Source organism: Dehalobacterium formicoaceticum, assembly GCF_002224645.1.
Taxonomy (GTDB): domain Bacteria; phylum Bacillota; class Dehalobacteriia; order Dehalobacteriales; family Dehalobacteriaceae; genus Dehalobacterium; species Dehalobacterium formicoaceticum.
In genome coordinates this window covers 977923-1035593 of sequence record NZ_CP022121.1, presented here as the reverse complement: position 1 = coordinate 1035593, position 57671 = coordinate 977923, and the positions used below count along the sequence as shown (strand labels likewise).

Sequence of the window (57671 nt, the reverse complement as noted above, 5' to 3'; positions counted from 1 at the left end):
CTGCCTGTCCCGTATTTCCGGTTCCCATAAATACCAGGGCTGTCCTTTAAAAAACTTTTTCAAAGCGGCATAAAGACAATAGTCCTCCAACCAGTGTTGATGTTCCTGTTGAAAATTTGCGTAGTTTTCCGGCTGAAGATACGCTGAAGGAAGGCTTCTTTTCTTCTTTCTGCTCAATGCCAATTTAAAGCGGCGCAGCGCTTTACGGAAAAGCTTGTCCTTGCAGTCCTCAGCTGAGGAAAAATCTACCTGAAAGTGATGGCCCCGGCTTTCATGAATGTTCTCCAGCCCTTCTGCCACCTCTTCCTGCTTCAGTAATCCTTCTGACACCAAATGTCCGGTATCAATGAAAAGCTCATTTCCCGCAAAAGCGGAAAAACTCTGATAGGGAGAATGACCGAAACCGGGAGGATGAAGGGGCAGAACCTGCCAAATGGTTTGACCTGCCGAGCTCAGAAAATCTGCAAATTGGTACGCTTCCTGACCAAAATCCCCCACCCCCCAAGGGGAAGGTAAGGAAGTGATATGGAGTAAAACACCGCACCCCACGGGTAAAATAAACTCTTCCTTCCTCCCTGCCGGCAATTCCTTGTAATAAATCACCCGTCCGGTAAGAGGCGGAATAAGGAAGGTTTCAGATTGATCGATGGTTGTCCCGGCTAAAAGATCTAATATTAAGGACTGATTCCCTTTTCCGATATCGGCACCAAAGTCTGGTTCTATGGTTCTTTCCTCTGAAAGATGGCGATTGACGAGAACAAAAACCCCTTCCCCCTCTCCCCGCAAGGAATAACCGTAGACATCCTGTCCCTGGTAAAATGAGAAAAACTGACATTCCTGAAAAATCGGATATTCCCGGCGCATGCGGATCATACGACGGTACCAGGATAAAAGTTCCTGATCCTCCTTACCCCAGGGATAGGGTCCCCGATTATATGGGTCGGTATAACCCTCCATCCCCGCTTCATCCCCATAATAAACACAAGGAACCCCGGGGAAAGTCATCTGGAGCAGGGAGAGCAGCTTCAATCTTTTCACGCCCAGTTCTTTCTTTGCCGGGGGTAAACGATACCCTTCTTTTTCCCTTTCCGAAAATTCTTCTCCCGAAGGCGCCTCTCCCAGTATGGTTAAGGCTCTTTTCCGGTCATGACTGCCCATGACATTCATGGCCGCCAAAAAATTCTCTCTGGGATAATTTTCGTAAAGACTCATTACTCTGTTATGAACCTGAACAGCCTTAATGGTCCCCAGAAGATAATCCAGAAAGATGCTGCGCAGAGGATAATTCATGGCACTATCCAATTCTTCCCCCCAAAAATACTCCCTCAGCTTGCCGTAACTTACCTTATTGGAAGCATCCTCCCATACCTCTCCGATCAAAACGGCTTCAGGGTCCGTCTCTTTTACCCCTTGACGGAGCTTTTTAACAAATTCGTCCGGCAGTTCATCTACGACATCGAGACGCCAGCCTTTCACGCCCGCATTGATCCAATGGCGCACTACCGAGTCTTTCCCGCCAAAAATAAACTCTTGATAGGAGGGCTCCATCTCATTCACATTGGGTAAATCCTCCACTCCCCACCAGCATTCATATGCTTCATCCTCCGAAATATTATACCAGGAGGCATAGGGAGAATCAGGAGACTGAAATGCACCCTCTTGGTTGAAATAACCGCATTTATCAAAGTAAATACTATTGGCGCCGGTATGACTAAAGACACCATCCAAAATAATGGCAATGCCTCTTTTTCCAGCCTCCTCTACCAAGCGGCGAAAGATCTCTTCATCACCAAACATGCCGTCGATTTTTAAATAGTCTGCCGTATCATATTTATGATTGCTGGCTGCTTCGAAAATAGGGTTAAAGTAGATGATGCTCACACCTAAGCTTTCCAGATAATCTAATTTTTCCAGGACACCGGTCAAATTCCCGCCAAAAAAGTTCCACCTGGTAATCCGCCCCGCCTCATCCTTAAGATAGAAAGGGGTATCATTCCAATCCATTTGGAGTAAGGCCTGTTTCATAGCAATACTCCGGCGGGAGCCGTTCATGGCACCATCATCCGCTCCCTTCCGAAAACGGTCGACAAAAATCTGATACATAACCCCTTCTTTATACCATTTGGGTACTTGATTGGGGATAAAAACAGTAATTTGATAGGCCGGAAGCTCGGTTTTCTTTAAAAGCCCCATGCCCCCCAACCTTTCCTGGTTATTGCCGTAATAATAAACCTGCTGACCGGTTTGGATCCGGAAAGAATACCAGACTAAGCCCGGATCCTCCGGCATTTTAAACCGCACTTCATAGACCCGGCTATAATCATGTAATCCAGCAACCTCTTCCTTCCACTCCATGGGAATCTCCCGGTACTGATCTTCACTTCCCCATAAACGCAAAAAGCAATGATCCGGAAGTTCCCGGGATATGATCTCCATTCTCAACACCAATTCTGTTCCCACGGGGACTGCTCCAAAAGGATGGCGGTAAAAAGATGCATGGGAATCATGATAGACCTTCGGATTTAACATTATTTTCCAACCTTTTCTTTTTATTAGATTCCAGGACTCCCACTTCTATAAGCGGGAGTTCCTATTCTTGCCTCAGGTGGAGTAGATTCCCCCATCTGAAGTCCGATGTTCAGCTTAGCTGAACGAGTTCACATCTTGACCATTAATGCTTCGTACATTTCAAGATATTTTTGGGCAGACAGATCCCAGCTGAAATCGGTTTCCATGGCCCGATGCACCAGACCTTGCCAAGCTACTTGATCCTCATGATACAGTTTTACCGCTTTTTGTACCGTATAAAGGAGTTCATGGGCATTGTAAGGGCCAAAGGTAAAACCATTCCCGGTATCCTTCTTCCCATCATAAGGAATGACACTATCCTTTAATCCCCCTGTTTCCCGTACGATGGGAATGGTCCCATAACGCATGGCTGTCATTTGTGACAATCCACAAGGCTCAAAACGGGAGGGCATGAGAAGCATATCGGCACCGGCGTATATTTTATGGGCCCACTCCTCATGGAATAAAAATTTTATACCCAGCTTTTCCGGATAACGGGCTGCAAAATAACGAAATGTTTCTTCATTTTTATAATCTCCGGTTCCCAGCACCACGATCTGAAGATCCAACTCCATGAGCTCCCTGATGATATGACTGAGGAGATCCAGTCCTTTTTGCTCCACCAGCCGGGAAATAATTGCCAGAACGGGCACCTGATCATTTATGGGCAGGTTAAATAACATTTGGACATGGAGTTTATTTTCCTTTTTCCAATGAGCTTCGGGAGCATGACAAACCAAAGCAGGGTCCAGGCAAGGATCATATTTTTCATAATCAATGCCGTTCAAAATACCACAGAGATCTTCTTTTCTTTGCCGGAGAAAGGCATCTAAACCCTCCCCATAATAGGGATCCAGGATTTCCTCGCTATAAGTAGGACTTACGGTGGTGATCAGATCAGAATAAAGCAAGGCTCCTTTCAGGTAGTTTGCCGCTTCATGAAATTCAAGATTGCGGGCTCCGTTGGAATCCGGACTCAGAGACAGCACATCCTGGAGAATTTCTTTGGCAAAGATCCCCTGATGATGCAAATTATGAATGGTAAAAATCGTTTTCATGCCATAGTAGAAAGGATTGCTGCTATAATATTCTTTTAACATCATGGGGATTAACGCCGTATGCCAATCATTGCAATGAATGATATCCGGGCGGAAATCCGACATGCGAATCAAACTCTCCAGCACCGCCTTGTTAAAAAAGGCAAACCTTTCTCCATCATCGTCATATCCATAAATTCCGGCTCTTTTAAAATAATATTCATTATCAATAAAATAATAATGTACCCCTTCATAAATAAGTTCCCATAATCCGCAATATTGTCTGCGCCAGGCCAAATCAACATTGAAGCTAATCACATAGCGCATTTCCTTTAAAAAAGATTGGGGGATAGAGCTATATTTAGGCATAATGACACGCAGCAGTCCGTTTTGTTTATTAATAGCTCTGGGCAATGAGCCGCCCACATCTCCCAGTCCTCCGGTTTTTATAAAAGGATCCGCTTCAGCAATAGCAAAAAGTACTTTCATATCTAAATCTCCTTCCTCCCTTATTCTAAATACAGCTTTTATTTATATTGAAGCAGAATTTAAGATCCAACGAGATGCATTTTAAAGAATCCCGTTACTGGACATACTTATTTATACGCATGCTTTATCTGATTGATGCCTGATTGTTCTTGCGGACCGGGTATTTCATTTTGGTAAGGCACATGCCAGATATCATCTGCATATTCTTTAATAGCGCGATCACTGGAAAAAACTCCGCCCTTCCCGATATTAACCAAACAGGAACTGGCCCAGGACAGCTTATGTTGATACCATAAATTTACTTTCTGCCAGGTGTCGGTATAGGAGCGAAAATCCTTTAACACAAAGTATTGATCGTTATCCCGCAATAAGGATTCATAGATACCGGCGAATTCGTTGCTTGATCCCAGGCTGCCGTCTACCAATTGATCAACAACCCTTTTCAAACGAGGGAAATTCTGATATTCTTCCCAGGATTTATAGCCCCCCATTGGTAGTAATTCATCACCTCATTGGCTTTTAAACCAAAAATCGCGATGTTCTCATCCCCCACGGCCCGTCTGATTTCCACATTGGCACCGTCTAAGGTTCCCAAGGTAATGGCACCGTTTAACATAAATTTCATGTTGCCCGTTCCGGAAGCTTCCTGACTAGCCGTAGAAATCTGTTCACTAATGTCCGCCGCAGGATAAATCATTTCCGCCAGGCTGACATTAAAATTCTCCAGGAAAATCACCTTCATTTTACCCCCCAAAGCCGGGTCGGTATTAATTCTCTGAGCCATGGTAGTGATTAATTTGATAATGCTTTTCGCATATTGGTAACCGGGTGCGACTTTACCGCCAAAGATAAAGGTAGTAGGATATATATCCATGCTGGGATCCTCTCTCCAACGATTATAAAGATCCATAATTTTAAGAATATTTAAAAGCTGACGTTTATATGCATGGATTCTTTTTACCTGAATATCAAAAATCGAGGAAGGATCCACCTGGATATTCATTTTATCATTGATATAATTAGCCAAACGACATTTGTTGTGGTATTTCACATCTGCTAATTTTTCCAGAAATGCAGTGTCCGATGTATAAGGCAACAACTTTTCCAAGGATTCGCTTTGCCGGATCCAGTCCTCTCCAATGCTCTCACTGATTAACCTGGACAGATCCGGGTTGGCTTCCAATAAAAATCTCCGGTGACTGACCCCATTGGTTTTATTGTTGAATTTATAGGGATAGATGGTATAAAAATCCTTAAGTACCTGGGTTTTCAGAATCTTCGTATGCAGCTCCGCCACCCCGTTAACGGAATTGCTGCCGATCACCGCCAGATGTGCCATATGGATCTGCCCGTCCCGAATAATGGCTGTGTGTTCAATCAGATCTCTTTTTTCCGGATGCATATGATGCATCTCTTCCCGGTACCTGCGGTCAATTTCTTCAATAATCATATAAATGCGGGGACATTGGGATTTCATAATCTCCACCGGCCATTTTTCCAAGGCCTCGGGCAGAATGGTATGATTGGTAAATGAAATGGTATTGACTGTGATGTTCCAGGCCTCGTCCCAGCCTAAATCCTCTTCATCCATAAAAATACGCATCAACTCGGGCACACACAGGGCAGGATGGGTATCATTGATATGAATGGCAACTTTACGGGCAAAACCGGAAAAAGAGTTGTTTTTCTTTTTAAAATAACGAATGATCGTGCTTAAACCGGCAGCAGTGAAAAAATATTCCTGTCTTAAGCGCAATTCCCGTCCGGCATGACTGCTGTCTTCAGGATAGAGGATGTAAGAAATGGCTTCTACTTCAGAACGGTAAGCAACTGCCTTGCTGTAGTCCCCCTGATTAAAACTGACCCAGTCAAGATCATCCTTGATCGGCTCGGCACTCCACAGCCTCAGGTTATTGATCCGATTCAAGTTGCCATAGCCCAGCATCGGAATGTCATAGGGCACCGCCAGCACCGGCTCATAGTCTTCATGGAAAAATGTCAGTTTACCTTTAATACTTTCTGTCCTGACATGGCCTTTGAATTTCACCACCACTGTGTTATCCGACTTTCTCATTTCCCAGGGATATTCGTTTTTTAACCAGTTATCCGGCAGTTCCACCTGAAAACCATTCACAATTTTTTGTTGAAAAAGTCCATATTTATAGCGGATGCCATTGCCCTGACCGGGGATGCCTAAAAAAGCCATAGAATCCAGATAACAAGCAGACAGACGTCCCAGGCCTCCATTGCCCAATGCTGCATCATTTTCTTCTGCTATCAGGTCTTCCAAATCAATGCCCAGTTCCTCCAGGCCTTCCTGGACCACATTTTTAATGCCCAAATTAATCAGATAATAAGATAATAGTTTACCAATCAAAAATTCCAAGGAAAAATAATAAACCTGCTTTTCCTGATCCGGCGAAGAGTCGTTCATTGATTCCGCCGCCTGGCTGATTTTCATTTTTTCTTTGATTAAGACCACCAAGGCACGATATTTTTCCCAAGATGTTCCCGTATTCGGCATCGATCCTTGAATCTCAATAAACTTTTCTACGTAGGCCTTTTTAAAACTGTCTTTAAGCCAAATCATTTCTTCCCCTCCCAACATATCCCTCCAAAATTACCCGGCAACCAATCTGATGATGATGCCGCCTAAAGGCGGTAGTTTCATTTCGATGGAAAAAGGCTGCCCGTGGTAGGGAATTTTCTCTCCAAGAACGGAGTCTCGATTCACTTGATCTGAGCCGCCAAAGCATGATGCATCTGTATTAAAAATTTCTTGATAAACACCTGAAACCGGCACCCCCAGCCGATAATTAGGATAATAATCAGGTTGGAAATTCAACACCACCAGTAAAAAATTCCCCTGCTGATCCCGGCGCATAAATGCCAGCACGCTTTGTTGATTATTATTCACATCCAGCCAACTAAATCCCTCCCAGGAATAGTCCAATTCCCACAGGCTTTTCTCCCGCAGATACAAATGGTTGATTTCTTTGACGAAGTATTGCAGTTTACGGTGCATTTCATAATCGGTCAAAAACCACTCCAGGGATTCTGCTTCCCGCCATTCAATAAACTGGCCAAATTCTCCCCCCATAAAAAGTAATTTCTTTCCCGGATGGCAGATTTGGTAGCAAAGAAGCAAACGTAATCCGGCAAATTTGCGCCAATAGTCTCCGGGCATTTTATCCAACAGGGACCTTTTCCCGTGCACCACCTCATCATGGGAAAAGGGCAGAATAAATTCCTCGGAAAAGGCATACAGCAAAGAGAAGGTCAGTAAATGATGGTGATCACAGCGCCGGTCAAAATAGGTCTCCATATACTTCAACGTGTCATTCATCCAACCCATGTTCCACTTATAATTAAAGCCCAAGCCACCTTCATAGGGAGGTTTGGTGACCATCGGCCAATCCGTGGACTCCTCGGCGATCATTAAAGCCCCCGGAAAATAATGAAAAACCACCTGATTCAGCTTGCGCAGGAAATCAATGGCGTGCAGATCTTCTCTTCCGCCATAAATATTGGGCGTCCAGTTACGTTCTCCTTTGCCGAAATTTAAGAGGAGCATACTGGTAACCCCATCCACCCGCAGTCCATCCACATGATACTCTGCAAACCAGAATACGGCATTGCCAATGAGAAAACTCCATACTTCCGTGCGGGAAAAATTGAATTTATAGGTGCCCCATTGATCATGTTCTTCCCCTTCAAAAAGGGGTTTACCGTCAAAGCGTCCTAATCCATGGGCATCTTTACAAAAGTGACCCGGCACCCAATCCATAATCACACCCAGCCCGGCCTGATGACAGCAGTCGATGAAATACATCAAATCGTGGGGAGTGCCGTAACGGCTGGTGGCGGCGTAGTAACTGGTAACCTGGTAGCCCCAGGAGCGATCCAAAGGGTGTTCCATTAAAGGCAAAAGTTCGATATGGGTATATCCCATTTCCTGCACGTAGGGTACCAGTTGCTCCGCCAATTCCCGGTAATTCAAAAAGGATCCGTCCGGATGCTGCCGCCAGGAACCCAAGTGAACCTCATAAATACTTAGGGGCTGTTCCCTGACAGCTTGCTCTCTTCTTTTTTTCATCCAATCAGCATCACCCCATATATACCCGGAAAGATCATAGACAACAGAAGCCGTTTTAGGACGGACTTCACAATGAAAGGCCCAAGGATCTGTTTTTAAGATCGTGCTTCCAGCTGCCGTGAGAATCTCATACTTGTAGATCTCTCCAATTTTTAAATGAGGGATAAAAAGGGTCCAAACCCCGGTTTCTCCTTGTTTTTTCATGGGGTGATCAGCCCCGCGCCAACGGTTAAAATCCCCCACTACCCGGACCCGCTGCGCATGGGGAGCCCAGATGGCAAAGTGAACGCCCCAAATATGATTGACCTTTACTCTATGACTGCCAAATTTTAGATAAGAATGGTAATAGGTTCCTTCGTTAAATAAGAAAATCTCTTCCGGCGACAAGAATCGCTCCCTCTCCATATCAACACCACCCCAAACTTATTTCCATTCATGTTTCCATTAATATCCTAGATAGTGCTATTATAACATCATCTTTCCCAGGATAAAAGTCTCAGGATTCCCTCGAAAATTTGTTTAACAGTATGCGAATAAGCAAAATCGGTGGAACCCGGCATCAGTAAAGAGTTTTCATCCTTTACTTAAGTATCTTAACAAGTTTTTCAGGAAACTTTTACATAATTTAAAATTCTTTTAACAGCAAAAGAAAACTATCCACTTTTCATGGATAGTCATACTTACATTAAAAAGCATTAAGCCTCAGGCAGCTCAGCAAGTTTATTTTTTAATAAGGTAATCAATTTTACCGGACTGGGATCAATTCCGTACAGCAAGGCTAAATAAGCGCTGGTACAGTCCCCCAAATAGGTGAGAGCGAACATCCGGGCCAAGGGATTTTTGCCGTCACCCCAAACTTCGCTAATCCCTCCTACTCTTTCCCCAATGATCTCCTTAGTGATGTCGAACCTTTTTTGCACCCGGGGATGATCGTCCTCGGTACGCAGAAAGACCACTTCCAGCTCTCGAAGGAATTTTTCCGGTACTTCCGTACCGACAATTTCGTTATGGTTTAATTCCGGCAGAACATTGAAATAGGCCAGGGCTTTACTATTTTCATTAATTTGCCCTTTCCAGCGCATGGCTACCGTTTCTGTTGTCCCGGCCACGCCCCAAATTACCGGTATCTTGTTATAAAAGCGCAGAGCCAGTTGTTTGGCCGGATTATTTTCTGTAGGAACCTGGGCACTTATCGCCTTGCTTAAATCCGCCAGACCTGCAATCGTTTCCTCAATTTCAGCTGCGATATCAGAGAGAAGTGATAACTTTTCCAAAACAACCAAAAGGGGCAGGAACAGATATCCGGTGGCCGCTCTGGGCTGCAGCCCGCTGGGGATCAGAATAAGGGGAATCCCATCCTTTTTTGCCCTTTCTGCCAATTGGCCGCCGCTGGTTAAAGCGACGATGGGTGCCTTTTTTAATTTGGCCTCTTCATAAGCACTTAAGGTCTCCTCTGTATTTCCGGAATAACTCACGGCCAGCACCAGGGTCTGTTCATTAACAAAGGATGGCAGATTATAGTCTCGATTCACCAAAATGGGCAGGGTACATTTTCGATATCCGTAAACCCGGAGAAAATCTCCTCCGATAGCAGAGCCCCCCAAGCCGGTAACCAGAATATTTTTAAAATCAGCAGCAAAGGAAATGTTCACTGCCCGTGCCCGCTGCATGGCATCCTGGCATTGAGTGGGTAAGCCAGATAAGGCTTCCAGCATATTTTCCGGATCACCTTTTTTTAATTGATCCAATTTATCTAAATTAATTTCATGATGCATACTTAGTTCTCCCTCCGTTATCTTTAAGCTTGTTCCAGTATTCCAATTATATCAAGTTATTGGTATAATTGCTATCGAAAAATGTCAATACCATCCATAATATTTTTATGGCAAAAGTTACTCGGAGAGAACAAATTGCTCTATGGCTTGAGCTACCCCATCTTCCCGATTGGAAGAGGTAACAAAATCAGCTTCTTTTTTCAATTCTTCCCGCCCATTTTCCATGGCCACAGCCAAACCGGCGGAACGTAATAAGGATAAGTCATTAAAATTGTCCCCGAAAGCCATAATTTCTTCCTGCTTGATGTTTAAGATCTGACTTAAGACCTGAATCCCATTCCCTTTAGTGGCTTGGGGATGAGTAAATTCCAGGAAATGGGGGGTGGATTTTGTAATATAAGCCTGATCGCCAAACTGCTCCTTCAACTCTCCCCAAAGACGCAGCAACCGTTCTTCTTCACCAATATAAATCACCTTCGTGGGAGGCTGTTCCAAAAAACTCTGTAAGTGATCCACCTTGGTATAGGGTACCCGCACCATACGGCTATAATCTTGCACCGCTTCCGTCTCCCGATGGACATAGATCTCGTCATCCACATAAACGTTGACGCTTAGATGCTCTTGGTCCCCAATGGTAATGATTTCCTTAGCCAGATCCACCGGCAGAGGACGATGGCGAATTACCTCCTGGGTATGGGATGTTTTGATCAAAGCCCCCTCATAAGTTATCAAAGGTAAATCAAGATTTAATTCTTGGGCAAAAGGCAAAGCGGAGCGATACATGCGGCCGGTGGCAAAGGTGAAAAGCACCCCTTTTTTTTCCGCGCGCCGGATCGCTTCCTTGGTCCGTTCTGAAATACCACCATGTTCATCTAATAAAGTCCCATCCAGGTCGGATGCAATCAATTTAATCGTCATCATTTTTCTCCTTCATTTTTTTAAAGAAAAGGTACACATCGGCGGCAGATTTTCGGTTCATGCCTTCCACCATTGATAATTCTTCCGCGGAAGCCTGGGCAATTCTTTCCACAGAGCCGTAAGCTTTAAGCAAAGCTTTTCTCCGGGCAGGCCCGATCCCGGGAATTTCATCCAAGACGGATTTTACTTGTTCCTTGGAGCGCAGCTTGCGATGATAGGTAATGGCAAAGCGGTGGGCTTCATTGCGTACCCGCTGGATTAAATAATAGGCTGGGCTGTTGGCTGCCAAAATAATTGGTTCACTTTCTTCCGGCCGGAAAAGATGTTCAAATTCTTTCGCCAACCCAAAAACAGGCAATGATAAAGCAAACTGATCCAAAATTTCTTTCACAGCGGAAAGCTGCCCCTTGCCCCCATCGATAATCATCAGATCAGGAAAGTCGGCAAATTTTGCTTCCTTAAGGGGGAGGCCTGCTTCTCTGATTTCCCTTCTCTCATCCAAGCCTCGCTGAATGCGGCGTCTTAAAACCTCCTGGAGGGAGGCAAAATCATTAGGGCCTTCCACCGTCTTTATCTTAAACCTGCGATACTCTGCCGGGCAGGGTTCTCCTCCGATAAAAACGATCATGGAACCCACGGAGTTGGTACCCTGGGTATTGGAGATATCATAGCACTCAATACGGTGGGGTGTCTGGGGTAAATGCAGTTCCTTACGCAGCTGCTCCAAAGCTGCCCCTGCTTCCTCCTTGCGCTGACTTTGCAGGGAATAATGCTGATCCAGTTTAATCTGGGCATTTTTAATTACCAGATCCAAAAGCCGTTTTTTATCCCCCCGTTGGGCCTGGTGCATGTGCACCTTAAAACCCCGCTTCATGGTCAGCCACTCTTCCAGCAAAGCCTGATCAGGAAGGGGGCTTTGAATCACGATTTCACCGGGTATTTCTTCGGCATGTTCATAATATTGCTGTAAAAAAGCGCCTAATAAGGAGTCCACCTGATCATGCTCCACATTGGTCAGAAAAAAATGATCCCGGCCCATGACCTTGCCCCCTCGGACAAAAAAGATCACCGCCGATGCTAAATCCCTCCCGGTGGCCAAACCCACCACATCCCGATCTTCTGAATTCTTGTTTTCCACCTTTTGCTTTTCCACTACTTGCCGTACCGCTTGAATTTGATCCCTGTAGCGGGCCGCCTCTTCAAAATTCAGATCTTCCGATGCTTGTTTCATCTTCTTTTCCAAATCCTTGATCACCTCCAAGCGCCGCCCTTCCAAGAACAGGATCACCTGATCAACCATGGCCCGGTAATTTTCCGGTGAAATTTTCCCGGCACAAGGAGAGGCACATTTCCCAATGTGGGCATTTAAACAAGCCCTGGTTTTGGGATCCACCTTCTCCTTGCGGCAGGAGCGCAGGGGAAAAATATCTTTAATTATTTTTAAGGTTTCATGCATCGCAGTACTGTTAGTATAGGGACCAAAATATTTCCCTTTGTCCGATTTCATCGACCGCACCACCAAAACCCGGGGGAAAGACTCATCCATGGTAATCTTGATGTAAGGATAATGTTTGTCATCCCTTAAGCGGATATTATATTTGGGACGGTGCTGCTTAATTAAATTACATTCCAAAACAAGTGCTTCCATGGGCGAGTCCACCACAATGGTTTCCAGGTCATGAATCTTTTTGATCAGTGAAAGCTCTTTAGGGGTATGGTGTTTACTGTTTTGAAAATAGGACCGCACCCGCTGTTTGAGGGAAGTAGCCTTGCCCACATAGATAATCTTCCCCTGATCATCTTTCATCAGGTACACGCCGGGTTTATCCGGTAATACTGTCAATTGGGCAGTTAAGTCCATATCGTTCACGCTCCAGTATCTTCCTGATAAATTGCCCCGTATAAGATCCCGCCGTTTTGGCCACCTCTTCCGGGGTACCGGTGGCAACAACTAAACCTCCCCGGTCGCCCCCTTCCGGTCCCAAATCAATGAGATAGTCCGCCGTTTTGATCACATCCAGATTGTGCTCAATCACCAAAACCGTATCTCCCGCCTCCACCAGGCGATTTAATACCTCCAAAAGACGATGAATATCGGCCACGTGGAGACCGGTAGTGGGCTCATCTAAAATATAAAAGGTGCGGCCATTGCTCCTGCGGCTCAATTCCGTCGCCAGCTTCACCCTTTGTGCTTCTCCCCCGGAAAGAGTGGTAGCCGGCTGACCCATCCTGATATAGCCCAAACCCACATCCTGAAGGGTTTTGATCTTGCGATAAATTTTAGGTATATTTTGAAAAAACTCAGTCGCTTCATCCACCGTCATATCCAGCACATCGGCAATATTTTTCCCTTTGTAACGAACATCTAGAGTCTCCCGATTATAACGCTTCCCTTTACAGACCTCACAGGGGACATAAACATCGGGCAGAAAATGCATTTCAATTTTAAGAATACCGTCCCCCTGGCAAGCCTCACAACGGCCTCCTTTAACATTAAAGCTGAAGCGCCCTCGTTGATAACCTCGCATCTTTGCTTCCGGTGTCTGGGAAAAAAGCTCCCGAATAGCATCAAAAACACCGGTATAGGTGGCGGGGTTGGAGCGGGGAGTGCGTCCAATGGCAGCTTGGTCAATGTTAATCACCTTTTCCAGATGTTCCAAGCCGCGGATTTCCCGATGAGCCCCGGGCAAATCCCGGGCTCCGTTCAAACGATGAGCCAGATCCTTATGCAAAATCTCATTGATTAAGGTGCTTTTCCCTGACCCGGAAACTCCGGTCACCCCTACAAAAACACCTAAAGGAATGGATACATCGATATCTTTTAAATTATGCTCCCTGGCACCCACAATTTCCAGCCATTTTCCGTTGGGGGTGCGGCGCACCAAAGGAAGGGGGATGCTTTTTTGTCCGCTTAAATACTGACCTGTAATGGAGTTTTTGGCAGCCAATATTTCCGGCAGGGGACCGGCTGCCATGACCTGGCCTCCATGGGCACCGGCGCCGGGACCGATATCCAGAATATAGTCAGCTTCCCGCATCGTTTCTTCATCGTGCTCCACCACCAGCACCGTATTACCCAGATCACGCAAATTTTTCAGGGTTTCAATTAAACGGGCATTATCCCTTTGATGCAAGCCGATGCTTGGTTCATCCAGGATATATAAAACCCCCATCAGGCTGGAGCCAATCTGGGTGGCCAGTCTGATGCGCTGTGCTTCCCCGCCGGATAAGGTCCCGGCCATTCTGCTCAGCGTCAGATAATCTAAGCCCACATTGATCAGGAAATTAAGGCGCTCCTTAATTTCTTTTAAAACCTGGCGCGCAATCATGGTTTCTCTTGGTGTCAGGGATAAATTTTGAAAGAATTCCCTGGCCTCTATTATGGAATAATTGGTCACCTGATAAATGTTTTTCTCCCCCACCAATACCGCCAAACTCTCAGGACGGAGGCGGGCCCCATGGCATTTAGTACAAGGTATCTGGGACATATACCGTTCGATTTCATCCCGAATATAGCCGGAGTTGGTTTCCCTGTGGCGCCGGGAAAAATTATTGACAATGCCCTCCCAGGCCACATGATAAACCTGACTGCCCCGCTCCGGATGATCATAGTGCACCTTGATTTTCTCTCCGGCGGTGCCATAAAGAATATAATTCAATGCTTCCTCGGATAAGTCCTTGATGGGTGTATCCATGCTGAAACCGAAATGCTCGGCGACAGCCTCGATGACTCGATAGTACCAGCCCTGGGTATTGCTGCTCCATCTGGCAATGGCTCCTTCCCGAATGGAAAGATTGCGATCCGGAATAAGCAGATCCACATCGATTTGGATGGTATGCCCCAACCCGTCACAAGCGGGACACGCCCCATATGGATTATTAAAGGAGAACATGCGGGGTGTAATTTCCTCCAAACTGATCCCGCAATCAACACAGGCAAAGTTTTGACTGAAAAGCAGCTCATTCTGTCCCATAACATCAACCATCACCAGCCCGTCTCCCAACCCCAAAGCCAGTTCCAATGAATCCGCCATTCTATTTTCGATACCCGGCTTAGTTTTAATACGATCAATGACAACCTCGATGGTATGCTTTTTATTCTTCTCCAGCTTAAACTCTTCTTCCAGGTCGAAGATCTCTCCATCTACACGCACCCGGACATAGCCCGCTTTTTTGACTTCTTCAAATACCTTGACATGTTCTCCTTTGCGGCCCCGTACCAAGGGAGCCAAAATCTGCAGCTTGGTTCCCTCCTCATATTCCATGAGCATATCCACCATCTGATCCACGGTTTGCTGAGTGATGGCCTTGCCGCATTTGGGGCAATGGGGGTGCCCAATGCGGGCAAAAAGGAGACGCATATAATCATAAATCTCCGTCACTGTCCCCACTGTGGAACGGGGATTCCGTCCTGTGGTTTTCTGATCTATGGAAATGGCAGGAGAAAGACCTTCAATGTAGTCCACATCCGGTTTCTCCATTTGCCCCAAAAATTGACGGGCATAAGAGGAAAGGGACTCCACATACCTTCTCTGGCCTTCGGCATAGATGGTATCGAAGGCCAGGGAAGATTTCCCTGAACCGCTTAATCCGGTAATGACCACCAGCTTGTCTCGGGGAATTTCCACATCTATATTTTTTAAATTATGCTCCCTAGCACCTTTAACAATAATTTTATCTTTAGCCATAAATACTCCTTCTATTTTGATCTGATCAACGATCTATGATAAGCAATCTAAGCACTTGATTCTTTTCTCCGGCCAGAATCCCCTTCACCCAACGCTCAAGAGCCTGAGGTTAATCCCCTAAAGTCACTCATGATTCTGACCCCACTTTACAACATACTCTATACTTTTATTATACCATATCCCACAAGGTTAAGGTGGGACAAGGGTGGGACAAGGGTGGGACAAGGGGACAGGTACCTTGTCCCACTAGTTGCAAGGGAAATGAACATCAGCCAACAGTCGGTGAAGGACGAACCACGGGGACGGCTCTTCTGGTTCGTCGCTCTATGCTTTTGAAACTATACCCCTACTTATACCCGTTAATCTTGCAATTTGCCTTGTAGAAAGTCCTTCTTCCTTTAAAAATTTCAAATATCTATCCCGTTGATCCTTTTCTACAGATTGGATTTCACTGCAATGATTTACTCGGCATTTCTGTTTAATAATCTCTACGGCTATTTTATCCGTTAATCTTTTATTTTCACTAACATCCAAACAAAGATCGTCGCTGCTTATCTGATGAGATGTCTTAAAACTTTCTAATGCTTTTTCCCTATCACTACTAAATATTCTCAATGCAAAATCTGTATCTACAATTGCCCTCTTACCAACGTATTCATTATAACTGCTCCAATTATAATTTGCAGCATCAGCTGCTATTCCTGCTTTTACCGGGTTTTGGTGTATATATCTTAATACAGTTAAAAAATAGCTCTCATCTTCCACCACTTCACTTTTATATCTATCCTGAAATAAATGCCCGTACCGATTATATTTTAGATTATACCAGTACACGTAACTTGCTCCTATGCGGCGCATTATTATTTCCAGAGCTTCTTCTTCTTCCTTAATCAGCAGGTGAATATGATTTCCCATTAAGCAATATCCATATATTTTATAGCCGTTTTTTTCCTGATATTTTTTTAGCGTTTCCAGAAAAATTAATGAGTCTTCTTCCTCTTCAAAGATGGTTTGCTTATTGATACCCCTCATTACGATATGATATATACCGCTTTTACTCTTTATTCTTCCAGTCCTTGGCATTATTCAATCACCCCAAAATATCTTATCATACAAGGAATTTTGCTGTAAACCGCACGAACCGTCCCCGTGGTCTGCCCCCATGGTCTGCATATTCATATTTTTAATTCCCCCGAATTCGGGGGAATTAAAATTTATTTATATGATAACCAAATTTAAATTTAAAAATATTAGCTCTTTATTAGGCTAAATTCAAAGCATCACAGTTATCTAATTAACTTCCCGGGAGTTTGATCTTCCAATATCATCATTTGCTGGATGGCTATTTTATTTAATCTTACCAATCGGTCACTTTGACTAATTCCATCATTAATTAAAACGGCATTAATATTCTCCATATTGGATAAACATATAAGTTCATTAATAGAAGCGTAATCTCTAATATTTCCCTTTTTATCTGGATTTGCTTCCCTCCATTGCTTTGCTGTTTTCCCAAATAATGCTACATTTAATACATCCGCTTCATTAGCATATACAAGCGATATCTGTTGTTTCGTTAGTTCCTCAGGAATAAGATTTTGTTTAATGGCATCAGTATGTATATGATAATTAATTTTAGCTAATTCTCTTTTAGCATTCCATCCCAGCTGTTTTTGTTCTTCCTCTTTTAATCTTTGAAATTCTTTAAGTAGGTACAGCTTGGGGGGGGACAAGGGGACAGGTACCTTGTCCCCTTAGTTTTTGATCTGAGCCCGTACCTCGATGATAATATCTCTTAATTCAGCAGCACGTTCGAACTCCAAATGACGCGCCGCTTCCCGCATTTCTTTTTCTAAGGTGCGGATCATCTTTTCCCCTTCCTTCTTAGACAGCTTTTTCAATTTTCCATCCACCTGATATTGTGCCTCAGGCTCTGCTGCCATGGTAATGCCCAAGGTATCGTGCACCGCCTTTTGTACTGTTTGAGGGATAATATGATGCACCTGATTATAATTGATCTGTAGTAACCGCCTGCGATTGGTTTCTGAAATTGCTTTTTCCATGGAATCTGTGATCCGATCCCCATACATAATGACCCGGCCTTCCGCATTGCGGGCTGCCCGCCCAATGGTCTGAATCAAAGAACGCTCCGATCGTAAAAATCCTTCTTTATCCGCATCCAGGATTGCCACCAGGGAAACTTCCGGCAAGTCCAAACCTTCTCGCAGCAGATTAATCCCCACCAACACATCAAAGACACCCAGACGCAATTCCCGGATAATTTCCATGCGTTCCAAGGTTTTTACATCGGAATGTAAATAGCGCACTTTGATATCCAGCTCTTTGAGATAGTCCGTTAAATCCTCCGCCATGCGTTTTGTTAATGTGGTTACCAAAACCCGTTGATTTTTGTCGACCCGCTTTTTGATTTCTCCAATCAGGTCATCGATTTGTCCCTGTACCGGCCGTACTTCAATCTCCGGGTCCAGGAGACCGGTGGGGCGGATAATCTGTTCCACAATTTTTTTACTGTGTTCCATTTCATAAGATCCGGGTGTGGCCGATACGAAGACTGCCTGATTGATCTTTTTTTCAAATTCGGGAAACATTAGAGGACGGTTATCCAAGGCAGACGGTAAACGAAAACCGTGTTCCACCAGAGTTGTTTTTCGTGATTTATCCCCTTCGTACATCCCTCTGATCTGAGGCAGGGTCACATGGGATTCATCAATGACCAGCAAAAAATCTTCCGGGAAATAGTCGATTAGAGTATAAGGAGGCTCCCCGGGAGCCCGTGCGCTTAAATGGCGGGAATAGTTTTCGATCCCCTGACAATATCCCATTTCCTGCATCATTTCAAGATCAAAATTGGTCCTTTGCTCCAAGCGCTGGGCTTCCAGCAATTTATTCTGTTCCCGCAAAACCTTCAGTCTCTCCGCCAACTCCAATTCAATGGTGCTGATGGCTTTTTTCATCTTTTCTTCTTCCGTCACATAGTGACTGGCCGGGAAGACAGCCGCATGGCGCAACTGGCCTAGTATTTCTCCCGTCAAGGTATCTATTTCCACGATGCGTTCTATTTCATCGCCGAACATTTCCACCCGCAGAGCCCTTTCACTGGATGAAACAGGAAAGATTTCAATCACATCTCCCCGCACCCGGAAGGTGCCCCGGTGGAAATCCATTTCATTACGGGCATATTGCATATCCACCAGTTTACGCACGATGCGGTCCCGTTCCTGGCTCTGTCCCACCCTTAAACTCAATGTCATTTGTTGATAATCTTCAGGAGACCCCAAGCCATAAATGGCGGAAACGCTGGCCACAATAATCACATCCCGCCGTTCGGAAAGAGATGCCGTGGCCGAGTGACGCAGCTTTTCTATTTCATCATTAATGGAAGCATCTTTTTCAATATAGGTATCTGTATGGGCAATATATGCTTCCGGTTGATAATAATCATAATAACTGACAAAGTACTCTACCGCATTATCGGGGAAAAACTCCTTAAACTCCCCGCATAATTGAGCGGCCAAGGTTTTATTATGAGCTATGACCAGGGTGGGTTTTTTTACCTTTTCAATGACATTGGCCATGGTAAAGGTTTTCCCCGACCCGGTAACCCCTAAAAGCACTTGGTTCTTTTCTCCGGCCAGAATGCCCTCCACCAAGCGCTCAATAGCCTGGGGCTGGTCCCCGGTGGGATGGTAAGAAGATTTTATTTTAAAATCGCTCATGATTCTGACCTCGCTTTTTAATTTACTCTATTCTTCTATTATACCATATCCCACAAGGTTAATAATCTGCCTCTACACCTCCTTTTTTACCTCATAGCTGCATTTTCCCATAGTTCCTTTTTACCAATTTTCCCCTTTACAGATCCTTCATTTACTTATAAAATAATAATAACTTAATAGTTAATATATTAACTAAATGGAGGGAGGCAAAAATGGAGAAGAAACACTTTAAAGAATTGCCCGGCTATTGGTGGGTAGATACCCTTTCGGGGAAAGTGGTTCTGCACATGGCTAGTACCTATGGCTATTTAGAAAAAACTTATGGCCGATTTTTTTCCCGTTGGCAATTATCTCAAACCAAGTTTAATGTTTTGCTGCTGTTATATAAAAATGAGTCCATGGCATTATGGGAATTGGGCGAGGAATTGTTGGTATCCCGTGCCAATATTTCCGGATTAATCGACCGCCTGGAAAAATCCGGTTTAGTCACCAGAGAGATCGATCCTAAGGATCGGAGAAGTATGCGGGTTAAATTAACTGCCGAGGGGAAAGAAAAAGTGGCGGAACTATTTCTTCCTTTCAAGGAATATACGGAAAAGGTCATGAGTCCTCTCTCAGATAATGAAAAGGAAATGTTGATCAATCTTTTACAAAAAATTCAATGGGGAGAAAAAACAAAAGGATCAGGTGAATAAGCGTGAAAGGCGTGAAAAACGTGGATAAATTGGAAAAGATCAAGATATTGCTGGTAGGTTTGATCTTGTTCGTATGTGCTTGCCCTGGCAGTGCCTGGGCGGGTACCTCTCAACAGGGGGAAGTATATCGGATTACCTTGAGGGAGGCGATCAATCTGACCTGGGCCAATAACCTGGAGCTTAAGCTTTTAGAGAAGGAAATTGGTACCCGGGAGTTGGATTTGGATCGGGCGGAATTCTATCGGCAAAAACTTATTGATGCCGACGAAAAGATCAGTGACGGTTGGGATGAATACCGCAAAGCTCGCAGTGACCTGGATACCCTAAAGAGTTTAATTGACAGGGGGATCATTGGCACGGATTCGGACTTATATCTGACACCGAAACAAATTGAAGAAAAGGAAAAAGCATTGACTGGGGCAGCCCAGGAATTAAGTAATTACTCTGCCTACCGCATTGATAATTATGATAACGCTAAAGTGGTGGATCTTTATCATGCCCAAGCCGCTTTGGGACTTAATGTTACCCAAATCGGCGTGGAGCAGGCCTATCAACAGTATGCACTTCTGACACGGCAAAATTACTATGAGGTTTTGAAGCAGCAGCGCATTGTGGGAGTGAAAAGAGCTGCTGCCCAGCGGGGAAAAAGCCAGTATCAGTTAGCTAAGGATAGTTTTGAAGCTGGATTTAGGGCTAAAGATGATATGCTCATGGCAAAAGCTCAGCTTGATCTTTTACAAGCCGATTTGGAAAATGGGCATAAGGACTTGTCCTTAGCAGAGTTTGCCTTGAAAAAGGTAATAGGTTTAAGCCCGGAGACTGAGGTGATTTTGCTGGATGATTATACGGCGGAACAGGAAATCACCCCTTTGGAGATTGGATTGGCGCAGGCATTAGAAAATCGCCTGGAAATTAAAAAGGGAGAGATGGAGCTGGAAGTAAGCCGGATCAATATGGAGTTAGCCAAACGGTATACCAGCCCCCATACCTTCGACTATCGCCAGAGTCAAATGGATTTGGATCAGGCCAATCTTACCTTGGAAAATGCAAAACAATCCGTAAAAAGCAGTGTCTATGGATCCTACCAAACCTTCCTTGCTGCGGAGAAAATGCTTAACCAAGTAAAAGACTCCGTAAAGGAAGCGGAAGAAGCTTTGAATATTGTAACCTTCCGCTATCAGGAAGGCTACGGGATTCCTTCCGCCGCCCTAAAATCTCTTAATATGGAGGATGCCGCCGGTACTGTTTTTGAAGTGTTAGCTGCTCAGGAAAAGCTCAGTGAGGTAGAAGAAAAGGTGGTAGAAATCACCTATGGTTATCACATGGCTAAAAGCAAATATGAGACGGATATCTGCGGAGATGAAAAAATAATCAGACAACCTGAGGGGGAAAGAGAACATGAGTGAAGCTTTAAAAAGACATCGACCCTTGGGGGTTTTGCTGATCCTTCTCCTTCTGACATCTCTCTTTGCCGGCGCCTGCGGAAAAAATGGTGCTGATGCTGCCCCGGGAGGATTTGATCCGGCACAAGGACTGGTGCTCCAGGGCAATGCGGAAGGGGAGGAAGTAGATCTTAATACGAAAATAGCGGGCAAAATCTCCACCATTTATGTGGAAGAAGGGCAGCAGGTGGCAGCAGGAGATTTGATCGCCGAAATTGACAGCGCTCAGCTCCAGGCCAAGAAAAAACAGGTAGAAGCTCAAGTGCAGATGGCAAAAGAAGGAGTGGAACTGCAGGCAAAAGTTGCCGGCGCCAATGTGGAACAGGCCTCCGGTGCTTTGCAGGCTGCCCAGGCTCAGTTAAATAAGGCGGAAGCAGGGGCCCGCTCTCAAGAAATTGCTCAGGCAAAGGCTAATTATGAGATGATGGAGAAAACCTATGAGCGGGTGGAAAAACTTTATGAAAAAGGAGCGATCGCGGCCCAGAAAAAAGATGAGGCGGAAACCCAATTAAAAATAGCTCAGGAACAATATTCCCTGGCCCAGGAAGGTGCCCGCACCCAGGACCGGGATGCGGCCCAGGGATTAGTCGATCAGGCTGCCGGGGCCTTAAATGCCGCTAATGCGGGACAAATGCAGGTTCAGGTGGCTGAGCAAAAATATCAGGAGGCTTTGGCCGGTTTGGAGGAGATAAATTCTTTAATCGCAGATACCAAAATCCTGGCCCCCCAAAGGGGGACGGTGACGATGCTCAATTGTAAAGAGGGCGAGTTGGTTTCAACCGGCATGATTATTGCAACAGTAGCAGATTTAAAAAATATCAGTATGCTTTTAAACGTTTATGAATCTGACCTATCCCAGGTATCTTTAGGGCAAGAGGTACAGGTACGCTTTAACGCTTTGGGGGATCAGATCTTTCCCGGTACCGTGAAACATATTGATTTAAAACCAAATTTTGCGGCTCAAAAGGCGGCCAATAACCAGGAAGACGATGTTTTGGCTTACCAGGTGAAAGTAGTGCTCACCGATTTAGGGGAGGAACAGATTTATCCCGGGATGACTGCTTATGCGCAATTTATCCGAAAAAATTAGCTTGGGAGGAGGGATATGAAAACATTTTTTGGGGAAATCAAATTATTTCTTTCCAGCCCTTGGCGGGTAGTTTTATTCCTGCTCCTGCCTCCCTTGATTACAGTTTATTTTGGGGTGGTTTTTCAGAATGGAGTGGTGGAAGATACCAGAATCGTGATTGTGGACCAGGATCAAACCAGCCTCAGCAGAAGTCTGGTCCAAAATTTTAAGGACAACGAAGGATTCCGGGTGGTGCAATACGAGGAGCATATAGAGGCAGGCCTGAACCTGATCCGGCAGGAGCAAGCCGATGTGGTTCTGGCTCTGCCTGAGGGCTTTAGCCAGGATCTTAAGTCCGGGAAAAAACCATCAATATATTTGGGGATTAATGGAGCCAATATGGCGATTTCTTCTAATGCAACCAAAAGGGCTAGTGCCATCATCCTTACCTTTAATGCCGGGATTGAGATTACCCGGCTGCAGGCCAAGGGGTATGCCCCTGTTGAAGGGATGAGCATGGCCCAACCGGTACAAATTCAAGTGCGCCAAACAGGGAATCCTACAGGGAGCTTTTATGATTTTCTGATCTGGGGCTTGATTGGTGCCATCGGACATTTCCCCATCCTGCTTTTTTCTGTCACCGCCTTTAACACAGAAGAAGAAGGGTTGAGGATCCCGGTCTTTCTAAACCGCTTTTTGGTCTATGTTTTCTTCGGCGTTACAGAGCTGCTCCTGTCCATTTTGATCCTGGTCACCTTATTTCCAGTTGATTTTAAGGGAGATATATCAGCTCTCATTCTGTTAGCAGCTTTATTTTCCATGGCGGTAACCGCCCTGGGCATGCTCCTTTCTTTGGTAATCAGGGAAAGAACCCATGCCTTGCAGATCGCCACCGTTGTTGCCTTGCCGGCATTGATCTTATCCGGCCATACCTGGCCCATGAGCGGCATGCCCCAATTGCTTCAAGTACTGGGACATCTGGAGCCATTAACCTATTTTGCTAATCCCTTACGCACCCTGGCTTTGACGGGAGCGGCAGACAGCAGCTACGTACAGAACTGTCAGGTTTTATTGTTGATGATCATCCTATTTTTAGGTGTAAGCCTGATGGTAATAGGAGGGGGAAAGGCGGTGAGCAGGTGGAAAAGGGCTCAAATCACCAAAAGTGCTTCACTTTCATAAAAAATGAGTTGCGCGGCATTTTTAAAAACAAGATCTTGCTGAGCTATACATGTATCCTGCTGATCCTGGTAATTTTTATTGGCCTGGTCTACCAAAAAGGAGTCCTGGGTCAGATGGAATTGCTGCTGGTAGATCTGGATCAAACCTCCACCAGCAGACTGGTCACCCGGTATCTGACGGAAAATGAAAAATTTAAAGTAGTTTTTTCTGATAATGAACAGGAAGTCATAAAGGCAGTAGAAAAAAGTGAAGTTATCGCCGGCTTGGTGATCCCCGACGGTTTTGAAGCAGCTGTCAAAGAGAAAAAAGGGGGAGAAATCCTCCTGCTCATCGACGGGACAAATTATATTGCAGCCAACAGCATTTATGCCAAAGCCAATGAAATTCTATTATCCATTAATGGTGGGATTGCCCTGCAAAGCCTGACCGGCGCAGGTTTTTTACCGGATGAGGCTGGGGATCTGGTGCAACCAACCCATCTTACCCAAAATATTTTATTTAATCCCCATTATAACTATAGTTATTATCTGACCTACGGAATTTGCGGCGCGGGGATCTTTAGCCTGGCCATGTCGGCCGTGGCTCTTTCTCTATCTAAAAGCAAAGTGGAAAGCCCCCCTGGAAAAGCCTGGGTGCTAAAATATTGGTCTATTGCCTTTATTTCTCCCTGGTCTTGACCCTGCTTTTTGTTTTTGCCCAGATCGTTTTTGATCTTCCTGCCCGGGGTTCGATACTGCCCTTTTACTTTTTAGCCTTAGAGGTTAGTCTTTTGATCACGATTTTGGGGATGATGCTGTCTGCCATTGCCGGTGATAAGGAAGAACGGATTTTTCAGCTGGGCGTATTTTTTGCCACCACGCTCTTTTTTACCACCGGATATTCTTGGCCTCTCCAAAGCCTTCCTGAAATCATGAAACCTGTCTATTATTTAAATCCCTTAACCCCTTTTTTGAATGGGGTGAGAGCCTGCTTTGTCATCGGTGCAGAGAGCCGGGTGTTAGAAAATTATATCCTCTGGCAGTTGGCACTGTGCTTGTTTTATGCCCTACCGGGGCTGGGCCTCTATCATTGGCGGTATAGAAAAGGAAAAATGGGGGCTGAGGCGATCCGAAACCACTAAAAAGGAAAAGAGGAGGATAGACTAAATCTATACCTCCTTTTTTGCTACCTGGCTCAATATTTTATTGAGTACTTGTGCTCCTGTATGCTCTACGGCCTCAAAATCCATGGCTTTGATATAGAAGCTTTCCAGTTGGTCATGAAGATTTTTGGCCTGGGCTATTTTACTGATGGCTTCATTCATATAATTTTTATATTCAGCCTCAATGTCACCGGTTTTTTTACCTTGCTTCCTCATTTCACCTAAATCCAATGCATCCAGCATATTAATGACGATATCTCCGGTCCGTTCCGGCTCCTCCACATGGGGGCTGCTGCCGTCTAATACAGCAATGCCCAGTTGGGGAATCACTACCATATCCAAGCTATTGGGATCCAAGGCGCAATGATAAATGTCCGCTTGATAGCCTCTTTCCACCGCCCCTTCGGCAATTTTTTTGATCAAGGTTGATTTCCCGGTGCCTGGCAAGCCTTTTAAAATATAACGCCGTTTACAATCCTCGGTGATGTTATTAATAAAATTTACTAAACCCCTGGGGGTAATGGCGGAAGCAAACATATGGCGAATAACAGGGACATGGACGCTAAAAATTTCCTGCATTAATTGTTCCGTTTTTTGATTGACCTTATCTAAATCCATGGCATCAGTATTCAATTCTTTCCATTCTGTATAAGCTTCTTGGGCTTGATGAAGCTGCTCATAAGCCGCCTGAAAACTGACGCTGATCTCATCGACCAATTTTTTTATGATATTTTTATGGGCTTTCAAATATTCTTCATCCCAATGATCCCCTAAATTGATAATTTGATCCACCACCCCCGGGTAGCGAGGATCTACCACATGGGGAGCTGTACCGTCAATGATTGCTATTTTAAAATCCGGGATGATAACCCCGTCTAAAGAGTCATTATCGGAAGAGCATTGCCAAAACTCCACCGGATACCCTCTTTCCACCACTTCCAAGCCAATTTTTCGAATTAAAGTAGACTTTCCCGTTCCCGGTCCCCCTTTGAGAATAAAAATCCTTTCCATATCTTTAAGTCCGTCCTGATAAAAAGAGTGAAATCCCTGGGAGGTATTGCCCCCGGGAAAGACATATTTGATTTTCCCTTTTTTCATTGAATCATCGCCCTCTCCTTCCTGTGGATATCCTTGGTGTTTACAAGTATATGCTATGATATGAATTTTTGATGGATCGAGTGCTTGGCCCGGTTGAGAAAACTCACTTTATGTAATTTGTGGAATTGATGATATAATATCAATAAAAGCTGAAATTATTCAACAGAGCTAATTTTAATTATGCAGGAGGGAATGTCGATGAGCGCTAAAATTCTCTTTTCATCTGTCAAATTTGATAAATATGAGCTGGAGGATACCTTGCCCGCCAAGTTTCAACGATTGATCGATCAAATGGATTTAGAAGAGATAGTCAAAGATAAATGGACCGTGATCAAAATGCACCTGGGCAGAAAAATCGGTTATTCCACTATCCACCCCATATTTGTAAAAATCCTCACGGATCGGCTGAAGGAATATGGAGCCAAGGTTTTTATCACAGATCAAATTGTTTCCGGGGGGCAAGACCGGGGTTATACTGAGGATTATCTAGGTGTGCCCATCACCCCGGCCTGCGGGATCATGGATCAATACTTTTATGAGCGCAAGGTTGATTTTAAATCCTTGAAGGATATTGACGTGGCCGGTCATATCCAGGATGCGGAGGTGATGATTGACCTTTCTCATGTGAAAGGACATGGAGCCTGCGGATACGGAGGAGCCTGCAAAAACATTGCCATGGGTTGTGTTACGGATCGCACCAGGCAACAGATCCACCATTTGTCCGGCGGGCTAAGCTGGCAGGAGGATCTTTGCACCCATTGTGAAGCTTGTGTCAATAGTTGCAATTATCACGCCAATCAATTCACGGAAGAAAACAAATATCAGATTAATTTTCATGACTGCACCTTTTGCCAGCATTGTGTAAAAATCTGTCCCACCAATGCCATCACCGTGGAAGATGAGCAATATGGGAATTTTCAAACAGGCATGGCCATATGCACAGAGGAAGTATTGAAAACCTTTTTACCGGGACATGTTTTCTACATTAATTTCCTGACCAATATTACTGCCTTGTGTGACTGTTGGGGTTTTACCACCCCTCCTTTAGTACCTGATATTGGCATCATGGCATCTCATGATATTGTGGCCATCGAAAGAGCCAGTCTTGATGCCATTAAGATGGAGGATCTGATCCCTGCCGGCATTCCTCAGGGTTTGGAACTAGGCGGTGATGGTCACCTTTTCCAGCGCCTGCATGGCAAAAACCCCTTTATCCAATTGAACGAATTAGAAAAAAGGGGTCTTGGTGCACAGGATTATTCCCTTGTAGAAATTAAGTAAGATCATACGCATTCTGTTCTGACCTTATTTTATCTTTTTTGATAAAAAAGGAGGCAATGACAATCGCAACCAAACTTACAAGCAGGGTAAAGGAGTAGGTCATTTGTACGCCCCCATGCTCACCCAGAAGACCGGAAAGACCGGTCTGAGTAATCATACCCAAAGAACCGATAAACTCCATCAGCCCCAAATCGAAGCCGCTGTACCCCCTGGAAGCGTTGTCTGCCACACCCGCGACAAGCAGCGGATACATAAATCCCGTACCCATACCTCCAAAAATAGCTGCCAAGGTAATGGAATTAAAGCTCGCTCCAACTATAAACAAGGCAGCAGCAATGGCAAGCATAATACTAGCTCCCATTAGCAAGGGTTTTCTCCCCAGGTTATCAGACAATCTTCCGGAAACGGCGAATGAGATGGTTCTGCAGCCCCAAAATAAAGCAAAAGTAAAACCAATCCCTAAGTATGAGACCTGGAAATAACCTGCCACCATAGATAACATTCCGGAAATGGAATAGAGGAAGCCGGCGTAAACAAAAAAGAGATAACAAAAAGGCCAGATAATTTTAAATTCCCGCCAATAAGCAGGAAATCCGGCAGAGGCTTCCCCATCCAATACTTCCTCTCCCTCTGCCACTTCCGTGATTCCCCGTAATCCAATGATGAAAGCCAGAACACAGAACACCGGGTAGGCGGGGAAAACGGTAGTCAAAGGAAAATATTCCATAACTAAACCGCCGATAATACAGCCTGACATGGCACCCATTCCGTAAAAGAAAGTAAAGCGTCCCGATTCTCGGCCTCTGTTTTCAGGCAGAGTGTTATCCGCCAAAATCGCCTCCAGCACCACCCACAAAATCCCCCTGCTCATCCCCTCCAAAGTACGGAAGATCAGTAAAGAATAGGAGGATTGAGCAAAGCAATATCCTAAAGAAGCGCAAAAACAGAGAAAGATGCTAAAGAGAAGGATCTTTTTTCTGCCCCAAATATCAGAACATCTTCCGGAAAGGATGGTCATGATGCAGTAAGCCACAGAATATCCTGTCATAAAAAAACCAATTAAGCTATAGGAGGCACCTAACCCGCTGCCTACAAGGGGAATCGCGGGAGCCGTCATCCCTTCCCCAATTGACACCAGGAAGATTAAGAGCCCGATGGAGCGCAAAGATCTGGTTTTTTGATCCGCCCAATACATAAAAAGTCTCCTTCTTTCATGGAATTGATTTCTTACTTGCTGAAAATATCCAGACTTACTGAAAAACCACGGGAAACCCCGTGGTTTTTCTTAACGTGCTTTTAATAAACCTATTGTATCTTATTCACTGGGTAAATTCAAGAGATATCCCTATTGCTGCTTAATTTTAGCTTGTAAAACCTCAATCCCCTTCTTTAACTGTACATCAGCTTTAGGATCGATACTATAAATCACGGCAGGATCTGCATCTTCCGGAAGAAGTACCTGCACATCCGGCTCAATGCCCTTTTTATGAATGTCATTTTTATCGGGGGTGAGATATTTTGCAGTAGTTATTTTCAAGGCAGCTCCATCGCCGATTTCAAACACACTTTGGACGATGCCCTTCCCAAAGCTGGTCTCTCCCACCAAAGTGCCTGCCTTAACATCTTTAATGGCTCCCGCTAAAATTTCCGAAGCGCTGGCACTCCCCTTATTGATCAACACCACCAGAGGCAGATCCAGCAAAGGACCCCCGGAGGTAAATTCTTCCGTACGGGATTTATCTACCAGCCAAACCACCGGCTCGCCCTCCGGCACAAAAAGGCTTCCCGCTTCTACAGCAGCATTCAGCGCCCCTCCCGGATTATTGCGTAAATCCAGAATCAGCCCCCGGCAATCATTTTTAGATCTCAATTCATCGATCGTTTCTCTAAGCTCTTTTCCCGTCAAATCATTGAACATAGAAATATTTACATAAGCAAGATGGGGATTTTCCTTCAGCATCTGCCCTTCAACCGAAGGAATTTCGATAATCTTTCGGGCGAGAGGAACCTGACGTATCTTTTCATCATTGGTTCCTTTGATGCCAAGGGTCACTTTTGTTCCGGCTTCCCCCTTCATTAAGGCTACAGCGGTATCAATATCCATTTCCGTAGTATTTTTTCCGTCAATTTCCCATATCTCATCTCCGGATTTAATCCCTGCTTCCGCTGCCGGGGTACCTTTGATGGGAGACATTACGGTGAGCTTCTTGGTATCCTGGGAAATGCCCACATAAATGCCTAGGCCGCCATAAGTTCCTTTCATACTGGTTTGAAGAGATTGATAATCATTAGGTTCTAAATATACAGAATAAGGATCATCCAGGGATTCCACCATCCCCTTCATGGCGCCATCCACTAGCTGAACAGCACTTAAAGGTTCTAAAGCTCGAGACTTGAGCAAAGATACAGTCTTAAATCCGTTTCCCAAATGATAAATATTCATCGTAACCATAAGCAGTAAAAGGCCGGCAGTCAGGGCGAATCCAGCTGCCAGGCCCATAATAAAGCCACGTTTTTTTGACACTTAAAAATCATCCTCCTTAAATCGGTTAAACCCTTCAAAGGATTTACGGCGGCAATATCTAAGATCATGATATGAGTTTTTGTACCGATTTATTAATTAAATATTGAAAAACATAATCTATCCTTTGATTATAACGCAACAAAAGGCACTTTGGAAGTGCCTTTTGTACTCAGCGCCGTCAATCGAAAATTAAATTTTAATAATTTTATTTTAAGTAATTCCATGGATTAATGGGATTGCCGTTTTTTCGCACCTCAAAGTGGAGATGAGGTCCTGTACTCCATCCGGTGCTCCCCACCTTTCCCACCGAATCTCCTTTTTTCACACCCTGATCAGTTGAAACCGAGATGCGGGATTGATGAGCATACATGGAAGAAATCCCGCCTCCATGATCAATGACCACGGCGTTACCATACGCCCCCAGCCAGCCGGAATAAATTACGGTTCCATCGGCCACCGCTTTAATAGCAGTACCGGAAGGCGCACCAATATCAATACCCGTATGCATTCTCTTTGTTTTTAATACCGGGTGGATCCGATAACCATATTCCGAGGTAACCCTGGTGTGACCAGGAGTAGGCCAGGAAAAGACACCGTTAAACTTTGATCCGGATTTAGCCATCCGCTCTTGCTGGATTTTATTAATCTGAGCAGCCAATTGAGCGGAAAGACTTTCCATCTCATTTAAAGCTTTTTCTACCTGCTTTTGATCTTCTTCGATCTTCCCAATCCACTGTCTTTTTTCTTGCTGTCGTGCCGCCAGATCCTGTTTTCTTCTTTCCGTGGATTTTTTAATGCTGACAATCTTATTTCTTTCTTTTTCCAATTGGGCTTTCTTGTCCTCAACCTCTTTGATTTGTGCCTCCACCCGGTCTAAGATTTCTACATCTTGTTCCACCAGTTTTTCCATCAAATCAAATCGAGTCAGTAAATCATTAAAGCTGGTGGACTCGAATGCCACCTCCAAATAAGATACCTGTCCATTTAAATAGACCTCTTTTACCATTTGGCTGAAGAGCTCCATGCGTTCTGCCAATTCCGCTTCCGATTTTTCCAATTCTTCGGTAGATTGGGCCACCTTTTTTTCAGCATCTTTCAGCTGATCTGCCAAGGTATTTAATTCTGACTGAATCCCTTTCATTTGGTCTTCCAGCTGATCTAACTGACCGACATAGGTTTTCTTTTGAGCTTCTTTTTCCTTTAATGTTTCCCTTTGCGCTGTTATCTGTTGCTTTAAGTTTTGCTGTTTCTTCTTAAAGTTATCTAATTGATCCCCATATGCCGGCAATAAGCTGGCTGTCAGAAAAAACCCCGCTGCCACTAATCCTGCAACTACCTTTTTACTCCCCATCCAAAACAATTTTTTACCCCCTTGCATTACACTTTTAAGAATTTACGTAAAGAAACGACACTTCCTATGGCTCCCAGGGAAATCCCAATCAGAATCATCCCCAGGCTAATTTTCCACAATAAATCAGGCGCACTCACCAACTTGATAAAAGTCAACGAAACACTGACGTTATCCAATAGAGAGGAATAAGCCCAATATAAAAGCAAAACCGCTACCAGGGATCCGATTAATCCCAGGAAAATCCCCTCTAAAAAGAACGGCCAGCGGATAAACCAGTCTGTGGCCCCTACATATTTCATAATGGTAATTTCTTTTTTTCTCGCATAAACCGTTAAGCGAATGGTAATCGCCACCAATACCACCGCAGCCAGCCCCAGAAGTATAATGACTCCCCCTCCTAAAAGCCGCACCCAATTAATCAAGGAAAAGAGTTTTTCCACAAAGCCTTGGCCGTAACGTACTTTTTGAAAATAACCGGTGTTTTCCAGGGATTGAGCTACCGGAACCACATCATCCGCCGTCTTAGTATTAATAACTAAGGAATCAGGCAAGGGGTTATACCCTAAAGAATCCAATAATTCTTTTCGATCTCCAAACTGGTTTTTTAAGGATGCTAAATGCTGCTCACTGGTGATCAGTTTGACCTCCGCAATACCTGGATAAGATTGAATTTGCTCCTGAATCTCCCGGATTTCCTCATCTGTTGCATCATCCTGGAAGAAAGTGGAAATCTCGATACTGGATTCGATACGATATGCCATGCTATTAACATTTAACACCAAAAGCAAAAATACTCCGCACACAAATAAGGAAATGGCTACGGTTGCAATTGAGGCAACACTCATCCAGCCATTTCTTTTTAAGGAAAGCACCGCTTCCTTAAAGAAGTAGCCGATCGTTCTTAACTTCATGATAACCACCCTCCACGTCATCCCGGATCAAGGTGCCTTGATCTAAAACAAGCACCCTTTTTTTCATTTTGTCTACAATTTCTTTTGCATGGGTAGCTACCAGAATTGTCGTCCCCGTTTGACTGATTTTTTCGAACAACTCCATTAATTCCCAGGATGTTTTGGGATCAAGATTACCTGTCGGTTCATCCGCAATGAGCACCATGGGCTGGTTGACAATCGCCCGTGCCACCGCGACTCTTTGTTGCTCTCCACCAGACAATTGAGTTGGCAGAACATCTTTTTTATGGCTTAAGCCCACTAATTCGAGCACCTCCGGTACCCGTTGACGAATTCTGTTCTTAGAACATTCCGTTACCCTTAAAGCAAAGGCAACATTATCATAGACACTCAAATTAGGCAGCAATCTAAAATCCTGAAAAACAACACCGAAGTTTCTTCTTAAACGAGCAATCTCTTTTCGATTCAGACGGAGGATACTTCGGCCGCTGATGTAAATTTGTCCGGACGTAGGTAATTCCTCTAGGAACAATAAACGGACTAAAGTTGATTTACCGGCACCGCTGGGCCCGATGACAAAAACAAATTCGCCCTTGTCTATGTTAAGATCGATATCTGTCAGGGCAGGAACACCATTATTGTATGTCTTACTTACTCCTGCCATTTGTATAATCAATGAACATTCACCTCTGATATGCTATTTTCTATGCTATTGGCAAACCTTACCTGAACTGATCTATTTATTAAATCCATGAAATTAAATCCATGACACAAACATTATTATATTTCGACATTAAAAACCAAATTCCTTTTTAAATCTAAAAAACCTTCTGTTTTTATTAAACAGAAGGTTTTAATGGATTTTAGCCACCTAAATAAGCTTTGACAACACTTGCATTTTCCCGGAGATTTTCACTTTTATCTTCCATCACGATGACACCGGTGTCAATCACATAACCATAATGGGCCAGCTTTAAGGCCATTTTGGCGTTCTGCTCCACAAGCAAAATCGTAGTTCCTTCTTCATTTAAGCTTTTGATAATCCGGCCGATTTCCTGCACGATCACAGGTGCCAAACCCATGGAAGGCTCATCCAAAAGAAGCAGCTTCGGTTCAGTCATCAAAGCACGACCAATGGCTAACATCTGCTGTTCTCCCCCGGAAAGGGTCCCCCCATCTTGCTTCCATCTTTCCTGGAGACGGGGAAAGCGTTCAAAAACCCGCTCCATTCTGCGTTTTCTTTCCTGATCGTCCTTTAAGGTAAAGGAACCCAACTCCAGGTTTTCCTTCACCGTTAAATCTTTAAAAATATGTCTGCCTTCCGGAACATGAATTAAGCCCATTTGAACAATTTTATGGGGCGCTTCCGAGGTGATATCCTGACCCATAAATTGAATCTTACCTGAGGAGGCATGAATCAATGCGGAAATAGTTTTTAATGTTGTGCTTTTCCCCGCACCGTTAGAACCCAGCAACGTGACAATTTGCCCCTTTTTTACGGTGATGTTGATTCCTCTTAAAGCATGAATCTTCCCGTAATATGTTTGCACTCCTTCAAGGGAAAGAACGACTTCGCTCATATTGCTTCATCATCCTCCTTTCCGAGATATGCCTCAATCACCAAAGGGTTATTCTGAATATCTGCCGCACCGCCCTCGGCGATTTTCTTGCCATAATCGATGACAACAATTTTTTCTGAAATCTTCATAATGAGTTCCATATTATGTTCAATTAAAAAAATCGTAATATTTCTTTTGTCCCTGATTTTTCGAATTAAGTCCATCAGTTGTTGTTTTTCGTCATGATTCAACCCTGCTGCCGGTTCGTCTAAAAGAAGCAGTTTGGGCTGGGTTGCTAAAGCCCGCGCCCATTCTACCCGACGTTGATCCCCATAGGGCAAATTCTTGGCGCAGCGATCTTGTTTATCCAGAATACCTACAAAATCAAGACATTCTTTTGAAATATCTAAAATATTCTTTTCTTCTTCTTTCTGATAAGGGGTACGAAAAATCGCCCGGCCAATTCCCGATCTGGTACGGCAATGCATACCGGACATGACATTTTCCAAAACCGTCATATCCTTGAATAATCGTAAATTTTGAAAAGTGCGGGCCATGCCCATAGTGGTAATAATATGAGGTTTTTTGTGGCGCACACTTTCTCCCTGGAAAAGGATTTCTCCTGATGTCGGTTTATAAAAGCCTGTCAAACAATTAAAGGCAGATGTTTTTCCCGCTCCATTGGGGCCAATTAAACTGGTGATAGAATGCTCTTCTACCTCAAAACTCAGTTTATTGACCGCCATGACCCCGCCGAAACTTAAGGTTAAGTCCTTTACTTCAAGAATATTCATATTCACCTCGTCCTTTACTCTTTGATGGTTTCTCAAGGTTTATTTGTGTTAACTCTTACGTTCCGGCCACAAGCCCTGAGGCCGGAAAATCATGATGAACACCAACACGATCCCAAAAAAGAGCATTCTGGCTTCTCCAATGCCGCGAAATATCTCGGGAAACAGTGCCAGGACAAAAGCGCCCAGCAAAGCCCCCTGAATTTTCCCCATACCCCCTAAGACGACAGCCAGGAGCACATTGGCCGATTGAGTAAAAAGGAAGGTTTCCGGTGAAACAGCTGTCATCTTGATGGCATAGAAAGACCCGGCTACGCCGGCAAAAAGAGAACCCACAATATAAGCAAGAAGTTTAAATTTTACGGTATTGATCCCCATAGCTTCCGCCGCATCTTCATCTTCTCTGATATACTCAAGAGCCCGGCCAAATCTGGACCGAAGCAGACGATGGGCAATGATCACCCCAAGGATCACCAAGATAAAGAAGGTATAATAAAAATGTATATTTAAATAAAGCTTCATGCCCAGAAATTCAGGACGGGGAATTCCCACTAACCCGCTGGCCCCTCCCGTAATTTCCAAATTACGGGCCATTAAACGGGTTATTTCACCAAATCCCAGGGTCACAATGGCTAAATAATCGCTTCTTAACTTTAATGTTGGTCCGCCGATGATACAAGCCACGATGATGGAAATAACCATCGCCGCCGGAATCGTCAGCCAGAAACTAATCCCCATCTTCATCAAAATCCCGGTGGTGTAAGCACCAAATGCAAAGAAAGCTGCATTGCCCAAATTCAGGAGACCGCAATATCCAACGGTAATGTTTAAGCCCAGACACAATATCATATAGAAAAAGGCGTTGGTCATAACCTCCATCACATAAATATCGGAAATCAAAGGAAGAACCACTACTAGAAGGCATAAAATCCCCAAGACGGCAAATTTGATCTTGACAGTAACGTTTTCTTTTTTTGTATTCATCCCATTACATCCTTTCAATCTCGGTTTTACCTAGAATCCCGTTGGGCTTAAAGATCAAAAGCAAGATCAATAATACAAAAGCAAAAACGTCCTTCCACTCGGAACCGATGAAAGGTATTTGTGTCCCGGCAGCTTCCAGCAAACCGAGAATCATACCACCGGCCATCGCCCCGGGGATACTGCCAATACCACCGATCACTGCTGCTGTAAAGGCTTTAATTCCGACCACAAATCCCATATAAAAGTGAATACTGCCGTAATAGACCCCGGCCATGGTACCCCCGGCAGCGGCCAGAGCTGAACCGATAAAAAATGTCAAAGCAACAATCTGATTGACATTAATACCCATTAAACGACAGGCATCCCGGTCTAAAGCGATGGCTCTCATAGCCTTCCCATACATGGTTTTGCTAATAAACCAAGCTAATAATGACATCAAAACGAAGGTGGATAATACTAAAATAATTTGTGTATACGTAATATAGGCCGAACCGATGGTAATCCCGTCGTAACCCAACCCGGTGGTGTATGCTTTATATTCTCCTCCGGTAATAATCATGACTGTGTTATATAAGATCAGAGATACACCTACCGCTGTAATTAATAGCGATAAACGGGGTGCCGATAAGAGGGGGCGGTAGGCAATTCTCTGGATCACAACGCCTAAAAGTCCCACCAGAAGCATACTGATCAACAAAGCTGCTAATATTCCCAGCCACCCATTGCCCAAAACACCACTCACTGCTCCTAACATGGCAAAACTGACAAAAGCACCTGTCATATAAATATCACCATGGGCAAAATTGAGCAGTTTAATAATACCGTAAACCATAGAATAGCCAAGGGCTACCAAACTATAGAAGGAGCCTAATATCAGTCCGTTTACAAGCTGCTGGATGATTATATCCTGTACGCCCATAGATTTCATCCTCTCCTGCTAGATTAAAAGAGACATCCGGCCCCAATGGGGCCGGTAAGAATATCTGTATCCAATTGTTTATTGTACCAGTGTGTATTTACCGTCCTTGACCTCAACAACCATAAAGTTACTGCGGGCTAAGGTATGATCTTCCCCAAAAGTGGTCGTACCGGCAACCCCTTCATAATCTTTGGTTTCACTTAAAGCTTTTACCACGGAATCAAAATCAATGGCTCCGGCCCGCTTCATGGCGTCAGCCAGGATGCCTATCCCATCATAAGCCAAGGCAGCATACGGTCCGGGTTCTGTATTGTACTTCTCTTTGTATTTGGCACTGAATTCCGCAGCTGCAGGCAGGTATTCGGCGATGGGACTGGATAACACTTATACGCCCTCGGTAGCAGTACCACCGATTTTGATCAGTTGAGGTGAGCAGGAGCCGTCACCGGCCATAATTTTGCCCTGATAGCCGCTTTGACGCAATTGCTTAATCAACAAGCCTCCATCGGCAAAGTATGCAGTCCAGAAGACCAGGTCCGGATTTTTTGCTTTAATCCGGGTTACTAAAGCAGAAGTATCTTGTTCCCCTTTGTTCATAACCTCAGTAGCAACAATTTCATTTCCCGCAGCCGTCCATTGTGCTTCGGCAATCTTTGCTAAGTCTCCCGAGTAGGCATCCCCCTGATGCACAATGGCAACCTTTTTGATCCCGTCCCGGTTCCACATTTCAATCGCCTTTTCAATCTGGTGCACAGCGGTACCGTTAGTTTGGAAGGCATTGCCCGGATTTTCTTCCGCCAGGGCGCTGGAGTTTGCTGCCGTAATCACGAAAGGAATCTTGGCATCGTTATAAAGAGCCAAGGTAGGTACAGTGGCCCCGGAGCAATAGCCCCCTACCACTGCCACAACGCCTTGAGAAATTAATTTATTGGCGGCTGTTGCGGATTGTTGGGGGTCACAGGCATCGTCTGCCGTAACTGTTTTGATGTTTTTACCATTGATACCCCCGGCAGCATTAACATGATCCACTGCCAAATTAAAGGAATTCTCCATGTCTTTCCCGTAAGTTGCTTCAGAACCGGTTGTAGGAACCATAATGCCAACTAATATTTCTCCATCTGAAGTGCCTCCCTGTTGTTCACCCTGCCCGCAGCCAAAGGCTGCCAATGCCAGCATCACCAATACCGCCATTAATAACAAACTTTTTTTGGACATCTTCTTTTCCCCTTTCTTAATCTCCACATTTTGCTTCATTTGTTCTTATAATTCTACACATAATTCTACAAAATTGAGTATATTCCTGCTTTTCAAACGCGCATCAAAATTAGAAGGTCTTTTAAAGGCTCAAAATGCCCTTTAAAAGACCTTCCTGTCTTCGATGTCAGAGCCCCCAGCTGATGATCCTTCATCCTTCTATTTCCTGTTCAATACTTCCCGCGCGGCTTCGACAATCTTTGAGGTGCTTAATCCGTACTTATTCAATAAATCCAGGGGTTTTCCCGATTCTCCAAAGGTATCTTGGATACCCACCTTTTTCATCGGGACAGGATATGCTTCGCTTAACACATCTGCTACCGCACTGCCCAGCCCGCCGATCACACTATGTTCCTCAGCTGTCACCAGTGCTCCTGTTTTCTTGGCACAGGCAAGAATCAGTTCCCGGTCAATGGGCTTAATAGTATGGATATTAACAACCTGGGCGGAGATGCCCGCTTCCTCCAACAATTGTGCTGCCTCCAGGCAAAAACTCATCATGACGCCGGTACCGATCAGGGTGACATCAGTGCCCTCGCGAAAGACCACCCCTTTGCCCCACTGAAACTGATAATCTGCATCGTTGATGACAGGAACGCCTAATCGGCCCAGACGGATATAAACCGGCCCATCATATTCCGCCGCAGCGAGAATAGCCCCTTCCGCCTCCACCCCATCTGCCGGCACAATCACCGTCATATTGGGGATGACACGCATCAGGGCAATATCCTCCACCGATTGATGGGAAGCACCATCCTCTCCTACGGTAAGACCGGCATGAGTGGCGGCAATTTTAACATTCAATTTTGGATAAGCAATAGTATTTCTCACCTGCTCATAAGCACGTCCTGTGGCAAACATGGCAAAGGTACTAACAAAAGGGATTTTCCCTGTCGTCGCCAGCCCTGCCGCCGTGCCCATTAAATTTTGCTCTGCAATCCCAACATTAAAAAATCTATCCGGATAGGCCTTGGCAAATTCCGCTGTTTTTGTGGACTTTGACAGATCTGCATCCAAAACTATAATTTGTTTGTTTTGCGCGCCCAATTTTACCAAAGCTTTTCCATAGGCTTCTCTTGTGGCAATTTTTGTCGTCATCTTATTTTGCCCTCCCTTGGTCCAATTCCGCCAGAGCTCGTTCCGCTTCCTCCGGTTTGGGAGCTACACCATGCCAATCGCATTGATCTTCCATAAAGGAAACCCCTTTCCCCTTAATGGTATTGGCAATGATCATGCTGGGTTTCCCTTGGAAGCTGCGGGCATAATCCAAGGCGGCAATAATGCGGGGAATACTATGACCGTCAATCACCTGTACCTCCCAGCCAAAAGCACGCCATTTTTCATCTAACGGCTCCGGAGACATGACATCGGTAATTCTGCCATCAATTTGCAAGCCATTATGATCCAAAAAAACCGTTAAATTATCCAATTTATAATGAGCGGCAAACATTGCTGCCTCCCAGATTTGTCCTTCCTCACATTCCCCGTCGCCAATCATCCCATAGACCCGGTAAGGGGCCTGATCAATTTTGCCGGCCAAAGCCATACCATTAGCCGCTGATAAACCTTGTCCCAAAGAACCTGTGGAAATCTCCACCCCGGGGACTTTTCTCATATCAGGATGGCCCTGAAGTTTGCTGTTGATTTTCCTTAAGGTTGCCAATTCCTCTTTGGGAAAAAAACCTTTTTCGGCCAGGGTGGCATAAAGAACCGGCGCAGCATGTCCTTTTGAGAGTACAAAACGATCCCGATTGGGGTCTTCTAGCTGATCAGGGCTGATATTCATTTCGTGAAAATAAAGTACGGAAAAAATATCTGCTGCCGACAGGGATCCTCCCGGATGCCCGGACCCTGCTTCCATGAGCATACGAATAATACTTTTCCTGATTTCTCTTGCCCTGTCCTCCAAATTGGCAGTCATGACATTTCTTTCTTCATCCATTTGTTGTATGCACCTCCGTAAAGTCATGATTTTTCTACTGGTTGTACTTTAAAGCCCTCCCCCAATACCTCATGAACTTGGGAAACAATCACGAAAGCCTTGGGATCGATATGATATACAATGCTTTTCAGGGTACTGACCTCCGATTGGCTCACCACACAAAGGAGGACTTCCCTTTCTTTTTTCGTATAAGCCCCTTTACTTTGAAAGGAGGTTACACCCCGATTCATCTGAGCTAATAATTCCTGGGTAATCCTTTGATATTCCTCAGAAATAATCAAGGCGGCTTTGGTATGGGACACGCCTTCCTGAACCACATCAATGATCTTACTGGTCACATAAACCGACGCCAAAGCATATAAGGCCAATTCAATACTAAAGACGATGCCGGCCAGCAGGATGACCAGGGCATCCACAATCAATATGCCATAACCCAAGCTGATTTTTGCGAATTTATGTATCAGAGCAGCAGCTAAATCGGTACCCCCCGTAGTTCCGCCGGAGCGGAAAACGATGCCCGAACCCACGCCGCAGAGCACCCCGCCATATAAAGAGGCCAGGATCGCATCCTGGGTCCAGGGCTGAGGAATTAAGATCGTAACTAAATCCACAAATATGGAGATGATTAAGGTGCCATAAATGGATTTTGCACCGAACTTCATCCCCAGTTCCTTGATGCAAAGCAGCAAGAGAGGAATATTAATCACAAGCATGGTCACCCCTACGGGAAATCGAAAAAGATAATAAAGGATGGTGGCCAGACCACTTAAACCGCCGGCCGCGATTTGATTTGGAATGAGAAAAATCACCAATCCCAGGGCAGTAATCAGACTGCCCGCGGTAACTCCGATATAATCTTTAATCATCTTCCCATGTTTCATCTTGCCACCATACGAATTTTAATCTCGCCGTCGATATTTTTGAAGATAAGCCGCAATAAAGCTATCCAATTCTCCGTCCATTACTGCTTCAATATTGCCCATTTCTGCACCGGTACGATGATCCTTAATCAAACGGTAAGGTTGGAAAACATAAGAGCGGATTTGACTACCCCAGCCGATTTCCTGCTGATCGCCTCTTAACTCCGCCAGTTCCTTCTCCTGATCCTGCAGTTTTCGTTGCAATAATTGAGCCCGCAATAATCTCATCGCCTTATCACGGTTGGAATGCTGGGATCTTTCATCCTGACATTGTACCACAATGCCCGTAGGGAGATGGGTAATCCGCACCGCAGAATCTGTCTTATTCAGATGCTGCCCACCCTTGCCACTGGATCGATAGGTATCCACCCTGAGATCGTCCGGATCAATTTCCACTTCATCGTCATATTCTACCTGGGGTAAGACATCCACAGAGGCAAAGGAAGTATGTCGTCTGCCGTTGGTATCAAAGGGAGAAATACGCACCAGACGGTGTACCCCTTTTTCTGATTTTAGATAGCCATAGGCATTAATGCCCTCGATCCCAAGAGTAACGCTTTTGACACCGGCCTCATCCCCGGCTAAATAATCCATAACTTCTACTTTATAGCCTGCTCTTTCACAATAACGAGTATACATGCGCATTAACATGGACACCCAATCCTGGGCTTCCGTACCACCGGCTCCGGCATGGAGCGCAATAATGGCGGAATGGCTGTCATAGGGCCCTGACAAGAGCACTTCCAATTCGAGGGAGGATAATTCTTTCATCCATCCCTTCAGCTGTCCCATGACCTCCCCTTCCACAGATTCATCATTTTCTTCCATGCCCAGTTCCCAAAGGATTTTCATATCCTCAAATTGATTTGCCAATTGAGTAAATATTTTTATGCGCTCCTTTAGGTAATTCACCCGCTGCAGCACTTTCTGGGCTTCTTCCCGTTCATCCCAAAAACCGGCGCCCAGGGTCAGTTCCTCCAGTTCTTTGATCTCTTTTTCCTTTTGAAGGATGTCAAAGAGAAACCCTCAATTCTTCCAGACGGTTTTCCGCCTCTTCAATTTCCTTTTTTAATTCTTCCAGCACGGATACCACTCTCCTTCCGCGGTGCCTGACACCAACTTATCAACTTATTGCATTTAGCTCCCGCAACACTTCTTATATTTCTTCCCGCTGCCGCAAGGGCAAGGATCGTTGCGCCCTACCTGATGTTCCTTACGGATTGGCTGCTTCACTTTTTCCTCACCGTCGTCGCTTCGGTTTTCCGTGACCTGATCCCGTTCTTGAGGAGCTTCCATCACATTGACCCGCATCAGATAACGGATCACTTCCGATTGAATTTCATCAATCATGACTTGGAACATATCATAAGCCTCGAATTTATATTCCACCAAGGGGTCCTTCTGCCCATAGGCCCGAAGTCCAATGCCTTGGCGCAATTGATCCATGGCATCTAAATGATCCATCCATTTACCATCTACCACCTTAAGAATGACTAAGCGTTCCAATTCCCGCATCGTCTCAGGGGTGAGGGTCTCTTCCCGTTCATCATAATAAGCCAGGGCAAGCTTTTCAAGCTTTGCCAAAATTTCATCCTTGCTGAGTATTTTCAAGTCTTCTTCAGACAATTGATGCTGAGGCAGGAAGAGTTCTATCCCCTCCAACAATCCCTTTAAATCCCATTCTTCAGGATAATTGCTCCCTCCGCTGAAAGATGATACAGTGCGTCCCACTACATCGTGAATCATGCCTAAAATGGTATCCTTGAGATTCTCTCCTGTAAGAACTTGACGCCGCTGGTGATAAATCACTTCCCGCTGCTGATTCATCACATCATCGTATTCCAGCACATTCTTTCTGAGATCAAAGTTCTTTGCTTCCACACGTTTCTGCGCTGTTTCAATAGATTTGGAAATAAGAGGATGATCAATGGGCATCGTATCATCCATACCTATTTTATCCATCATGCCGGTTACATTATCCGCCCCAAAAAGGCGCATTAAATCGTCCTCCATGGAAATAAAAAACTTGCTGGAACCCGGATCCCCCTGACGTCCGGAACGACCACGCAGCTGGTTATCAATGCGTCTGCTTTCATGTCTTTCCGTACCAATGATATGCAGTCCGCCCAGATCTACCACCTGAAGTCCTTCCTGAACTGTTTGCTCTTTGTAGCGGCCGGCGAGCTCTTCTAAAGCCTGATCCGCTTTCTCCCCCCCGGATTTCTTAATTTCCGCTTGAGCCAGAAATTCCGGGTTTCCTCCTAAAATTATGTCTGTTCCACGTCCGGCCATGTTGGTAGCAATGGTAACCGTTCCTAAGCGGCCGGCTTGGGCAACGATTTCGGCCTCCATTTCATGGTATTTCGCATTTAAAACCTGGTGGGGAATTCCTCGTCTTTTTAATGCTGCACTAAATTGTTCAGATTTTTCAATGGAGATCGTCCCTACTAATACTGGCTGTCCTGTCCCATGATGGGTGGCAATCTCCTCCACCACAGCGTCCATCTTGCCCTTTTCCGTACGATAGATAACATCAGGTAAATCCTTGCGCACCATCGGCCGATTGGTGGGTATGACCACCACATCCATGCCATAGATTTTACGAAATTCATCTTCTTCAGTTTGAGCAGTCCCCGTCATCCCCGCAAGTTTATCATACATGCGGAAATAATTTTGGAAGGTGATGGTTGCTAAGGTCTGAGACTCCCGTTCAATTTTCACACCTTCCTTGGCTTCAATAGCTTGGTGCAGTCCTTCGCTATACCGTCGTCCGAACATCAGGCGACCGGTAAATTCATCCACAATGATGACTTCCCCTTCTTTTACCACATAATCCCGATCCCTTTTAAATAAGGTATGGGCTTTCAGGGCCTGATTGACGTGATGACTGATCTCTACATTATGATCATCATAGAGATTTTCCACTCCCAGCAACTGCTCGACACGGCTGACCCCTTGCTCTGTAAGAACTGACGTGCGCGCTTTCTCATCAATGGTATAATCTTCTTCGTTTTTTAAGCGCGGGATCACCTTTGCCACAGTCATATATAATTGGGTGGGCTTATCAGCCTGACCGGATATGATCAAAGGCGTACGAGCCTCATCAATCAGAATGCTGTCTACCTCATCCACTATGGCAAAATTCAAATTCCTTTGCACCATATTATCTGCTCGAATCGCCATGTTGTCTCTCAAATAATCGAAACCGAATTCATTATTGGTACCGTAGGTAACATCAGCCCCGTAAGCTGCTTTTTTTTCATCACCGTCCATCCCATGCACCACCAGACCCACGGACAAACCTAAATAGCGATAGATTTGCCCCATCCACTCACTATCACGGGTTGCCAGATAATCATTCACCGTGATCACATGGACTCCTTTACCTGCCAAAGCATTCAAATAAACAGGTAACGTGGCTACTAAGGTTTTACCTTCCCCGGTTTTCATTTCCGCAATGCGCCCGTCGTGCAGTACCATACCCCCAATGAGCTGGACATCAAAGTGACGCATTCCTAAAACCCGGCGCGAAGCCTCACGGGCTACGGCAAATGCTTCTGGCAAAATATCCTGCAGAGTTGCTCCTTCCTGCAGTCGTTTTTTGAATTCCTCGGTTTTTCCCTGGAGATCCGCCTGGGAGAGATTTTCCATTTCCCCTTCCAGATCATTGATGCTTTCAACTACCTTACTGTATTTCTTAATATCCTTGGCATTATCATCAAAGAGATTTTTGATGAATTTAAGCATACTAATCCACCTCGCCTATCCAATTTCTTCCCCTGGTGAGAAAAGCTTGATTATATTCTTAATGAAAAGAAAGGAACCATGGGGTTCCTTAATTAGCTATGGTATCGATATATTTTATCATCTTAAGGAATGATGTTCAAGATGCTGGTTATAGTTTCAAACGCCGCACCGAAATCACTTTGGCAGACAGGGACGGTTGCCGCATGGTTTTAAATACCAACCAAAAGATGCCGATGGAAATGAAGACATCTCCGATACTAAAGGCTTTGCCAATCGGCCATGGATTAATCAGCACGTCAGCCAGCCAAGGCAGTGTTGTACTGCTTTCTAAAATACGGTAGGTAGGTAACTCATTGTTCTGCAGCATCGTCACATAAGCAGGGTCTAATCCTTCTAATTGAACCGGCATGGCCCCGCCATTAAACATAATTACCAAAAAATTAAGCACAAAGCCCAGGGCTAAAAGGATATTGCCCGGCAGATGTCTATTGATCCAGAGAAAAATAAACAAGAGAAGATACGAAAAGCCATAAAGCACCATCCGATAATCGTAAACATACTGAATCCCTCTGCTCCCCAGGTATTCCATACCGGTTTGCATAATAAAAGCGGCAAAGACAAGCCAGATATGATAAAGCTTGAGATGTGTCAAATTTAAGATTTTCCCTTTGGCTATCCAACCGGCAATGATGGCTAAAAATATGGCTTCATAAAGCATTCCTTCACCTCCAGGGCGTTACCTATTCCGGAGTTTCCATTCCCTCCATTGCCCGTGTCAGAGCAGTCACAACTTTCTGATCAAATTGGGTTCCCTGACATCTTTCTAATTCTTTTAAAGCTGCCGCGGGATCCATGCCTTTTCGGTAAGGGCGATTGGTCGTCATGGCATCAAATGCATCTGCCACTGCAATGATACGCGCTCCCAAAGGAATCAGCTCTCCTGTTAAACCTTCAGGATAGCCTTTACCGTCGATGCGTTCGTGATGATACTTGCATACCTCAGGGTTTTTTAGAAAGGTAATGTTTTTCACAATATCATATCCGCTCACAGGATGAGTTTTCATTTTACTGTATTCCGCTTCATTTAAACGTCCCGGTTTGTTTAAAATCTGCTCCGGGATGCCAATCTTGCCAATATCATGGAGCAAGGCCATATCCTTCAGATTTTCGATATATTCCTCATCCAAACCCATTTCATAACAAATCATCAGGACATATTTTGTTACTCGTTCCGAATGACCCGCGGTATAATGGTCCTTGGCATCAATAATGGCTGCCATGCTTTTGATGGAGTTTAAATACATATTGCGCATATCCATATAAAGCTTAAAAGTGTGCCGGGCCAACAATAGCGGCAGGAAAAAAAACAAAATACCTAAAGCACCCACATGGGGATAAATATAAGCCAGCATATAACCAATGGGCGCCAATACACCTAAATTAGGTACCGCCCAGCGCATATTCATGATCCAAATTGTTCCTAAAGACTTTTTTTTCAAAAAAGAAAATAAAATTGCCAGCAAGGTAGCATTGATTAAATAAAAAACGACTGCTGCCAAAAGGGCAGCGATTAAGTGCCAATGATCTTTATCTCCAAAAAAATTTATAGCATCTTGATAGGCCAGACCGCTGACGGTAACCGTGATAATAAAGAGGGAGAGATTAAAAACGAATTTATCCAGGGAACGTTCATCAGAATGAATATTTAAAATAAAAGAACCGATATATCCCAGGGATGTGATCATGATCGCCCCCGGAATACCAAAGATCATGATTGCGGCAAGATCAATGGCAAAGGATACGGAAATCATCCCGACAAAAGGCATGGTCACTGCCATATATTCTGAAAACACACTTATCAGTACGAAAAGAATTATCACCAAAATATCTTCCTGGGCAACATAAAAATGAGGAACATACCTTAAAACCAAGGCAGCTGCCAACATGGTTACCAAGGAGATATAAATTTTCACTTGCGCGGACAATTTGTTCATTTACCCACTCCAAAAAATTAAGGGCCGACTGCTAATTTATGCTTTTACCATCTCATTTTGGCGCCACCGGCTAAAACCAATGTGGATAAGGTTACTAAGATCTTTAATAGAGTAAACTTCACTCCCGATATCCCCCCTTTGCGCCTTATTCTGAACTTCCGCTAATTATCCATTTCATACCCCTTCGCTCAGGAAAAAAATTAATCTTGCCTTCCGGCTAGCGTCGGCCCAATTCTATTTTATCCAAACAAACAAAACGCAGGCTGATTAAAAGATACATCATCATTTAATTCGACTAAATATGCAAATTCCCTTTTTAAAATTATTGATTCCTTGTTAAATCCAAGCTCTCTTACGAAAATATTGTCCCGCACTTTAAATGAAAACGCCGAGCGATTGCTCGGCTTAACATTCACATCTTAACTTATTAAACTTCCGGCTCGATCAAACCATAGTTACCATCTTTTCTCCGATAAATCACGTTTACCTCTTCCGTCTCACCATTGGAAAAAACGAAGAAATTGTGTCCTAATAAGTTCATCTGCAGAATTGCCTCTTCCATGGGCATCGGTTTTAACGGGAATTTCTTATTTCGAACCACCCTGGGTTCATCCTGCTCATACTCGTAGGCAATTGCCATCTCCCGGATGGTTTTGGTTTTGGTTTTTGTTTTCTTGTTGATCCGTGTCTTATATTTTTCAATTTGTTTTTCCAATTTTTCTTCGACCAGATCTATGGAACTATACATATCTGAAGTTTCTTCCTCACCTCTCAGAATCAGACCATTCAGAGGAATGGTAACTTCGACGCGGTGGCGATCCTTTTCCACCAATAATGTTACATAAACCTCGCCTAATCCTTCAATATACTTGCTTAACTTGCCTAATCTTTTTTCTGCATAATCGCGGAGAGCTGGAGTAACCTCAGTATTACGGCCTTTAAGAATGATTTTCATATCTTCATCTCCTTCACCGTTGTAATACTATTACTATTCCCTTAATTAGCAAAAAACCCTGCAAAAAATTTCAAATTCTTTTCATGTTTTTTAAATTTCTTTCAAACTATCCTAAGTTTAAACTAATATTTTATGAACCCGTTATTCTTTTGTCGAAACATGCTTTCTCCAAAGTTCTCTGTGGATGCATTTCCTGTGGATAATGTGGATAACTCTGTTAATAACCAGCTAAAATTAGTTCTTGCCCTGTGTATTTCCTTGTGGAAGATAAAAAATCTGTCGGAAAATCATATTTAATAGCGTTTTCCTGCAGCACAGGTTGCCACAAAGATTGCTTTTGCACCAGCCTCTTTTAAGATTCGTGAACATGTATTGACAGTGGTGCCGGTGGTATAAATATCATCAACCAAAAGCACGGTCTTCCCGGTTAAATCCCCGGATTCTCCGATCTGAAAAGCTTCATGCATATTCCCCCGACGACCTTCTTTACTCAATCCTGTTTGAGAAGGAGTATCCCTGATCCGCAGTAAAATGCTTACTTCTACCCGAACGTCAAGCCTTCTGCCAATTTCCCGTGCTAATAACTCACTTTGATTATAACCCCTGGTCCGCTCTCGATTGGGGTGCAAGGGTACAGGAATCACCGTGGTTATATTGTGAAAAGGCAACTTATGAAGCACTGCCTCCGCCATAAGCGTACCTAATGGTTTGGCCCATTTCACGGTACCCCGATATTTAAAATCCTGTAACACTTGACGAATATCATCCTGATAGGGAAAAACTGCAATCCCGGCATCAAAAAACCATGGAGGTTCCCGCAAACAATTGAGGCAATATCTTGCTTCAAGGGGAATAAATGTGGGACAGGAGGCACATGAGTGAAAAATCATAGTCTCATCTTGTATGATCCTTCGACAGTTACCGCATAAGCCGGTATTATCCAGTTTCACCTCTTCCCCACAAGCTATACATCGACAATGGGGAAAAATTAAATTCAGTAAAGCCTGCCACCAATCCCCCATAAGCTTACTCACAGCAAATTCCTTTCTCTTTCATGCTCCAAAATCTCATTTTATCTAAAAAAACTTGGCTTACGCCATCATTGTATTCATTTCTATCTTTAAAGGGTAATTCCTCTTTTTGCCCCCAATATCCTCATGGTGACAACAATAATCACAGCAATAATCTTTTATATGATTTTCTCCTCTTCTGATCCTGATTTAACAAAGCGAGAATTTTTCTGCGTACTGTTTTAGGAGATTCCTCCGGCCCGATAAGCAAAAAATGTACATTTTTCCCCTGCCACAAAAGAATCGCGGCTATTTTTTTCCCTAATCGGGTAGGAAGTAATGTGAAGGGCACCTTTTTGCGCACAGTGGTAAGTACCAATAAAGTATCATCCTGAGAATGATCATCTATTACTAAAAAACTCAAATCATGATCGTACCAACTTTTTAGCCGCAACATATCCCACATAACTCTTTCCGCCGATCTTCCGCAGTTATGAAAAAGCAAAATCAAGACCCGTTTCTCTCCTGATTGAGTTACTTTCCAGGCACGCCAGACCCGGCCCAGGGAGACGAAAAAGTAGAGGGCAATAAACAGCAGCAGTGCATTGATTTCCCACATATTCCTACCCGCCCTTCGTCATAGCAGCGATTCTTTACTATATCTTATGTATACTTCCTTGACCATGACACATACTAGTTTAAAGGCAGGATATTGAGCTCAGGGAGTGAAGTTTAATGGATTTTGAAGTAGATAAATGCCAGCTATGCGGTAAGTCTTTGCGGGATTATGATCCTTTGGAAAATGATAACCCGGTTTCCTTAGAAAAGGGTAAAGAATTATGCTCCTCCTGTTATCAAAATTTAATAGATCAGGAGACTGAATAGGCAGGAAGTTCGTTAAAAAAAATCGTGACCGGGATCAGTCCCAGTCACGATTCTTTTTCTATCATGTTTTAAATTTTTACATGCCAAAGGTTTCTAGAACCGCTTTTTGAATTTCCTTCAGCTGTTCATCAGAATTGGCTTCTACATAAATGCGGAATAAAGGTTCTGTACCTGAAGGTCGAATTAAAGTCCAGGAACCATCTGCCATGACTATTTTGGTTCCATCCATCTGATTCAAACGCACCACTTCCTGTCCATTAAATGAGGACGGCTTAAATTCCTTCAATTCTTTGATGATACGTTCCTTTTCCTGTTCGTCTACACAAACATCTAACCGTTCATTGGTGATATAGCCATATTCATCCATAATTTGTTTAATAATACCCATCAGGGTTTTGCCGTGAATGGCTCGAATTTCTGCCATCAATAAAGCAGCCAAAATGCCGTCCTTTTCTGGAATATGCCCATGGATGGATAAGCCGCCGCTTTCTTCCCCGCCTAAAACACTGCCCCGAATGCGCATGGCCTCGCCAATATATTTAAAGCCCACGGGAGTCTCTTCCGCCTGATAACCATACTTTTCCGCCATGCGGTCCAGCATATGAGTGGTAGCAACCGAACGAGCCACCGGCCCTCGGCATTTGCGCACGTCTAAAAGATGATAATAAAGCATATATAAAACCCGGTTGGCATTGATATATTCCCCGTTGGAATCAATGATGCCAAATCGGTCCGCATCACCGTCCAAGGCCAGTCCCAAATCCGCTCCTTCCGCCAATACCCGGGATTTCAATTTTGTCAGTACCTTCGCTGAAGGTTCCGGCATACTCCCGCCAAAAAGAGGATCCCGATAATTATTAATGGTAAGCACCCGACATCCGGCCTCTTCAAAAATCTGATCCAGATAATCAATTCCAGCACCAAACATGGGATCTACAACAATTTTAAGATTTGCTTTGGAAATGGCATCCAGGTTGATCAGTTGTTTGATATGTTTTTTATACTCCGGCATGGGATCGAATTCCTTATAGAAACCTTGCTCCTGAGCCGCTTTGATGGTCATTTCATTGACCCGGCCTGTGGCAAGAGTATGATTTAATTCCTTTTCGATTTCATCTGTAATATCCGGAAGCGCCGGCCCGGCATAGTCGGGAATAAACTTAATGCCGTTATATTCCGGAGGATTATGACTGGCCGTGATCATCACAGCCCCGGCTGCATTGTGGCTTGTGATGGCAAAAGCCGTTACCGGAGTTGGTGTTGCTCTATTAACAAGCAGTGATTTAATTCCGTTACCTGCTAGAACCTTTACTGCTTCCTGAGCAAAGTGCTCCGATAAAAATCGGTTATCATAGCCAATAATAATTCCATTTTCTTTTAAAGGATGATCCTGCAGAAAGGAGGCAATTGCTTGTACAACAAATTTTACGTTTTCAAATGTAAAATCTTTTGCCATCACCCCTCGCCAGCCATCTGTTCCAAACTTAATATTTCTCATTGTGCCCTCCTCTAATTTTGGGGTACTCTATTTATTTTATCAAGAATAGCTATAATTTACAAGCATTTTCCAATATATGCATTGAGGGCATCTTTGAAGCAAGGGCAGTGCATCTGCTTCCCTGCTGCCAATACCCCTGCCGTTTATAATAAGCGCAGATGATGAATCTTGTCCCTTTTCGTCAGCTTCAATTTGAGATTACTTTTTTCCTCTGGGGTAGCAGGAACAAAGGTAATATCCCGATTACAATATGGGCATTGCCACACCCCCCGGGAACTTGCTGAATAGGAAGACTGACTGCAATTTGGGCATAACTTGTAAGGCAAATAATCATCCCCTTCTTAAAATTATTTCTCCACCTTGAGTTCTTTTTTTCTGCCCCAAATTTGATCAATTGACCGGCATCCTTCAATAGTTGCCCACAGTATGGGTATCAGCAATAGGAGAAAGATCCCAAAGGGCTTCTTATGAAAAATCATCAGATAGCCAAGATAAGGAATATCCCCAGTCACTTGACCGATGACATTTTCAGCCGGCAGCTTGTAAAAATCCCTCAATTCGTTATGATCTCCTTTGGTAATGAAAAAGACTTTTTCATTTTCCCGTACCACTTCCATCACCCGATGAGTGATGTAACGGTGCTCATTACCCAGATCCCGAAAAGTAATAATCTTTCCTTTTGAGATACCGGCCGGATTCACTTTTTTTACCACAATGATGGATCCCGTATCAAAAGCAGGTTTCATGCTGCCTGACATGACAATCATCAGCTTATAATCACCAAAATGAGGGGTCTCCCAGCCGTTTTTCTCCTGAAGCATCACCAGGCAAAGCAAGAAGACAAAGAACCCCAGCAAGATCAAAAATATGAAGCTGTGGCCCAATTTTATGAGCTTTCTTATTCCAATCAAGTGATCCCCTGCTTGTCTATAACAATCTTATGCCCAACAGTATAACAAAACCAGATTTAAAAATCGGGAAATCTCTGTCGAGAAAGTTTTATTTCTTTCACCATAAAAGATTGTTCTTTAGACAAAAAAACCGGGTGATCCGGGATCACCTGGTTTTTAAAGCGTAATATTCATCAAGAGAGTTCCCGGCACCAGGCAGTCTTCTAAAATTGACGTCAAGAAAGGCCGCCTCCTGTCGAAAATTTCACGAAACTTGTTGACGATAATAGAGCCTTTTGAAAACCTTAGCTTTGATACCATGACTCAATGCCTGGTCCAATAAATAATCCGGATAAGGATAAACATGGAATCGGGGATGCTCGACCTCCGGCAAACGGCTATAATGAAAATAACGCGCTGCAGCCGGATTTTCATTAAGCATCTTCCGCCAGTAACTTTCCCCTTGCCCCAAGGATTGTAAAGCCATGGACAGACCTTCATAAATGATATCACTTTTTACCAAACGCCCCTCTGGACTGATCGCAAATTGGATCATCAGCTCCAATGCTTCCTCTCCGCCCAAAAAGCCTAACAACCAATAGGTTCCCCGGGCAAGCAAGGGCCTATGATGCCAAAGCAGAAAAGGGGCAATCTGAGGTGCAACTTGGGTATCCTTCAAAAGATAAAGGCATTCCAAGGCACGCAACTGCCATTCCTCCTCAGCTCCATTGATATAATCAATCAAAGGCTCAACCATCTCCTTGTCTTTCATCCTGCCTAAGGCAATAAAAACCCGGGAACGGATCAGGTAATCTGAATGATGCAAAAAAGATATCAGTCCAAGACTGCTGCCCGGAACATTCTGCCCCGATTCTTCAATTTTGGGAAGCAACGCCAGAGCTTCCTTGAAATCAGCTCTGGAAAGCCGTTCCAGATCAGTCATACTCTCACCTCCTGGTAGATTTACCCTTGATTTCGTTAACAGATGGACGCTGATTCATGACGCAATTCATAGGGATGCTGTGGCCCCTATTTAAAAAAAATGTGGCCCTGTGACCACATTTTTTTGATGCTGCTTTGTTATTTCACGCTGACCACCCAGTTGGCAACCCATCCTTCTTGGCCATCCCGCAGTATCACCTTATACCAATTATTTTCTTCATAGATGACTGTGGCTTCATCACCCTTCAGCAGTGATGCAACTTTATTATAAGTAGTATCGGGGCCTGTGCGAACCATGACTGATGAGTTACCCTTAACAACCACCGTTTTCTTACTGGCAGCGGCCGGTGGTGTCTGCTTCTTTGGAGTGGTGTCGGCAGCAGGCTTTGCGGAAACCTGCTGAGAAGCGGACTTATTGTCATCAGCGGATAAATCCTCCACCTTTTTCTGGAGAGATGTCACCTGGGACTCCATATCCGCAAGTTTCTTTTCCATATCTGCCACTGTTTCATTTACTACTTTCTCGACATAACTTTGTGCCACCAAGGGGTCACCGGAAGTACCCGGTATCGTTCCCGAAGCTTGTACAATTTGACCCAAAACAAATCCCACAGATAAAAATACCACCGCTGCCATAACCAACAGCGCTATTCTCCCCTTTGTCATCCTATAAATCCTCCCTTTTAACCCGAATCCTTTAATTGCCGATGGAGTGTTTCACCTTGTTGCCCTGAAGCCGACGGTAAACCGATTTCCCTGTGATAATGCCAATCCGGTCTGCCCCCAACAAAATTACGACGGAAATTCCAATCATAATCAAAACACTTTGTGCCGTTGTCAACATGGTTAACAAGACGGCGCTGCTTCCCAATAATAAGGTGATCGCATAAATGACCACTACCGTTTGTTTATGAGACAAGCCCATCTCTAAGAGTCGATGATGTAAATGACCTTTATCTGCTTGGAAAATAGGTTTTTTATTTGTAAAACGCCGAATAATAGCAAAAAATGTATCCAAAATAGGAATGCCCAAAATAATGACCGGAATAAACAAGGAAATCACCGTGGCTCCTTTGGATAAACCCATCACCGCCAGAGCGCCTAAGATATAACCCAAAAACAGGGAACCGCAATCTCCCATAAAAAGCTTAGCCGGATTGAAATTATACCGCAGGAAACCCAAGGCGGCGGCGGCTAAAAACAAAGCCAGATAAACCGTAGTAAATTGACCCTGAGTCCAGGCAATAACGGCCAAGGTCACCGCAGCAATGGCAGATACTCCTGCCGCCAAGCCGTCCAAACCGTCAATGAGATTTACTGCATTGCTCATGCCAATTACCCAGAAAACAGTTACAGGGATACTTAAAAATCCTAAAGAGATAATCCCCCCATTAAAGGGATTGGTAATAAAATCCACTTGGACCCCAAATGATACCAACACCAAAGCAGCAATGATTTGTCCCAGCAGTTTTATTTTGGGAGAAATCCCCTTAAGGTCATCTACCAAGCCTAAAATCATAATCATCGTTCCGCTTAGCAATAGACCCCATGCCTGATGGCTCAGTTCCTGCATCAAAAGGGAAGCGACCATAAAACCACCAAAGATAGCCACGCCTCCAATGCGGGTAATGATCCTCGTATGCACCTTTCGTTCATTAGGTTTATCCACCGCTCCAATACGGATGCCAATCTTCATCACAACAGGTGTCAACAAAAACGATACCATAAAAGCAATCAATATACACAAGACCAATTTTGGCATTTTTCCCTCTCCCTAATCTCACCGTCATAAAATTTAAACCAAATCTAGTTTAATACGTATAACTCTAAAAGACAAGATTGAATTTGTACAATTTTCAGGAAAATACACTCTTATCAGGCAATATATCCTCTCTAGCTTAACTTTTTTGGATGGCAAACATTATTTCCCCTTCACAGGCTAATTCTCCGTCTACAGTTGCCCGCCCCTTGGCTTTCCCGATGGAACCCCGAAAGTTCAGTACCTCTACCTCTAAGCGCAGCACATCCCCCGGGACTACCTGACGGCGAAAACGCAGCTTATCGATACCGGCAAAAAAAGCAATTTTCCCCGCAAATTCAGGTTTGCGCAGCACCATGACTGCCCCTAATTGAGCTAAAGCTTCCACGATTAAAACCCCCGGCATCACCGGGTAGCCAGGAAAATGCCCTTGGAAAAAAGGTTCGTTCACAGTAACATTTTTTTGTCCCACAATGCGCTGATCTTCTTCAATTTCTAAAACTCTATCCACCAGCAAAAAAGGATAGCGATGGGGTAGTATTTGTTGAATTTCTTTAATATCTAACATATTTCACCTCAATGAATTATTTTGTTCTGTCTGCTTGCTTTTTGAATTTCTTTAACAGAGCATCTTGCATCATCTTCACATCATCAACTTTGAGCAGAATCACGGCAATAACGTATGTCAAGGCCCCCAAGGTTATGGTGCTCAAAACCAACAGCGCCAGATTTCTCCCCATGGTCAAATCCATCCTGGTACCCAGGAAAACCGCCCCCAGCCAAGTAACCAAAGCCATAATACCGGAAGCAAGGCAGATCTTACCCAAAGATATAATCAGGCTTTTTCCTTTTAAGTAAGGAAGATGTTTTTTTAAACCATAATACAGGAATAAAGTGTTGGCACCCGTAGCCAAGGAATGAGCCAAAGCTAAACCGGAATGAGTCATCGGGTTCATTAAGATCACGCTTAAGAGTACATTCGCCACAATAGAAAAAAAACCTGCATAAAGGGGGGTTTTTACATCACCAATGGCATAATAAGCCCTGGTCAGCACCATATTGGCCGATCCGGGGAAGAGTCCCAAAGAATAATACAATAAAGCGGAAGCTGTAGCTAAAGTAGCTTGATGATCAAAAGCACCCCTTTCAAAAAGCAGCTGCACAATCGGTACCCTCAGTATCATCAGGCCGGCGGCGGCTGGGATAGCAATTAAACTGACCATGCCCAGTCCACGAAACAAAGTATCTGTTAAAGCTTTTTTCTCTCCCTTAATTGCGAAGGATGCCATTGTGGGATAGACGGCGGCCACCACTGCGGCCACAAAAATTCCCTGAGGCAGACTCATCAGCTTCATGGCATAATTCAAAGCCGAGATGCTTCCTTCCGCCAACCAGGATGCAAAAACCCGATTGAGCGCCAGATTGATCTGGTTTACTGCCACCCCCAGAATAATCGGCAGCAGGGTAAACATCAAATTGCGTACCGCCGGGTGCTTCAGATCCAGCACCAAATGATATTTGAATTTTACCCTTTTTAATACGGGAATCTGAATCACCAAAAAACCGAAAAAACTGATTAAGGTGCCCACAGCTAACCCGGTGATCCCATAACGGGATGAAAACAGGAGTACGGAAGCAATAATAATGATGTTGGAAAATCCCGGGGCAAAGGCGGGTGCAGCAAATTTATAAAAGGCATTCAAAATTCCGGAAATCACCATGCCGACCCCCATAAAAACCACGGAAGGGAACATAATGCGGGTTAAATATGTGGCTAAACGGGCCAATTCAAGGCTTGCGCCCGGTGCCGTGATTTTTACCAGCAATCCAGCCCCGGCCATGCCCAGAATAGTCACAAGCACTAAGACCAAAGCCGTTAAGTTTAAAATGGTACTGGCCACATGCCAGGTTTCATCATAATTTTCATCCACCAGATACTTCGTTAACACCGGTACTACGGCACTGACCAGAGCAAATCCTAAAATAGCCTGTAAAAAATAAGGGATGGTATAGGCAATAAGATAAGCATCTGTCATAAAACTGGCACCAAAACCATAGGCAATTACAGTTTCCCTGACGAAACCCAAAATTTTTGTCGCCAAATTCATAACCAGAACCACACTTACCGCTTTACCAATGCTGTTTTTCATATTTTACTTCCTTTTTTTCAAATTGGAATCTTTAAGCATTTCTGCTGCCCATTGAGCTGATTTTTGTGCTTCCAAACGGTAAGATGCAGCCTTTTGCTCCAAACCTTCCTTAATTAGACTGTATTCGGCCATAATTTGTTCCACTTTATTTCTCAAATTTTCGCAAGACATGGTTTCTACGGAACAGGCTGTTTCTTGCCCCATTAAATTGGCATATCTCCCCACCTTGGGATCATATTCAATCGCAACAAAGGGTATTCCTTGGGCTCCGGCCATAATTAAAGCATGAAGACGCATGCCGATTACTAAATCCATCTTCCCCACCACACCCATCATCTCCATGGGTGATAAATTATCTTTGATCAGATGATTTTCCTGCTTCATGAGCTTTGCCACATCCCGGCATACGGAAATGTCCTCGGGAAAATGAAAGGGCAAAAAAACTACCTTAAAGCCCCGTTCAGCCAAATCATCTCCCAGGGCGCCCAATTCCTCCAGGGCTAAGCCCGGCCATTGGCGGAGACTGAAGCCAACCAATTTACCCTCTTCTTCATTAAGATAAGGGAATTTGTCCAAAATCTGAATTTCCTCCGGCCGTTCCATCCCCATTACCGGATCCACCGTGACGTGCATCGGCGGCCGGGTCACGCCCATAGAAGATAAATCTGCCCCAGATGCCTCATCCCTTACAGTAATCAGATCCATCTTATTTAAGACGTTCCTGACCATTTTTCGGGCCCAGGAACTTTGCACCGGACCAATGCCTTGGGCATAAATCATCGCAGGTTTTTTCCACCAACGGGCGATGGTAATGATGCCTAAATAATAGAGAATGCTTTTTTTACCCGTGACATCCTGGAGCAAACTTCCGCCGCCGCTAATCAATAAGTCGCATTCTTTGATGGCTCCAATGATTTGAGGCAGGCACCAGCGATTAACCGCTTGAACATTCATTTGCTTTTCTGTTTTAGGGGGATCCTGAGAGAGCACGATAATCTCCACGTCCGATATTTCTTTTTTTAAGGCCTGGATAATCGCAATCAAAACTGCTTCGTCCCCAATATTATTAAAGCCATAATACCCTGATAAAACAATTCTCTTCATTTGATGCCAACCTTTTTCATTTAGTAATCTTTCTCCGGGATACTTTTTCTAGCGGACTTCCTCTTGATCCATGGCTTCAATAGCGGTTTGAATCTTAACCATCAGCTTTTGCCCCACTTTGATCAAACCAATTAACAACAGGCCCACGAGGATCCCCAGCCAAAGACCATTGAAGGCGCGGAGCAGGGAAATGACTATAGGGGTATGAATATGGGCAAAGGTATTGACCAGAGAAACCTGTCCGATCATCCCCACTACTAAAATTGGCAGATATTTATCCCGATAACCTAAATAGATCAATAAAAACATCAGGGGGTGACCAATAAGGAACTCCTTTGTCCGAGGCCGGACTGCCAATAAATCACC

Annotated in this window: 45 protein-coding genes and 3 pseudogenes (2 of these 48 only partly in view); 7 read left to right on the top strand and 41 right to left on the bottom strand. The window is 44.3% G+C overall.

Translation table 11 applies throughout. From position 1 onward, the window contains the following. The 11 genes and pseudogenes from CEQ75_RS05045 to uvrB all read right to left on the bottom strand — a co-directional run. Nucleotides 1-2529: the 5' portion of a bifunctional glycogen debranching protein GlgX/4-alpha-glucanotransferase gene (locus CEQ75_RS05045; RefSeq protein ID WP_089609364.1), read on the bottom strand. 990 nt of this gene lie to the left of the window's left edge; the window shows 2529 of its 3519 coding nt (coding positions 1-2529); it begins with the start codon at nucleotides 2527-2529; its stop codon lies off the left edge, out of view. Between the two features lie 128 nt (nucleotides 2530-2657). Next, on the bottom strand, nucleotides 2658-4094 hold the full coding sequence (gene glgA, locus CEQ75_RS05040) for a glycogen synthase GlgA (protein WP_089609363.1): 1437 nt from the start codon (nucleotides 4092-4094) through the stop codon (nucleotides 2658-2660). 107 nt (nucleotides 4095-4201) lie between these two features. Beyond that, nucleotides 4202-6684 (bottom strand): annotated as a pseudogene (locus CEQ75_RS05035) (glycogen/starch/alpha-glucan phosphorylase). A gap of 30 nt (nucleotides 6685-6714) precedes the next feature. Beyond that, nucleotides 6715-8595: a 1,4-alpha-glucan branching protein GlgB gene (gene glgB / locus CEQ75_RS05030; protein ID WP_089609362.1), complete on the bottom strand. Its 1881-nt coding sequence runs from the start codon at nucleotides 8593-8595 to the stop codon at nucleotides 6715-6717. A 290-nt stretch (nucleotides 8596-8885) separates the two neighbouring features. Then, the gene (locus tag CEQ75_RS05025) at nucleotides 8886-9965 is read right to left on the bottom strand and encodes a bifunctional phosphoglucose/phosphomannose isomerase (protein ID WP_089609361.1); all 1080 of its coding nucleotides are present in this window, start codon (nucleotides 9963-9965) and stop codon (nucleotides 8886-8888) included. A 117-nt stretch (nucleotides 9966-10082) separates the two neighbouring features. Next, a complete protein-coding gene (locus tag CEQ75_RS05020) occupies nucleotides 10083-10886 on the bottom strand; it encodes a Cof-type HAD-IIB family hydrolase (RefSeq protein WP_089609360.1) in 804 nt (267 codons plus the stop codon). Beyond that, the gene (gene uvrC, locus CEQ75_RS05015; protein ID WP_089609359.1) at nucleotides 10873-12744 is read right to left on the bottom strand and encodes an excinuclease ABC subunit UvrC; all 1872 of its coding nucleotides are present in this window, start codon (nucleotides 12742-12744) and stop codon (nucleotides 10873-10875) included. The genes CEQ75_RS05020 and uvrC overlap by 14 nt, the downstream gene beginning before the upstream one ends. Then, nucleotides 12707-15571: an excinuclease ABC subunit UvrA gene (gene uvrA, locus CEQ75_RS05010; RefSeq protein ID WP_089609358.1), complete on the bottom strand. Its 2865-nt coding sequence runs from the start codon at nucleotides 15569-15571 to the stop codon at nucleotides 12707-12709. The genes uvrC and uvrA overlap by 38 nt, the downstream gene beginning before the upstream one ends. Nucleotides 15572-15895: 324 nt before the next feature. Beyond that, the gene (locus CEQ75_RS05005) at nucleotides 15896-16654 is read right to left on the bottom strand and encodes a transposase (RefSeq protein WP_089609357.1); all 759 of its coding nucleotides are present in this window, start codon (nucleotides 16652-16654) and stop codon (nucleotides 15896-15898) included. 203 nt (nucleotides 16655-16857) lie between these two features. After that, nucleotides 16858-17304, bottom strand: a complete 447-nt coding sequence (locus CEQ75_RS05000) for a hypothetical protein (RefSeq protein WP_476728651.1) — start codon at nucleotides 17302-17304, stop codon at nucleotides 16858-16860. A gap of 21 nt (nucleotides 17305-17325) precedes the next feature. Further along, a complete protein-coding gene (gene uvrB, locus CEQ75_RS04995) occupies nucleotides 17326-19308 on the bottom strand; it encodes an excinuclease ABC subunit UvrB (RefSeq protein ID WP_089609356.1) in 1983 nt (660 codons plus the stop codon). A 212-nt stretch (nucleotides 19309-19520) separates the two neighbouring features. On the opposite strand from uvrB, the gene CEQ75_RS04990 reads away from it, so the two are divergent. The 5 genes and pseudogenes from CEQ75_RS04990 (at nucleotide 19521) to CEQ75_RS18850 (ending at nucleotide 24816) form a co-directional block, all read left to right on the top strand. Continuing rightward, nucleotides 19521-20003 (top strand): MarR family winged helix-turn-helix transcriptional regulator, encoded by a 483-nt coding sequence (locus tag CEQ75_RS04990; RefSeq protein ID WP_089609355.1) that lies wholly within the window; start codon nucleotides 19521-19523, stop codon nucleotides 20001-20003. Nucleotides 20004-20005: 2 nt separating this feature from the next. Continuing rightward, the gene (locus CEQ75_RS04985) at nucleotides 20006-21409 is read left to right on the top strand and encodes a TolC family protein (RefSeq protein ID WP_089609354.1); all 1404 of its coding nucleotides are present in this window, start codon (nucleotides 20006-20008) and stop codon (nucleotides 21407-21409) included. Beyond that, a complete protein-coding gene (locus tag CEQ75_RS04980; protein WP_089609353.1) occupies nucleotides 21402-22535 on the top strand; it encodes an HlyD family secretion protein in 1134 nt (377 codons plus the stop codon). Before CEQ75_RS04985 ends, CEQ75_RS04980 begins: the two co-directional genes overlap by 8 nt. Nucleotides 22536-22550: 15 nt before the next feature. Next, nucleotides 22551-23696: an ABC transporter permease gene (locus CEQ75_RS04975; RefSeq protein WP_089609352.1), complete on the top strand. Its 1146-nt coding sequence runs from the start codon at nucleotides 22551-22553 to the stop codon at nucleotides 23694-23696. Beyond that, nucleotides 23654-24816: pseudogene (locus CEQ75_RS18850) on the top strand (ABC transporter permease). Before CEQ75_RS04975 ends, CEQ75_RS18850 begins: the two are co-directional and overlap by 43 nt. Nucleotides 24817-24843: 27 nt before the next feature. Here CEQ75_RS18850 and CEQ75_RS04960 read toward each other — a convergent pair. After that, nucleotides 24844-25935: a PRK06851 family protein gene (locus CEQ75_RS04960; RefSeq protein ID WP_089609349.1), complete on the bottom strand. Its 1092-nt coding sequence runs from the start codon at nucleotides 25933-25935 to the stop codon at nucleotides 24844-24846. 198 nt (nucleotides 25936-26133) lie between these two features. Here CEQ75_RS04960 and CEQ75_RS04955 point away from each other — a divergent pair, with 198 nt between their 5' ends. Continuing rightward, nucleotides 26134-27216, top strand: a complete 1083-nt coding sequence (locus CEQ75_RS04955) for a DUF362 domain-containing protein (protein WP_089609348.1) — start codon at nucleotides 26134-26136, stop codon at nucleotides 27214-27216. Here the strand turns inward: CEQ75_RS04955 and CEQ75_RS04950 are convergent. The 20 genes and pseudogenes from CEQ75_RS04950 to CEQ75_RS04855 all read right to left on the bottom strand — a co-directional run bounded on the left by CEQ75_RS04950 (nucleotide 27209) and on the right by CEQ75_RS04855 (nucleotide 48696). Next, nucleotides 27209-28411, bottom strand: a complete 1203-nt coding sequence (locus CEQ75_RS04950; RefSeq protein ID WP_089609347.1) for an MFS transporter — start codon at nucleotides 28409-28411, stop codon at nucleotides 27209-27211. The two genes, CEQ75_RS04955 and CEQ75_RS04950, sit on opposite strands and share 8 nt — an antisense overlap. Before the next feature lie 150 nt (nucleotides 28412-28561). Beyond that, entirely contained in the window at nucleotides 28562-29740 is a 1179-nt protein-coding gene (locus CEQ75_RS04945) for a S41 family peptidase (RefSeq protein WP_089609346.1), read from the bottom strand. A gap of 205 nt (nucleotides 29741-29945) precedes the next feature. After that, a complete protein-coding gene (locus tag CEQ75_RS04940) occupies nucleotides 29946-31091 on the bottom strand; it encodes a murein hydrolase activator EnvC family protein (RefSeq protein WP_242965448.1) in 1146 nt (381 codons plus the stop codon). Nucleotides 31092-31117: 26 nt separating this feature from the next. Next, nucleotides 31118-32002: a permease-like cell division protein FtsX gene (ftsX, locus tag CEQ75_RS04935; protein ID WP_157677335.1), complete on the bottom strand. Its 885-nt coding sequence runs from the start codon at nucleotides 32000-32002 to the stop codon at nucleotides 31118-31120. Continuing rightward, a complete protein-coding gene (gene ftsE, locus CEQ75_RS04930) occupies nucleotides 31971-32675 on the bottom strand; it encodes a cell division ATP-binding protein FtsE (protein WP_089612506.1) in 705 nt (234 codons plus the stop codon). Before ftsE ends, ftsX begins: the two co-directional genes overlap by 32 nt. A 190-nt stretch (nucleotides 32676-32865) precedes the next feature. After that, nucleotides 32866-33582 (bottom strand): ABC transporter ATP-binding protein, encoded by a 717-nt coding sequence (locus CEQ75_RS04925; protein WP_089609343.1) that lies wholly within the window; start codon nucleotides 33580-33582, stop codon nucleotides 32866-32868. Continuing rightward, a complete protein-coding gene (locus tag CEQ75_RS04920; protein WP_089609342.1) occupies nucleotides 33579-34355 on the bottom strand; it encodes an ABC transporter ATP-binding protein in 777 nt (258 codons plus the stop codon). The genes CEQ75_RS04925 and CEQ75_RS04920 overlap by 4 nt, the downstream gene beginning before the upstream one ends. Before the next feature lie 48 nt (nucleotides 34356-34403). Continuing rightward, nucleotides 34404-35336: a branched-chain amino acid ABC transporter permease gene (locus tag CEQ75_RS04915; protein ID WP_089609341.1), complete on the bottom strand. Its 933-nt coding sequence runs from the start codon at nucleotides 35334-35336 to the stop codon at nucleotides 34404-34406. A 4-nt stretch (nucleotides 35337-35340) separates the two neighbouring features. Further along, entirely contained in the window at nucleotides 35341-36255 is a 915-nt protein-coding gene (locus CEQ75_RS04910; protein ID WP_089609340.1) for a branched-chain amino acid ABC transporter permease, read from the bottom strand. Nucleotides 36256-36333: 78 nt separating this feature from the next. Continuing rightward, nucleotides 36334-37431 (bottom strand): annotated as a pseudogene (locus CEQ75_RS04905) (branched-chain amino acid ABC transporter substrate-binding protein). Between the two features lie 237 nt (nucleotides 37432-37668). Further along, nucleotides 37669-38607, bottom strand: a complete 939-nt coding sequence (locus tag CEQ75_RS04900) for a transketolase family protein (RefSeq protein ID WP_089609339.1) — start codon at nucleotides 38605-38607, stop codon at nucleotides 37669-37671. 1 nt (nucleotide 38608) lies between these two features. Then, nucleotides 38609-39451, bottom strand: a complete 843-nt coding sequence (locus CEQ75_RS04895) for a transketolase (RefSeq protein WP_089609338.1) — start codon at nucleotides 39449-39451, stop codon at nucleotides 38609-38611. Between the two features lie 23 nt (nucleotides 39452-39474). Next, nucleotides 39475-40332, bottom strand: coding sequence for a YitT family protein (locus tag CEQ75_RS04890; protein ID WP_089609337.1), 858 nt, complete (start codon nucleotides 40330-40332; stop codon nucleotides 39475-39477). 18 nt (nucleotides 40333-40350) lie between these two features. Continuing rightward, a protein-coding gene (gene prfB, locus CEQ75_RS04885) for a peptide chain release factor 2 (RefSeq protein WP_157677334.1) occupies nucleotides 40351-41455 on the bottom strand; the annotation gives its coding sequence in 2 pieces (ribosomal slippage) (nucleotides 40351-41385 and nucleotides 41387-41455; 1104 coding nt in all). A 53-nt stretch (nucleotides 41456-41508) separates the two neighbouring features. Next, entirely contained in the window at nucleotides 41509-44118 is a 2610-nt protein-coding gene (gene secA, locus CEQ75_RS04880) for a preprotein translocase subunit SecA (RefSeq protein WP_089609335.1), read from the bottom strand. Nucleotides 44119-44266: 148 nt separating this feature from the next. Further along, on the bottom strand, nucleotides 44267-44836 hold the full coding sequence (locus tag CEQ75_RS04875) for a DUF5317 domain-containing protein (protein WP_089609334.1): 570 nt from the start codon (nucleotides 44834-44836) through the stop codon (nucleotides 44267-44269). Nucleotides 44837-44858: 22 nt separating this feature from the next. Further along, nucleotides 44859-46112 (bottom strand): HD-GYP domain-containing protein, encoded by a 1254-nt coding sequence (locus tag CEQ75_RS04870; RefSeq protein ID WP_089609333.1) that lies wholly within the window; start codon nucleotides 46110-46112, stop codon nucleotides 44859-44861. Nucleotides 46113-46539: 427 nt separating this feature from the next. Continuing rightward, on the bottom strand, nucleotides 46540-47067 hold the full coding sequence (gene hpf, locus CEQ75_RS04865; protein ID WP_089609332.1) for a ribosome hibernation-promoting factor, HPF/YfiA family: 528 nt from the start codon (nucleotides 47065-47067) through the stop codon (nucleotides 46540-46542). A 293-nt stretch (nucleotides 47068-47360) separates the two neighbouring features. Further along, nucleotides 47361-48101 (bottom strand): ComF family protein, encoded by a 741-nt coding sequence (locus tag CEQ75_RS04860; RefSeq protein ID WP_157677333.1) that lies wholly within the window; start codon nucleotides 48099-48101, stop codon nucleotides 47361-47363. Between the two features lie 139 nt (nucleotides 48102-48240). Continuing rightward, complete coding sequence (locus CEQ75_RS04855) at nucleotides 48241-48696, bottom strand: hypothetical protein (protein ID WP_089609330.1); 456 nt, start codon at nucleotides 48694-48696, stop codon at nucleotides 48241-48243. Nucleotides 48697-48812: 116 nt separating this feature from the next. On the opposite strand from CEQ75_RS04855, the gene CEQ75_RS18265 reads away from it, so the two are divergent. Next, the gene (locus CEQ75_RS18265) at nucleotides 48813-48962 is read left to right on the top strand and encodes a hypothetical protein (RefSeq protein WP_157677332.1); all 150 of its coding nucleotides are present in this window, start codon (nucleotides 48813-48815) and stop codon (nucleotides 48960-48962) included. A gap of 76 nt (nucleotides 48963-49038) precedes the next feature. Here the strand turns inward: CEQ75_RS18265 and CEQ75_RS04850 are convergent, their stop codons facing one another. The 9 genes from CEQ75_RS04850 to CEQ75_RS04810 form a co-directional block, all read right to left on the bottom strand. Beyond that, the gene (locus CEQ75_RS04850; protein WP_089609329.1) at nucleotides 49039-50460 is read right to left on the bottom strand and encodes a phosphoglucomutase/phosphomannomutase family protein; all 1422 of its coding nucleotides are present in this window, start codon (nucleotides 50458-50460) and stop codon (nucleotides 49039-49041) included. A gap of 347 nt (nucleotides 50461-50807) precedes the next feature. Continuing rightward, nucleotides 50808-51371 carry a signal peptidase I gene (locus CEQ75_RS04845; RefSeq protein WP_089609328.1) on the bottom strand — a complete coding sequence of 188 codons (564 nt, stop codon included), beginning with the start codon at nucleotides 51369-51371 and terminating at the stop codon, nucleotides 50808-50810. 244 nt (nucleotides 51372-51615) lie between these two features. Beyond that, on the bottom strand, nucleotides 51616-52293 hold the full coding sequence (locus CEQ75_RS04840) for a HEAT repeat domain-containing protein (RefSeq protein ID WP_089609327.1): 678 nt from the start codon (nucleotides 52291-52293) through the stop codon (nucleotides 51616-51618). 137 nt (nucleotides 52294-52430) lie between these two features. Beyond that, nucleotides 52431-52958 carry an SH3 domain-containing protein gene (locus CEQ75_RS04835; protein ID WP_089609326.1) on the bottom strand — a complete coding sequence of 176 codons (528 nt, stop codon included), beginning with the start codon at nucleotides 52956-52958 and terminating at the stop codon, nucleotides 52431-52433. A 31-nt stretch (nucleotides 52959-52989) separates the two neighbouring features. After that, entirely contained in the window at nucleotides 52990-54054 is a 1065-nt protein-coding gene (locus CEQ75_RS04830) for a glycosyltransferase family 4 protein (protein WP_089609325.1), read from the bottom strand. Nucleotides 54055-54190: 136 nt separating this feature from the next. Next, nucleotides 54191-54619, bottom strand: coding sequence for a 3-hydroxyacyl-ACP dehydratase FabZ (gene fabZ, locus CEQ75_RS04825; protein WP_089609324.1), 429 nt, complete (start codon nucleotides 54617-54619; stop codon nucleotides 54191-54193). 16 nt (nucleotides 54620-54635) lie between these two features. After that, entirely contained in the window at nucleotides 54636-56201 is a 1566-nt protein-coding gene (gene murJ, locus CEQ75_RS04820; RefSeq protein ID WP_089609323.1) for a murein biosynthesis integral membrane protein MurJ, read from the bottom strand. A gap of 3 nt (nucleotides 56202-56204) precedes the next feature. After that, the gene (csaB, locus tag CEQ75_RS04815; protein ID WP_089609322.1) at nucleotides 56205-57305 is read right to left on the bottom strand and encodes a polysaccharide pyruvyl transferase CsaB; all 1101 of its coding nucleotides are present in this window, start codon (nucleotides 57303-57305) and stop codon (nucleotides 56205-56207) included. Nucleotides 57306-57353: 48 nt separating this feature from the next. Further along, nucleotides 57354-57671, bottom strand: partial view of a DUF5693 family protein gene (locus CEQ75_RS04810; RefSeq protein WP_089609321.1) — the final stretch only. 1695 nt of this gene lie beyond the right edge of the window; only the last 318 of its 2013 coding nucleotides appear in the window; the start codon falls outside the window, past its right edge; its stop codon occupies nucleotides 57354-57356.

Excerpts from the sequence above, each read along its gene's own strand:
- glgA (WP_089609363.1), bottom strand. The coding sequence starts at position 4,094 with ATGAAAGTACTTTTTGCTATTGCTGAAGCGGATCCTTTTATAAAAACC.
- glgB (WP_089609362.1), bottom strand. The coding sequence starts at position 8,595 with ATGGAGAGGGAGCGATTCTTGTCGCCGGAAGAGATTTTCTTATTTAAC.
- CEQ75_RS05025 (WP_089609361.1), bottom strand. The coding sequence starts at position 9,965 with ATGCATCATGAAATTAATTTAGATAAATTGGATCAATTAAAAAAAGGT.
- CEQ75_RS05020 (WP_089609360.1), bottom strand. The coding sequence starts at position 10,886 with ATGATGACGATTAAATTGATTGCATCCGACCTGGATGGGACTTTATTA.
- uvrC (WP_089609359.1), bottom strand. The coding sequence starts at position 12,744 with ATGGACTTAACTGCCCAATTGACAGTATTACCGGATAAACCCGGCGTG.
- uvrA (WP_089609358.1), bottom strand. The coding sequence starts at position 15,571 with ATGGCTAAAGATAAAATTATTGTTAAAGGTGCTAGGGAGCATAATTTA.
- CEQ75_RS05005 (WP_089609357.1), bottom strand. The coding sequence starts at position 16,654 with ATGCCAAGGACTGGAAGAATAAAGAGTAAAAGCGGTATATATCATATC.
- uvrB (WP_089609356.1), bottom strand. The coding sequence starts at position 19,308 with ATGAGCGATTTTAAAATAAAATCTTCTTACCATCCCACCGGGGACCAG.
- CEQ75_RS04990 (WP_089609355.1), top strand. The coding sequence starts at position 19,521 with ATGGAGAAGAAACACTTTAAAGAATTGCCCGGCTATTGGTGGGTAGAT.
- CEQ75_RS04980 (WP_089609353.1), top strand. The coding sequence starts at position 21,402 with ATGAGTGAAGCTTTAAAAAGACATCGACCCTTGGGGGTTTTGCTGATC.
- CEQ75_RS04975 (WP_089609352.1), top strand. The coding sequence starts at position 22,551 with ATGAAAACATTTTTTGGGGAAATCAAATTATTTCTTTCCAGCCCTTGG.
- CEQ75_RS04960 (WP_089609349.1), bottom strand. The coding sequence starts at position 25,935 with ATGAAAAAAGGGAAAATCAAATATGTCTTTCCCGGGGGCAATACCTCC.
- CEQ75_RS04955 (WP_089609348.1), top strand. The coding sequence starts at position 26,134 with ATGAGCGCTAAAATTCTCTTTTCATCTGTCAAATTTGATAAATATGAG.
- CEQ75_RS04950 (WP_089609347.1), bottom strand. The coding sequence starts at position 28,411 with ATGTATTGGGCGGATCAAAAAACCAGATCTTTGCGCTCCATCGGGCTC.
- CEQ75_RS04940 (WP_242965448.1), bottom strand. The coding sequence starts at position 31,091 with ATGGGGAGTAAAAAGGTAGTTGCAGGATTAGTGGCAGCGGGGTTTTTT.
- ftsX (WP_157677335.1), bottom strand. The coding sequence starts at position 32,002 with ATGAAGTTAAGAACGATCGGCTACTTCTTTAAGGAAGCGGTGCTTTCC.
- CEQ75_RS04925 (WP_089609343.1), bottom strand. The coding sequence starts at position 33,582 with ATGAGCGAAGTCGTTCTTTCCCTTGAAGGAGTGCAAACATATTACGGG.
- CEQ75_RS04920 (WP_089609342.1), bottom strand. The coding sequence starts at position 34,355 with ATGAATATTCTTGAAGTAAAGGACTTAACCTTAAGTTTCGGCGGGGTC.
- CEQ75_RS04915 (WP_089609341.1), bottom strand. The coding sequence starts at position 35,336 with ATGAATACAAAAAAAGAAAACGTTACTGTCAAGATCAAATTTGCCGTC.
- CEQ75_RS04910 (WP_089609340.1), bottom strand. The coding sequence starts at position 36,255 with ATGGGCGTACAGGATATAATCATCCAGCAGCTTGTAAACGGACTGATA.
- CEQ75_RS04900 (WP_089609339.1), bottom strand. The coding sequence starts at position 38,607 with ATGACGACAAAAATTGCCACAAGAGAAGCCTATGGAAAAGCTTTGGTA.
- CEQ75_RS04895 (WP_089609338.1), bottom strand. The coding sequence starts at position 39,451 with ATGGATGAAGAAAGAAATGTCATGACTGCCAATTTGGAGGACAGGGCA.
- CEQ75_RS04890 (WP_089609337.1), bottom strand. The coding sequence starts at position 40,332 with ATGAAACATGGGAAGATGATTAAAGATTATATCGGAGTTACCGCGGGC.
- secA (WP_089609335.1), bottom strand. The coding sequence starts at position 44,118 with ATGCTTAAATTCATCAAAAATCTCTTTGATGATAATGCCAAGGATATT.
- CEQ75_RS04875 (WP_089609334.1), bottom strand. The coding sequence starts at position 44,836 with ATGCTTTATGAAGCCATATTTTTAGCCATCATTGCCGGTTGGATAGCC.
- CEQ75_RS04870 (WP_089609333.1), bottom strand. The coding sequence starts at position 46,112 with ATGAACAAATTGTCCGCGCAAGTGAAAATTTATATCTCCTTGGTAACC.
- hpf (WP_089609332.1), bottom strand. The coding sequence starts at position 47,067 with ATGAAAATCATTCTTAAAGGCCGTAATACTGAGGTTACTCCAGCTCTC.
- CEQ75_RS04855 (WP_089609330.1), bottom strand. The coding sequence starts at position 48,696 with ATGTGGGAAATCAATGCACTGCTGCTGTTTATTGCCCTCTACTTTTTC.
- CEQ75_RS18265 (WP_157677332.1), top strand. The coding sequence starts at position 48,813 with ATGGATTTTGAAGTAGATAAATGCCAGCTATGCGGTAAGTCTTTGCGG.
- CEQ75_RS04850 (WP_089609329.1), bottom strand. The coding sequence starts at position 50,460 with ATGAGAAATATTAAGTTTGGAACAGATGGCTGGCGAGGGGTGATGGCA.
- CEQ75_RS04840 (WP_089609327.1), bottom strand. The coding sequence starts at position 52,293 with ATGACTGATCTGGAACGGCTTTCCAGAGCTGATTTCAAGGAAGCTCTG.
- CEQ75_RS04835 (WP_089609326.1), bottom strand. The coding sequence starts at position 52,958 with ATGACAAAGGGGAGAATAGCGCTGTTGGTTATGGCAGCGGTGGTATTT.
- CEQ75_RS04830 (WP_089609325.1), bottom strand. The coding sequence starts at position 54,054 with ATGCCAAAATTGGTCTTGTGTATATTGATTGCTTTTATGGTATCGTTT.
- fabZ (WP_089609324.1), bottom strand. The coding sequence starts at position 54,619 with ATGTTAGATATTAAAGAAATTCAACAAATACTACCCCATCGCTATCCT.
- murJ (WP_089609323.1), bottom strand. The coding sequence starts at position 56,201 with ATGAAAAACAGCATTGGTAAAGCGGTAAGTGTGGTTCTGGTTATGAAT.
- csaB (WP_089609322.1), bottom strand. The coding sequence starts at position 57,305 with ATGAAGAGAATTGTTTTATCAGGGTATTATGGCTTTAATAATATTGGG.